This is a genomic window from Metabacillus halosaccharovorans, from assembly GCF_002019635.1.
GTDB lineage: Bacteria > Bacillota > Bacilli > Bacillales > Bacillaceae > Metabacillus > Metabacillus halosaccharovorans.
Window position 1 is genome coordinate 230,386 of record NZ_KV917371.1, and the last position, 57,671, is coordinate 288,056.

Consider the following 57,671-nt stretch of genomic DNA (forward strand, 5'->3'; position numbering starts at 1 on the left):
AACCTGATTTTATGAATAGTAAATTTTTCGTTGATGAGCCCGGAAATTGGCATTTAAAAGAAGGAGCCCCGGCAGATGTACAAAAAGAGTTTGAGAAATATATGGAGTCATTAAACACGATACAGGATGAACCTGGTACAATTGACAGTATTCGTGTTTCATATCCGTATGAGGATTAACTAAAAGACCCCTCGTTTTTTGAGGGGCTTGATTTTTATTTTAAAACATTAAATCTATAAGTTGTGGATGTCTTGTACTCTTCCCCAGTATCCAAAATACATGGTGAAAATTGTGGATGATTTATTGAATCAGGAAGACCTTGCGTTTCCAAACAAACACCCATGTACCTTCTAGCCTTTGTTCCTCTAATATCAAATGGCTCCTCGAGCATATTACTTGTGTATATGACAACACTTTGTTGATCTGTTTCCACGATTAGCTTTCTTCCACTCTTTTCATCGATTAACACAATTTCTTCATTTTGATGGTCATCTAAAAGAAATGGATGGTCCACACCTTGACCTACGAGTTGAATTTGCTCATGAGTTGAAGATATTGCTTCCTCAATCTTCTTCCCAGTATTAAAATCAAAAGGTGTATTTGTAACATTCATAAACTTTCCAGTCGGTACCACATTGGCATTTAACTCAAGGATTTCACTACTCTTCACTTGTAATTTATGTGATAAAATATCATCTTTTAGATCTCCACTTAAGTTAAAATAGCTATGATTTGTTAAATTAACTATTGTCTTTTTATCAGTTGTTGCATGATATGTAATAGAAAGCTCATTTTGCTCGTTTAAAGTGTATGTAATTCTAACAGATAAGTTTCCTGGATACCCGTTCTCACCATCTTTGCTAACATAGGAGAACTCCACACCTACTGCGTCGATATCATTTATTTCCTGAGCATCCCAAAGCTTTTTATCAAAGGCTTCTGGCCCGCCATGTAAATGATTATTAGCATCATTTTTTGGCAATTCATATATTTGGCCATCTAGTTCAAATTGCCCGTTACTTATTCTCCCTGCTACACGTCCACAAACAGCTCCAAAATAAGGAGAATCTTTTATGTAACTTTCAACATTGTCAAACCCAAGTACTACATTCTCCAATTTACCATTCTTATCTGGTACGATAACGTCTGTGATAATACATCCGAGCGTGATACATGATACTTTCATTCCGTTACGATTTTCTAACGTAAAAGAGTAGACTTTTTCCCCATTTAACTCTCCAAATACTTCTTTTACAACCTTCACAATATCTCTCCTCTTTCTTAACAGTCTTATCTTTATATCAGATGATATCTAAACCATTATATCACATTATTTGACAGCGTTTTCCTCCAATAAAGTCAAAGATGCACTAACCTATATAATTAATCATTCATTCTGCTTTTCCTGCATTATTTGAATTTTTCCACAAAATAATTCGATCTCTTTGTTTGCTATCTTCCATCTTTTTGTTGGAACTTGATGATTTGTTTTGTTAATGATTACAACACGGAGGTGTTTTATTCTTTTTTTATAAAAAGTATGATAGGTATTCGTTAATTCTGATTTTGATCCATCAATGATTAAAGCCGGGACAGAGATATGTTTAAGTTCTTTCATAAGATTACAATTTAAGACATCGAAATAATAGTTATACCATGCTTCCTTTTGAGCTTTCCGCATATGCTCCACAAGCAATTTTCTCACATACTTATTTTTTGTATGACTTATTGCTAACAATTTACAAAGGAAATCACGATGATGTCTAACAAGATACATTCCTGTTTTATGCTCTAATTGAAATAGTGGATCTACTACAGCTGGATATCCTCCAAATAAAATAAGCCCTTTCATTCGTTCCTTGTAATGAATACTCATATACTGCGCTATCATCCCTCCTGCAGAATACCCACAAACAATAGCACAATCAATTCCTAATCTATCTAAGAGTAAGATTATTTCTTCTGCATAATACTTCACCAAATTATCAACTGGTTCAACACGTGAACTATCACCATGTCCTGATAAATCAGGTATGATCAATCTCATACTTTGACCTAGGTTTCCTTGAAAATAAAAAACATGTCTACCCATACCTGGTGGGTGAATAAAAACAATCGGCACACCCTCTCCAATTTCATCATAGGCTATGCTTTGTCCGTTTTCTAATTCTACGGTAGGCATAAACTTTTCCTCCTAAATATTTTTTACTTGTAGTGTTCCTAGAACAACAACGAATTACCCGTTTTTAATGGAAAAACTTTCATACACAATCATTGAATAAATAATTTGTAACCGAGTTATATTAAATATCAACAAAAGCAAATAATTTTTTTAAGGGTTAACCTAGATGGTTAATGGATGGTGCAAATCCACCCTAACCCACCACACAATACATTTTTAAAAGGAGATGGATTTATTATGGCCAGCAACAGTAACAACAATTCTAATCAATTAGTAGTACCTGGTGCTTCTCAAGCGATCGACCAAATGAAATACGAAATCGCAAGTGAATTCGGTGTAAATCTTGGTGGCGAAACAACATCTCGTGCAAATGGTTCTGTTGGTGGCGAAATTACAAAACGCTTAGTATCTATGGCTCAGCAACAAATGAGCGGCGGAACTGGTAGATTTTAATTAAATATAATTGGCTAAGAGCATCGCATGCAGCGGTGCTCTTTTTATTGGTTTGTCATGAAAACATTCTGATTGGACACCCTAATAAAGCCTCTATTAATTGAAAAAGGGAGTGGAGTTAATGGTTAACGAAAATTTTGATGAATTTATAAAGACTGAAGCAAAACATAAATCGCAATATCTCGGCTCTAAACAGCCTTCACATGGAATATATAAAAATGATGAAGAGATTAATTCCCGAACAAATACTGATGACTCAGTAGGAGCGGATGGACGAGATGTTTTTAAATAAAACAAGTTGATTTTTGGGCAGTCAGTGTTATAAAATGGCTGCCTTTTTTAACATTTTGAATTATCTTCGATTTTGTTTTTTCATTACTATTAGACATAAAACTTCACAAATCGGCAAAAATCCTCTTCTTATAATAGAAGAGGATTTTTCCTACTTTATACTTATCTACCCTTAATAAACATTTGCACCCATGCACCATGATAGAACCCTACTCCGATTGCATCAAATTCAGGTTTTAAAATATTTGCACGATGACCTGATGAGTTCATCCAGGCATTCATTACTTCTTGTGGAGTTTTTTGACCTTTTGCAATATTTTCTCCTGCATACGAGTAGCTAATTCCAAATGTTTTTAACATATTAAAAGGTGATCCGTAATTTGGACTTGTGTGTGAGAAGTAATTTGAATTAATCATGTCCTCTGCTTTTTTCTGAGCTACATTTTTCACATCCGCTCGATGTGTTAAAGGTCTTAATCCTGCTTTTGCACGCTCTTGATTTACTAGTTGAACAACTTGCTCTTGGAAGCTGCTAACACTTTTAGCTGAAGGTTTAAGACGGATTACCTCTCCCACATGCATATTTCTTGGTTCAACGTTAGGGTTTAATTCCATTAACTTCTGATAATCTAACCCATATCGTTGGGCTATGTACCAGAAAGTATCACCTTTTGATACTTTGTAAAATTCAAATGGCGGTTCTTTAAAGGTTTTAATTTGCCCATGTGATATAGAAGGGATCACCATAAATAAGACAAATGTTGCTAAAAAAAGCTTTTTTAACATATAGTTTTCCTCCAATTTTTTGTTTTTTCCCATGTTAGTTTGGCTAATTTTCTTAAAACCATACAAAAAAGAGATCAGACTATGGTCCAATCTCTCCTACTTAATCATTTTTTTAGCGATTCTTTGTTATTCATTTTGATCTTTTTCGCCTCTAAAATTCTCCGGTAATTTTTCTAAAGGGATATTTATTCCAAGTTCACGTAGCATATCGAATACAGCACCTTGGATTTTGTCACCTGATGCTCCTTGTTTCTTTAACTCTGCGATTTTCTTTGATAAGTTACCAATTGCTTCGTTTGTGAATTGTTGTTTCTCCATATTTCACCTCATGATTGATTTAAAATAGATCGGATATTTTCACATAATTTCTTTGGATCATCATCTTGAAAAATATTTCGACCTATTGAGATTCCACTTGCACCAGCATTTACCGCATCGTCAATCATCGTGATTAAATCATCGTTTGATGATAGTCTTTCCCCACCAGCGATTAACACAGGAATTTTCACCCCGGAAACGACTTGTTTGAATGTCTCAGATGAACCACTATAATTGACTTTCACAATATCTGCTCCAAGCTCCTCGGCTACACGTGCAGCATGGCGGATTCGGTCCGGGTCAAATTCATGCACTCTGGAACCGTCACGAACATACATCATAGCTAATAAAGGCAAGCCCCACTTATCACATTCTTCAGCAATTAAACCAACATCCTTTATTTGTTCGGCTTCGAAAGGGGATCCGAGGTTTACATGTGTTGAAATAGCAGTTGCACCCAATCGAATCGAATGCTCTACTGAAGAAACAAGTTCTTTTCGCATTGATTGAGATTCTGGAGCTAAAGCTGTTGATGCTGATAAATGAATGATAAGTTCACCTTTGTTTGAACCAATTGCATCTGTTAAATATCGAACAAGCCCTTTATGAACGACAACAGCATCTGCACCACCATCGAATACAGCTTCAACTGTTTTGTTAATATCTGTTAACCCTGTAACAGGTCCGATCGTAATTCCATGATCCATCGGGACAATGAGTAGTTTGTCGGAATGATGGTAAAGCTTCTTTAGACGAATTTCTTTTCCGGACATTCTGATTCCTCCAATGTTCTATCTTTCGATAATTGTTTCACTTACTTTTACACCAACGTGTCTTCCTGGTTCACAAATATATGATAATAATTCATCACCCGGTTGTATTGTAGAAGCATTACGCGGTTTTCCGTCTGCACTCATAATACGAATGTGCCAGTCATCTTGTACGATTACGTTTAATTCACGCTCTCCTACTTTTCCTTTGATGAGCAACATCGGACGAACCTCTGTTTTTATACGCCCAACTGTTAACACACGAGTTTCACCTTTTGTATTCACACACAACACCTTATCTCCAGCTTTTAAATCACTTAAATATTCAGCTGCATCCTCTGGCTGCCATACATATGAGTGAACAGCACCAGCGTTTACACGAAATGGTCTTAAATTCATATAAGGAAGGTAATGAGTTTCAGAACAAACGAATACTCCTCCACCAGAAGTTGATCCAATGATCATTCCCTCATCCTGGGTCATAATGCCAGTAGTATCAATACAAGCACGGACACCCATCCCTGCATGCATCACCTCGGTTACGACCAATGGGTGCAATTCAAGGTTTGGTAAACTTTGTTTTGACATAAATTCAGTTAATCTTTTCACTTCACTAACATTTGATGTAGCAAATAATACGCCATCACTACCTTTTTCAAGTGTTCCATAAGCGATCTCTGTATCGATTGCTGTATTTACTGCTCTTAAAAGGACAGTATTGCTTTCCTCTAAACGGGCAATAATTAACTCTAATGGAATATTTGTCGGTAAATCAAAGTCAACAGCCGCAAAATTATACTCACTTGCTTCTCTTGAGCAGCGTTCTAACATTTCTCTATTATCAACAGAATAAAAGATACATGTTTGAAACCCTTGTTTTTTCGCTTCTGCTAGTACCTCTTCCTTATTAGAAAAAATGACATCTCCAGCAGGTACTTCCTCTAATTGTTCACTGTTTTCGACTTCAGTCATGAACGTCATTTTTTGAGGAAAATAACCTTCTTGACGTTGTTGTAGAGATACCAACACTTTATCAATTGGTGAATGGTTGATTAGTTCCCACACATCCATATTTTCTACTGATACTCCTCTTCCGTCATACCATACTTGCCTAGCTTTTTGTTGCATCTATCCTTACTCCTTCCAAACTAATTAGTTTTAATTTTGTTTAATAAATTTACTGTTTCTTGGTCAGTTAAAAAGTAACGGGGCTTCCCTTTCATTCCGAAGGAAACATCATCTGTCCTATCGTACAAGGTTCCTTTATCTAAAAGGATAATAGAGATGTTGACCCCATACATCTTCTTCAACTTTTCAATATCATTCACATGAATCGTATCAGTACTAGACTCCTTTTCAATAAATAGATAGAGTGTATTGGTAATCTTTCCTGCAGACCAAAAGCGCCTTGCAGGTAATGGAGCGATCATCTTCTCTATTTCGTACAGGTCAAATGAAACTGACTCAATTGTTATCAGGTTTTCTTTTCTGCCTCTAATGACAAATGAACGACCTCTACCACATGAACAAGAGCTGTTTATCTCCTGAACAATATCTCCTGTTGCATACCGAATCAAAGGTGTAGCTCTTTTACGAAGCGTTGTAATGACAAGATTTCCACATTCACCAGGTTTTACATCAGTTTCAAAATCATCGTTTAAAATTTCAACATGAAAATAGTCTTCAAACATGTGAAGATGCTGTTGAGTACAATCAACCATTGCTGTGCCGACCTCTGTCATACCATAGTTATCAAACACTGGCACACCCCAGATATCTTCAATTAACTTCCTGCGATAAGGTGTTAATGGTTCACCTGCTGTACATATTGCTCTTAAAAAAGGAAAATCTCTTTTAGGTTCAAGACCTTGCATTTCTGCCATTTCCGCCAGCATAATAGCCTGTAATGAAATACACGCAAGGACCGTTATATTTAATCTTTTCATCAGATCTATCACTTTTGGCATAGGTGTAACAGTTGTACGACTATCTGCAGGAATTACACATCCACTCTGCATTTGAACAGACCGGTGCATAAAATGAGATATTGTTGATAGTGCATATGGAAAGCGGATGAGAACTCGGTCATTGTGGTTAAAATTGACTCCACAGCTTGTAATACCTCTAGCAATTTCGTCAAGATCAGTCTCCGAATACCATACCGAAACAGGTGTTCCGGTTGTTCCGGAAGATTCATGGTATTGAGATAACAACATATTAGAATCAGGCAGTAAACCAAAAGGTGATTGTTCTCTAAGATCAGCTTTCGTCGTTAACGGGATTGTTTTTAAATCATAAAGAGAATGCAGTAGTGGGATTTGAATGCGTTTAGAGTAATATGGAGATGTTTTGGCATAGGTTAGGATTTCATTTATAGCATTGATCTTCTTCTGTGTGTTCATCTACAAACACACCTCTATTTCATTTGTAATAAATGTTTAATATTTTGGCTTAAAATTTCTTCCCGCTCCCGGTCACTGATATTGAGCTTTAACACTTTCTCAAGTTCAATTCCGGGGTGTGATAACGGGTATTCTGATCCAAAAATCACTTTTGATGAGCCGATTTTTTTTACTGATTCTTGAATGTGAAGATAATTTCCTGTTGACGTTTCTAAATAAAAGTTCTTCATAACTGCTGCAGCTTCAAGTGCCTCTTGATCAGCAGGACCAAATCCCATATGTCCAATAATAAAATTAGTTTTTGGAAATTGTTTTGCTAATTGAACAAATTTTGCTGTCGAAGCGCCCGGACTGTAAACGACGTGCGAATAAACTGGAAACCCATAATTTCCACATAATTCAGCTAAACCTGTTACTCCCTTGGATGCAAAGGAAAACTGATGTGATAACGGAGATAACTTTAAGCCTTTAAACCCTTGTTTTTTTCCGCTTTCCAATTGAGAAAGAACATCTTTATCATGCGGATTAAGACAAATAAATCCATGAATTTGTTGATTTGCTTTGGATGCTTTTTCAACATATAAATTGTCGGGAACCGGATTATCCGGTTTTGAACGTCCTGTAATATATTCCGTCATTTTTCGGACATCCAGCATTGCACCTGGTACAGCTACTGCCTCATCAATCCCTGCCTCTTTCATCAATTTCAAATACGTTTCCGTGTTTCCATATTCGGTATTTGAAAGATGTGTATGCGCATCGATAATCATATTTCCACCCCCTATTCATAAACAACACGAACTGTTTTTCCTTGTGGCCGTGGAAGCTTATCAACAAATTCCAATTCAAATGGTATTCCTGAAGCAAATTCAAGTTTACTAGCTAGAGAATCAGCTAAATGTTCTGATGCTTCAATTCCTTCGGCCAGTTCACAGCGCACATGAATGGCGTCATTATCACCATCGCGAGTTAATACAAATTCAAACCAGTTTCCTATTTCAGGCTCGCGCATTAAAAACTCCTCAAGATAAAATGGGGACAGAGAGGTTCCATTGTACTTAATTTGATCTACTACCCTTCCTCGAAGATAGAATTTTGGCATTGTAACTCCACATGGACAGCTTTCCGACTCAATATAGCCAAGATCACCTGTACGGAAACGAAGTATTGGCGTATCATAACGAAGAGCACTAGTTACAACAATCTCGCCAATTTCTCCTTCGTCGAGTGGTTCACCTGTTTTTGGATCAACAATCTCGACAATAGCATGTGCTTGGGCAAGGTGGTATCCATCGTGGTGATCACATTCAATCCCAAGAACTCCGCATTCAAGACTTCCATAAAAGAAGTTAGCGGTAGCTCCCCAAAGGTTTTCTAATCTTTGACGAAATGCAGGAGAACATCCTTCACCCGTAATCCAAAGTTTTTTTAATTGCAAACTTTGCAAATTAAAGTCCTGCTCAGTTGCTTCTTCAGCAAGTAACATAGCCCATGATGGAGTAGTTATAACGACATTGGGCTTAAGATCTTTTATCATTTTTAGCGTCTTCTTCGGTGTTGAATAAGCTCCACCTTTACCTGCAGGGATAACCGTTGCTTCACAGCCTTCCATGAACGTTTTATGAAAAGCTAAACCTGCTGCACTCATTTCATATGGTAGTGCATTTAAACAAACATCTCCGGGGTTGACCTCAAATAATTCCGGATATCTGGGAGCAAGATCGTGTAAATAGTAATCATTCCAGGTGTACATCATATAGATTTCTTCTCCACCTGTTGTGCCTGTTGATACTTGCACAAGAGCAATGTCTTTTTTATCACAAGTTAATAAAATATAAGGTTTTCCTCTTAATTCATCTTTTGTTAAAAATGGTAGCTTACTTAAATCACTTAGCTTTTTTATATGACCTGGTTTCACGTTTGCTTCATCTAGTTTCTGACGGTAAAACTCATTTTTTTCATATGCTTTTTTGACAATTTGTTTTAATGATTCAACATGATAGGTCTCAATCTGCTGTTGAGACATTTTATCTGGATGAACCGATCCATTAAAGAAGCGTTTGATCGTTAAAGGCGTTCGTAACTTCTTTAATTTTTTTTCAAATAAAGAGCTCATATTTCTTCACCTACCTGGCTTGCTACTTGCTGAGCATAATGTGATTGTGGGGCTTCATTTATAAGAGTTTTCCATGTTTTCAAAGCCTTATCTACAAAACTAGTTTTTTTGTAGAGATGACCTAAATCATAAAGCAGTTTTACATATTGTTCTTGTGTGATTGGGGGGTTCTCACTGTTTTGTTCATATGCTAATTTAACAGCTTTAAAATCCCTTACTGCTTTGTCACTTGAATGGAAGAAACCTTCAGGTAAATTGTAATAGATACATCCACGCAAATACTTCAATTCAGGATTATTGGATTTAATAGATGTTTTTAACAACTTTAATGCCTTTATCGTTTCTCCAAACATTTCCTGTGGATCACTGGCATATTTACCCATTAAAGCTACAGAGGCAGCATAATAGGTGTTCGCAATTTCACAATTTGGAAATCTGCTTCTCGCTAGTTCCCACACTTCCAAACTTTGCTTTGCAGCGATACGACTACCTTTCGCTCCCACTAAATGAATTTCTTTTGCTTTGCTGTACATTTTCTCTTGGGAGTAAACCGAGAAGATCCGGATGTCAATTTCTTTATATGAATGAACATCTATTTTTTCTTGTATTCTATTTTTCAGTTCCTCACTTGGTTGCATTTTCAATAATTTATTCCAGATTTCCTGAGCATTTTCAAGCATCTCCAGCTTTTCATATGCGTTCCCTAAATCAAATAGCAATTGGTGGTGAACCTCCAGCTCGGCTTCATCAATAAAGGTTGTATCTTTTAATAGCATTTCTATATCGCTGACTGCAATAGCAGCTCTTCTAAAAAACATCTCCGGTAAGCGCAAACTATGTCTTGCCCGGATTAATCGAAGTTCACTTATAGTGGGGTGTTCATTTATGAGATTATCCATAGCTTTCATAGACTTTATAGCAGAGCCAAACATTTCATAGGTGTTAATAGAATCTCTCCCTATCATTGATTGAAGATCAATATAGGTCATTTCTACTTCTGGAGCGGTATTCGTTAACACAAATACTTCAAAAAATGATAGTGCCTCTTTCACTTCTTTTTGCCCACCATTAAGAGCATTTAGATAAAAGTTTTTTGCTTCCTCTGTTAATCCTTCTCCAGTTGTCTCATCTACACTACTCATCATTTGAGATCGAGTTTCAGTATTGGCTATAGTGTTATCAGTTTGTTTGAATGCTTTTAATTTTTCTTGATAGTTTTGCGCATTTTCATGTTGATTAAGACGTGTAAAAGCCCCAACTAAATTTTTTAAAATCTCAACATACTCTCTCTCTGATAAAATTGAGTTGTTAGATTCATAAGCTTCTATAAGATACCGAAAATCCTCAATTGCTGTCGCTGTACGTTGAAAATATAATTCCGGCAAACGATAGGATACGTTTCCTCTTAAAATTCTTGCAATAATAAAGTCCGGATTCCTTTCCACTACTTGATCTAATTGCTTTAAACCCTCTAATGCATATTTCATTTTATCCGTAACACTGCTTGCATCTCTTGCTAGTAGCGTTGTTGCACTTCCGAAGTAGGATTTTATATTAAGGTCGTTTGGGTGCTTCTCGTGTAAGTCTTTTAAGGCTGTATATGCCTTTTTTACAGAGAGTTTATTTCCTTTTATTCCATCATCATGGTTTTTTATTGCTTCTTCTAATGGTGATAGATTTCTTGATACATTTGATTCTGCTTCTGCAACATTTTTGATGGTAGTTGGTTTGCTCTCAGCTTTTTTTATTACAAGTTCTTTTTCTCTCTTTGAAGATTCGTTATAGTTTTGAGGGGGTGTTTTTCCTTTTACATTCCTATTCTTAGGAAGATTCGGTACATATGTTGACTTTTTATCCCTCTCGTCATAAGTGTTTTTTAATTTTTGTTTTTGTTCTACTTTATTCTTTTTCTCTTTACTTTGGTTTGAGGGAAGATTTTTTTCTGTTTTTCTAGCTTCCAACAAGTGATTAATAATACTTTCTGTTGTTTTATTAGACATTTCCAAAATACTATTTGGGATAGGCAAATTATTCAAAAACTGTTTATTAGAACTGGGCAAAAAACCGTTTCCCCTTGCTAGCTTTCTTAATAGTTCTGCATTTTTTTTATTATAAAGCAACTCTATTCACCTCCGTTCTTTCTTGCTTTTTCAATTAATTTTTTATATTTACTATTGTTCATCTTAAGGAGTTTCCCCCAGATATTTTCAGCATTTTGATTGTCTCCTAAGGTTTTATAGGCAATACCTAAATTCAATAGTAACTCACTGTATTGCTCCTTTGAAATGTTGTTCCTTTTATCTTCATATTCTTTAATAAGGAATTGAAAATCCTCAATTGCTGTTTTTGTTTTTTTAAAATACGTTTCCGGAAGTCGAAATGCAACATTACCTCTTAACACTCTAATTTCACTATTACTCGGCTCTGTTTTGACAGCTTGATCAAGAACTTTTAATCCTCTCTTTGCAAGATTCATTTTTTCTATTAAATCTGGATGGTCTCTTGCAATTAAAGCGGATGAACTACCATAATAGGCTTCAATAAGTGCATGATTAGCAGTTTTTAATTTTACTTTTTTTAATATTTCATAGGCTTTCTTCGCTGCTTGCTTATCACCATCTATGGCTTGTTGATGAAGTTGGATTGCTTCTTGAAACTCTTTTTTCCAATCTCCTTTACTATACGCCAATCCCTGCCACCTCCTTTGGTTCGTATACTATTTGCTAGTTGACTCTTTTCTGAGTACATATACAACTTATGTGACGGTCATCGTAAAGTGATAGACGAAAATGGAAATGAAGATATTTGATGATAGCGACTAAAATGGAAGCGTATACAAATCGTGTTTTTTGATTTTATTGATTAAGTAGTCTATTACTACCTATTTTTGGTCATTTGAACTTTTGCAGATATTACATTATTTGGAGATTAAACTAAAAAACCTACCAATTCTTCTGATTGGTAGATTTTTCGTGATAAAATATAGCCAGTACGTTGTGATATTACTGTAATTCTTGAGGTGGTTGGGGATTATTTTTATTTTTCACAACCTCGGTAAATAATGTCGTAGCCGATGAAGATGGTTGTTCTTGTTGTGTATTTGTAGCTGTTCTAAGCGGATAGATTCCCATCATTTGTTTTAGTTGTTGGATTTCTTCCATGATAAACGTAATATCTTCTTTCGTTGCAGGTTTTTTATTTTCCTTTAATTCAAACCCAACCTGACCATTCGGTTCTAAAGTTGCATATTGAACATCATTCATATTAGTAACACTTGATTGCCTTAATTTCATTTCTAACAAATCAACAGATAAACGCAACTTTTTTAATTGATCAGTTTGCAATTTACCATTATCTATTAACACTTTTGATTTTCCCGAAATGAATTTTTCAAGCTTATCAGATTTTATCTGACTATATTCACCAATAACTAAGGTAACAACCAAAGTAAAACCTACAATTAATGTAGACCATACATTTTTTCCGACTAATGGCTGCACAAGCAAAGATCCAATTCCAATCATAATGACAACTTGTGAAAGAGTCATTTGAGAAATTGACTTTCGACCTGCAACTCTTAACAGGATCGTACCACCTATGACAATCACAACACTTTTCCATATCAAGTTCAAATCCATATATTTAAGAGCCTCCTATACAAAGGTAATTATTATTATCATCTGTGGAAGTTTATTTTTTATGCCAAAATAGGAAAGAAAGGGAAAAATATGAAAGCACAAGAACGAATCGTGTTGATTGATGTGATCCGGGGATTTGCTCTTTTGGGCATTCTCTTTATAAATATGAAAAGCTATTATTCTCCAGCATTTATCCAATCATTATACGGGATAACCCCTAATGTAAAAGGGGTTGATAAAATCATCCATATTTTTTATCAAACATTTATCCAAATGAAGTTTTATCCCATTTTTTCATTGTTATTCGGTTTAAGCTTTTATCTATTTTTACGGAAGGGATTCCATGTAATTTTATATACTAGAAGAATGATGATTCTATTTTTAATTGGATTGATACACCTTATTTTTGTTTGGTATGGAGATATTCTTCACGTTTATGCTTTAACCAGCATCTTGTTACTGTTATTTTATCAAGTTTCCAGTAAATCGATTTTATATTGGGGAATTGCATTATTAGCGGTTTATCATGTATTTATTAGCTGGAATTCTTATTTACCAACCTTTACAATTGGAAAAAATGAGTATTCCAACATGCTTTCAACCTATCTTTCAATTTATAAGCAAGGTTCTTACTTTGAATGGGTTTTGTATAGGATAAATATTGAAGTCATTCCTGTTTTGTTACAATTCCCATTCATTTTTGTTCCGGTGCTTGCATGGTTTTTATTAGGGTTATACATAGGGAAAGAAGGCATATACGAAAGAACCCCATTAAATTTAATCAGGGTTAAATTATGGTGGAAAATCAGTTTAATTGTTGCTCCTGTTTTTCTTAGCTTGAGTTTATTGGCACATATTTTTTTGCCTGACACTTTATATTTGTTGTCAAGTTTAAGTGGAATAGGTTTAACTATATTGTATATAACAAGTATTTACATCTTTTTTGATCACCAATTTGTTAAGAAAGTTCTATATCCTCTCCGTTATGTTGGAAGGATGTCATTATCAAATTACCTTTTCCAATCTATATTTCTAATCAGCTTCTTTCGTATTTTTGATCTTTATAACAATATAAGTTTGAGTGAAGGGTTTATAATAACTATCCTTTTTTTTCTTATCCAACTAATTGTTAGTAAATATTGGCTGGCTTATTTTCACCAAGGTCCGATCGAATGGATTTGGCGATCCTTTTCAATAAAAAAGTTTAGCCCTTTTATAAAGAATACTGAGAAGTAAATACACTAATTTATGGCAGGATTGATTATATTTACCTTTATATGTATAAAAATAAATCATACAGTTAAAAATAAAATGATTATTTTTAGGAGGTATTTGAATTGGATATTAATCGTGTAAAGCAGATTTTATCATCTTCTGCAGATATAAAAGTCATGTATAACGGTACTTCTGTCTGGATTGACGAATTGCATGAAGATCAGGAGATGGTAACTTGTCATCTTAGAGGACCACTTGAAGAAAGAACTCAAGTAAGTGTCGCAGAACTTAAAGAAATGGATTAAAGCCTTATCTGTCTGACTTCTTTATAAATTTTTGTAGAGATCGTCAGACATATCTTTTATTACTTTTATTAAAATCACCAACGAAATAAAAGGAATTAGTTAACAGTTATACATATTGTTAGAGAAAATGTGTATAATGTATGTAGTACTAAATCTCCTTACTGAAGGATGTGTTGATATGAGATTTCAACAACAAGTCGAAAAGCCACCAGAGGTTAACTTAAAAATATGGACTTGTGGTTCAGATGATTGTAACGGGTGGATGCGTGATAATTTTAAATCGAACGAAAATCCGGACTGTCCTTTATGTGGACACGCAATGGTTGAAGACGAGCGTACATTACCTGTATTGGAAAACTTTTCAGCAGTAAGCCAGAAAAAGGAATAATTTCATTATCAACAATATTTTAAAGCAGAATCCCATGTTCAATACATGGGATTTTTCTTTTTAGTTCTCACCTTTTGCCTTCTTATTAGTTGCAATAACAGCTTGTTGAAGTAAGTCAACAAAGTTACCGTTTGTTAATACGTTTATTCCTTCTGCTGTTGCTCCACCAGGTGTTGTTACCTGTTCCCTCAATTCCTTTGGAGAGTAATCTCCTTTTAACATCTCTACAGAGCCATTTACCATTTCTTTCACCAATTTTTGCGCTGTATCTTTTGAAACATTGTACCTTTTTGTTTGTTCAATTAAAGCTTCAACAAATAAGTAAAAAAAAGCTGGTGCACTACCGGTAATCGCTGTTAAATTGTGAATCTCTTCTTCTGAGCAATATTGTGAGGTTCCAATTGAGTTGACCAATAACTCCATTTGAACATGATTCTTTTCACTTGCAAATGTTCCATATGTATATAAAGAAATAGAATGACCAACCATTGCAGCAGTATTTGGCATAATCCAACCAACAGCCGTTCTTTCCGGAAGGAATTTCTCCATAAATGAGGGACTTATTCCCGCTGCTACCGTTACAACAAATTGCGAAGTAATGTAAGGGCTTAATTTATTAAGAACTACTTCATGTTCTGAAGGCGGAATCGCTAGTACGATCAGATCCACTTTATCAATAATGTCATCGAATGTCTCGATTGGTTGGATTTGATATTTCATTGCCAATTCTTTCAGTCGTTCAACACTCTTCTGATTCGAAACATAAATTGAATTTATTTGTTCGCGGCTGCTTGTCGTTAAACCTGCAATGATCGCTTCTGCCATTCTGCCTGCCCCAATAAACAAAATAGAATTTTTCAAAAAAAACTGCCTCACTTTCTTTTCATATCATTTGTTATTATTAAACCTAATATCGTCATTTGAAAGTTTCAAGTTGCCAAAAATTGAAAAAATAAAAAGACGTCTATAAATAGACGTCTTGCGTATTGAGGCGAAAAACTGCACGCCACATCGTGCATTTAGCCTTCCGGCATGTTATTCGACTTACACAATTCAGCTCATCGCTCAATTAATATACCACAAACTAAAATAAATAGAAAGAGAAATCTTCTAATAACCATAAATTTTTTAAATAGGAGGAAAAGACTATTTCAAACTATAAGTGTTTAATGAACCCCAATTCGTGATATTGAATACTATAAAATTAAAAGTTTAAGGAGGAAATAAACTTATGAAACCATATATAGAAGAATTTCAAAATGAAGAAAATTTAGAGCAAGCTGTGAATATGTTAAAAAGTAAAGGTGTACAAGCTACTGATCTCTATGTTTTAACACATGATGACGACCGGACTGAAAGAATCTCAGATAAAGCAGATACGAATTTAATTGGTGTAGAAGAAACCGGCTTGACAAAAACACTAGAAAACCTATTCGTTAAAAAAGGTGATGAAATACGAAACAAACTTCATGAATTAGGATTTTCAACAGCTGAAGCCGAAATGTATGAGGAAAAACTTGATCAAGGGAAAGCCCTTTTAATTATTAAGAATCCCGAGCAATATCAACTTGTATAAGATAAATTGAGAGGATGGCCGAAAGGGCACATCCTTTTTTAATATGAAAAATTAGACAAGTTTCATCCTACCCTCTCATATAAATAAGGTAGACATGCTATTAGGAGGGTAAATATGAGGTTTGTTTTTATACGAAAAAAATGGATATTTTTTGTTGTAGCCGCTATCTTAATGGGAAGTTTATATTTTTTAACAACCGAAACAGTCCCAACGTTCCAAAGTACCCAAACATCTAATGAAGAAATTACAATTAATATGGTCACTGGTGAATTTTCTACAACAACAGCTGATGGTAAAAAACTGGAGGCTTATCGTTGGGATCCGGGTACCATCATGATTCCAAAAGGTCAAGATGTTACCTTAAAGATTTTTGGTGTAAATGGAGAGGAGCATCCTTTTTATATTGAAGGAACAGATATAAAAGGCACAGTTAAAAAGGGTGAAGAAACTGTGATTCCTCTTAACTTTACGACAGAAGGCACTTATCGTCTAATTTGTGACATACACACACATGAAGGTCATAATGAGGTTCCTCCTATGATTGCTTATCTTGTCGTTGATTAATTAATAGGTACATTCATTTTTATAAATTTATAATATGATATTATAATGGTTCATTTTAGAATTAACTCATATAGTATCATGCATATTGTAACGATTCTTTTAATTTAGAAGCAAAGCGGGATATCACGCTTTGCTTTTTGTCTGTTTTTTTTGTTTTGAATCATTGGAGTCGATTAAATACTGAATCAGCATGTCGTCTTTTGAAAGATATGCAGAGTATGTTCTTTTTATAAATCTTTCAGCCTCTTCAAAAGTTGAAAAGTCATCTGGTAGTAAATGATGATCTTTTTCTACCTTCCATTTATTTCCTTTATTTTTATATAATAAAAAACGTTTCTTATCAAAATTTTCATAATGAGCACATTGCTGTTTCAAATTCATTTTATTATGAGAATGATCCATTCTTAAGGACTTTAAAGAGAATGTTTTATCAACAAACTCATGATATCCTTCTGGTGTTAATGAACAACCTGCTGCTTTTGCATGTCCTCCCCCTCCGTATTGTGCGGCAATTTCAGATACGTCAATATGATCATGAATTGTTCGAAATCCCAATTTTTTATTCCCCATATTAACAATGGCAATACAATCAAGATGCGGATGTTCCTTTCCAAGCTCATTTCCTAGTTCTGAGTGATATGATTCTGCATGAACGACTCCGATACATTTGTCACCAATAAAGGTTTGTACCAATTCCCTTTTCTTTCTTTTTATGTATCGCTCTGTTTTCTTATCTTCAATATTCAACAATTTTTCTTCAAACTCATTAAAGGAAAAAGACTCTTCTATAGTAAGACGCTCAACCATACTTTGTTCAAACTCTTCAATAGATTGTAAAAATAAAAGGTCATTTAAATGTTTTGCATGAATATTTTTCTTTCTCTCCCATTCCCAGGTATCATACTGTCTGACCAGTTCAACATATTCACTGAGAGAAGAACGTTCTTTAAGGAGATTCTGTTTTTGAAGGTGTGAATAAAATAATGAAGTTGCAGATGCAAGCTTACCTATTGATTCCTCTACACTGACATCTCCCCACTCATATTCGTTAAAATGCAAGGCTGTCTTATGATGATCTATTAATTGAACAAGTCCTCCTCTTTGAGCATATTTTTTTAATCTCATCTCATTGTCCTTATTAACGGACAAATCAGTTATATATATTTTACATGAAAAATTTCTGTCAGTTTGTTCTTTCATTAATTGCTCTATATGATAATCAAGGCTATTTACTGAATGGTAATGGACATCTACAAATTCACCAAAAGCCAGTTTTGCAAGAATCCCACAACTGACACCATCCAAATCATTGTGTGTTAATAAAATATATCGCATGAGTCCACCTTCTCTATCCTTTGACATTTTCTTTCCTATATGAAGTATGTGTCTTAACGGCTTAACTATTCAAATAGCAATACACTTGTTTTGTCTAATTTATTAGTTCCTCCTACTCTTCAGATACGTTTTCCTTTGTTAACGAACAAAAAGGATACAAAATAACGATTTGTATCCTTTCTGAGAGATTTTATATTTTTAGTGTTATTCAATAATTCTTTTTCCTAAAATGACTAAGTCTCTCTCCACGCCTTCCATATTAGCGATTTTCGGAAGATGTGCCCATCTCTCAAATGAATAATGTTCAAAAAGCTTGATACTTGGTGCATTATGACCAAATACAAATGCTAACAATGTTTTTATCCCTAGATTAGGACATTCTGAAATTGCTTTATCCATTAAAATACGAGCATAGCCCTTACCATGTATGACTGGATCTAGATAAATACTAACCTCTGCTGTCGCATTATAAGCTGGTCTTCCATAAAAGGATTGAAAACTTAACCAACCAACAATACCTTGATCTTCTTCTATAACCCACAAAGGCCTTTGGTGTGTGTTATGTTCATGAAACCAAGCTAACCTGCTTTCAACTGTTACCTCTTCCAGATCTGCTGTTGCAAGTTTACCGGGTATGGATGTATTATAAATTTCAACTATTTGTGGAAGATCTTCAATGTTTGCATCTCTGATTATATATGTTTGATCACACATCTTGTCATTTCCCTTTCTATGTACAAATGTTCATCATGGATAGCTATTTTATTATCTTATTATAATTGAAAATCTTTATTAGATCATACTATTTTTTTGCATCAGGGATGAAAATAGTAGAAATATTCCTTGCCTTTCTTTCATTAGATGGTTCATTATTGATAACTTTTAAAAAGACTTCTGACATTTCAGCGATAAATTCCTGAAATTCTTGATCTGATAAATATATCATTGCTTGCCTAAAGCTAACCCCATCTTTAACTAAATCAATTTCATCTTGTTGTAAATAGGCTTCATATTGACCTAATATATGTGTCATAAAAGTTAAAAATAAATGTAAATGTTCATCACGGTTTAATTTTTGAATATCTCCTGTTGCTGATTGTTCTTGTTCATTTAAAGCGTAAAATTTTTCAACCGTTCCTCGAATTTGATTTTCCTTAACAACCTGAATCACATTTCCTTCTAAAAGTTTATTTAGATGGCGATATAAAGTGGCCTGAGGAACTTCAGTTAATCTTGCTTGGATTTGCTGGACATTCAACTCTTTTCTTCCAATTAATGTTTGTACAATTTTCATTCGCACTGGATGAAGAATTAGCTTTGCTTTTGAATTCAATACTTTAATCTCTCCCCACTTCAATTATTATTATCAATTATAATAATAATGAGAGGTATGTCAATCTGAGGTGAGAAAACAAAAAAAGGAATGGACTGTTTTTCCCATTCCTTTTTCAACGTTATGCATTTTCAAAATAATCTTTATAGTAGCCGCCAACCTTGCCAGTATTGTCAATAACAAAGTAAAATTCCTCTGTTTCGTTTTGAACATCATACTCTTTCCCTGCAGTAAGTGCACGGTCAACCATGTATTTTGCTGCGTTTGTATGAACGCATTTTACTTTTTTTAATGCCTTTGATTCCTGCCATGTTTTATGTATCAAAGCAAATCCACCTTTCACATTCATATGTTATATTCTATCCGATTCTTTCTAAAATGCCAATCAATGCAAGAAAACTAATTTATTAAAGTATGCTCTTTTCTAGAGAACGTATTATTATTGAAACATAGAGATTGAGTGTGTTATACATAATAGCAATGGTTTCACTCTATAATAATACATTGCTACATATCACATTTCATCACACATATACAACTAGCCCCCCGCATAGCCTATGATGAGGTGAAGAATAAATATGCTTACAAACAACAAACTTGATCAATTCATTTATTCTTTTGTAGATAAGTTAAAAAATACACAAAATAGTGACGGGTCATGGAAATATTGTTTTGAAGGTGGATTAATGACTGATGCCTTTATGATTATTACACTCAGGGCATTAGACATTAAAAATGAGGAAAGTTTAATAAAGAATTTGACAGAACGATTACTTTTAACCCAATCCAAAGAAGGGACCTGGAAAGCTTATCCTGACGAAGAAGGTGGTAATTTATCTGTATCGATACAGGCTTATTGTGCATTATTATTCTCTGGCTTTTTATCTCAGGATCATCCTGCTTTAAAAAAAACTGAACATTTTATAAAAGAAAAAGGTGGTTTAAACAATGCGCATTTTATGACCAAATGGATGCTTGCTGTCAACGGACTTTACCCATGGCCAACACTCTTCTATGTACCTATGACATTTCTGCTTATTCCAGAAAGGTTCCCTTTTAACTTCTACCAATTTAGTGCTTATGCAAGAATTCACTTTATCCCTATGATGGTGGCTGCAAACAAAAAGTTCACATTAAAATCTGCCTATACTCCTGTATTAAGCCAACTGTACAGACAACCTTCTCCACAGCACCTACTAAATCATTACCGCTCTCACTCACTATTTATGAATGACATGAAAAAACTATTAACACTACCAGAATATTTGCATCGTCTAGGCTATCAGCGTGCTGAGAGATATATGTTAAAAAGAATAGAGGAAGATGGTACTTTATACAGTTATGCAAGCGCAACTTTTTTTATGATTTTTGCCCTTCTTTCACTTGGGTATAGTAAAAACTCACCAACGATCGTCAATGCTATAAACGGTTTAAAACAATTAGTTTCTACTTCATGTAATGGAATTCATTTAGAAAACTCAACATCAACTGTATGGGATACCGCTTTACTAAGTTATGCATTACAGGAAGCGAAAGTCTCTAATCAAGAAAAGATCATTCAACAAGCTACTTCTTTTCTACTTTCTAAACAACATACAAAAAAAGGAGATTGGAAGATTCATAATCCCAATGTTGCACCAGGAGGTTGGGGTTTTTCCCATAATAACACGATGATCCCTGATAATGATGATACATCTGTAGTTTTGCGCGCTATAACCCGTACAGCTATATTAAACGATAGAGTCCGAAATGCTTGGTACAGAGGTGTAACCTACCTTCTTTCTATGCAAAATGCAGACGGAGGTTGGGGAGCTTTTGAAAAAAACACCGACCTGGAATTACTTACTCTCATCCCCCTAGAAAACGCAAAGGACGCTGCTATTGATCCATCAACACCTGACTTAACCGGCAGAACACTTGAGTTTTTAGGTACTTATGCAGGACTTTCTAAACAACATCCAAGCATTAAAGCTGCAATTCAATGGTTGGAAAACAATCAAGAGAGAAATGGTTCCTGGTATGGCAGATGGGGTGTTTGTTACATATACGGTACATGGGCTGCTGTTACTGGAATGATATCTGTCGGAGTATCAGTTAATTCACCTGTTATACAAAAGGCGATTCATTGGTTGGAATCCGTTCAGCTTGATACTGGTGGTTGGGGAGAATCCTGTATAAGCAGTATCCAGAAAAAATATACACCACTTCTATATAGTACACCATCTCAAACTTCTTGGGCTCTAGATGCTTTGATACAAAGTAATGCACACAAAAATGAATCTGTACAAAAAGGAATCGCTCATTTACTCGATCCTTCTTCCTTTTCACAAACTGCGCTAACTTATCCCACCGGTATAGGGCTACCAGGACAATTTTATATCCATTATCATAGCTATAATGATATATTTCCCCTATTAGCCTTGGCACATTATAGAAAAAAAATAATTACTAATTCTAATGTAAGTTCCTAACCACAATGGTAATGACAAAGAAAAAAATCAACCCTTTCAATTTTTTTGCATATATTGTCTAGGACTGCTGTCTAGGAGGCGATTTAACATGTCAGAGCAATACATGACATCAATGAAAAAATGGTGTAATGATATTTTAAAGAGTTACGATGACTCAATTCAGGATTTAAGACGCAAACATGATGTAACGAGTTTAGAATCATGGAAAAATGAACTTTTACACCTGCAATATGAACTTAATGAAACATCAGACTTGGACCCTAAAGATGTTTATCAACGTGCAGACGAATTATTTACCCAATTTGAAACATATTTTGACTCTGAAGAGCGTCAGGAGAATGAGCGAATACAAAATCAGAAGAAACCTGTGCCTATAGGAGGTCATACACTCCCTCCGTTGCCATACGCCTATGATGCATTGGAACCATATATTCAGCAGGAGATTATGCGCTTACATCACGATAAACACCATCAAAGCTATGTCGATGGATTAAATAAAGCCGAAAAAGAAATGCAAAAGGCACGAAAAACTGGTAATTATGAATTAATTAAACATTGGGAACGTGAAGCAGCATTCCATGGAGCCGGACATTACTTACACACTATATTTTGGTCAATCATGACACCTAATGGCGGTGGAAAGCCTTCGGGAATGCTGATGAGGGAAATCAACCTATCGTTTGGAAGCTTTGAACAATTCAAACAGCATTTTTCTGAAGCAGCTAAAAACGTAGAAGCTGTTGGCTGGGCTATTTTGGTTTGGTCACCTCGAGCACAACGATTAGAAATTCTTCAAGCAGAAAAACACCAAAACCTGAGTCAATGGGATGTTATCCCGCTTCTAACGCTTGACGTATGGGAACATGCTTATTATCTTCAATATAAAAACGATCGAAAGAAATATGTTGATAATTGGTGGAATGTTGTCAATTGGAAGGAAGTTGAAAGACGTTTCCATGAAGCACAACAAATAAAATGGAATCCCTATTAATGACCATTTTTACTTATTATAGAAAACAAGGGTAACTTTAAAACATTTTCAAAGTTACCCTTTTTCATACATCAAATTATCCCTAGTACATCTAGAAATACAACAATAATAACTATAGGAGAAACGTATTTTAAAAGAAGATACCAACAAGTAAATATTTTTTTACTTATAGTTGAACCATTCTGAAGTTCTTCAAACAGGTCTTTTTTAGTAATCTTCAACGGAACAAATACCGCAATTAATAACGCCCCTAATGGCATAAGCATATTACTAACCAAAAAATCAGCAGCATCAAAAATAGACTTTCCAAATATAGTTATATTTGAAAGCACACCATACGATAATGCTGACGGAATTCCTACAGCAAAGATACATAAGCCTACAACCCATGAAAATAGCTTTCTTTTCTTTTCATTCCCTTTTGATATAGGTGCAACAATAATTTCAAGCATTGAAAAAGCAGAAGTTAATGTTGCAAATAAAAATAATAATAAAAAGGCGACTAAAAAAATAGTACCAAATGGCATTTGATTAAAAACCGTTGGAAGTACGTTAAATAATAAAACAGGACCAGCATCCGGTGCTAATCCGAATGAAAATACAGCAGGAAAAATTGCTAACCCTGCTAGTAAAGCTACTAATAGGTTTAGCCCTACTATTGATATTGCGGATTGTGGGAGGTTCTCATTCTTAGATAAATAAGAACTATATGTGACCATAACCGAAACACCAACACTTAATGCAAAGAAGGATTGTCCCATTGCATATAAAACTGTTTCAGATGTCACCTTTGCAAAATCAGGCTTTAAGAAAAAGATAATCCCTTCCATAGCACCATCTAGTGTAACTGATCGAATAATGATAAAAATAAATAAAATAAAAAGGGCAGGCATCATAAATTTACTTGCTTTTTCAATTCCGTTTGAAACTCCTTTAGACACTACATAGCTCGTAATAAGCAGAAAAATCAACTGTGCTACTACTGTTAAAAAAGGATCTGAAATACTCGCTCCAAATAATTCTCCATACTCCTGCTCAGTTAGTCCGCTTAATTGACCTGTTAGAGCTTTTGCCAAATAAATGAGGATCCATCCCCCTACAACACTATAAAAAGACAGCAAAATAAAGCATGTGATGACACCCAATCTACCAATTAGATGCCAAGATGAATTTGGGGCAATTTGTTTATAAGCTAATATCGCATCACTTTTTGTACTCCTCCCAATAATAAATTCACCAAGCAAGAGCGGCAATCCGACTAATAAGGTAAATAAAATAAAAATTAGGAAAAAAACGCCCCCACCACTTGTTCCAGCAACATATGGAAATTTCCATATTGCCCCAAGGCCAATTGCTGAACCTGCCGCGGCAAGTATAAACGTGATTTTTGACGACCATTGTTCGACTGATTTACTCACTTCATCACCTCTAATGCAAACTTTGTTTGTTACAAATGAATATATTTATTAAAAGGAATATTCTTATGACTTTTAGTATCAATTCATCACAAACATTATATAAGTCTACATTTTAACATTTTACTAGCATAATTTAAATTATATTTTAAAAATATTCTTTCAGTTTTCAAGTTGACATAATACTTTTATATAAGCTTTTGAAAGATGACATTATGTGTCCGATCCATTATACAATGAAAAAAGGCTGGCACCCTTCAATCAGTGCCAACCTTCCTATTGTAATAGCTTAGCCTTCTAGTAATAATGATTCTGGATCTTCCAGCAATTCTTTAACCGTTGCCAGGAAGCTAACTGCTTCTTTACCGTCAACAATACGATGATCATATGAAAGTGCAATGTACATCATAGGGCGGTTTTCCATTTTTTCTTCATCAATTGCAACAGGTCGCAATTGAATTTTATGCATACCGAGAATCCCTACTTGTGGACCATTTAAAATTGGGGTAGATAATAGTGATCCGAATACTCCCCCATTTGTAATTGTAAAGGTACCACCTTGAAGATCACTTAAACTTAGTTTATTATCACGTGCTTTCTTTGCTAGGTTTAGAATTTCCCCTTCAATCCCGGCGAAGTTTAATCGATCTGCATCACGAACAACAGGTACAACCAAGCCTTCAGGTGCTGATACTGCAATACCTATGTCATAGAACTTTTTCATTAAAATCTCGTTCCCTTGAATTTCAGCATTTAATAATGGGAATTGTTTTAACGCCGCTACTACTGCTTTTGTAAAGAACGACATGAAACCTAAACGAACATCATGCTGTTCATAGAATTTATCTTTTCTACGTTTACGAACCTCCATAACAGCGGACATATCAACTTCATTAAAGGTTGTTAGCATTGCAGCAGTTTGTTGTACCTCCACTAAGCGATTAGCAATTGTTTGACGTCTTCTGGACATCTTAATCCGCTCAACCGGTTTACCAGGTACGTCTTCCTGAGCAGAAGCAGCTGGTTTTGGTGCAGCAGTTTTTGGAGTTGCGGTTGCAGCCTGTTGTTGCTGATTAGGTACATTTTGACCCGTGAAAGACTCAACATCCTGTTTTCTTACTCGACCAAGAGGATCAACTGTTTGCACTTGTTGTAAATCTATTCCACGCTCTCTTGCAAGTTTACGTGCTGAAGGTGAAGCAATTGGTCTTTGCCTTTTCTCATCTTTATCTTCTGCTTCATTTTGTTGTACAGCTTCTGGTGCCTTTCCTTCTTGCTTCACTTCCTCCGGTTGTGAGCTAGAAGTTTCTCCACTCTCATCAATTACTCCGATTGTCTCTCCAACTTGAACAGTATCACCTGATTCTTTGTGCAGCTCTTTTAAAACTCCAGAAAATTCAGCAGTTAATTCAACGTTTACCTTGTCTGTCTCAACTTCTAATAGATACTCGCCTTTCTCAACAGCATCACCAGGTTGTTTAAGCCATTGTGCAATTGTTCCTTCAGTGATAGATTCTGCTAGTTCTGGTACTTTAATTTCAGCCATGTGTTGGTTCCCCCTTGAGCACTTGCTTATATAGAGTTTCGCTCATACAGTTGATATACAATAGAAGCGATTTATTGATCATCAGCAAGTTCCGCATTTTTCAATTTAGTCGATTAATAAATGGTCAATATTACTTATTCCAAGTCAATGCTTCGGTTACAATACGCTCTTGATCCTTCTTATGAATATTAGGATCACCTTCTGCAGGACTTTGTCTTCTTCTTCTGCCAATATATTTCACTGGAATTCCTTCCGGTGCAATTTCTCTCAGCTTAGCATCGATGAAGCTCCAAGCCCCCATATTTTGCGGCTCCTCCTGAACCCAAACGATTTCTTCAAGAGAAGATAAGTTTTCTAATATTGAAAGGATTATTTTCTTAGGGAATGGATATAATTCTTCCACTCTCAACATATGCACCCAGTCTTGATTTCCATCTAAGGAATTTAATTTATCCGTTAAGTCAGTTGCGATTTTTCCTGAACATAGGACAAGTCTTTTCACTTTTTCTGGAGAATGACCAAGACCCGGTTGTTCAATAACAGGCTTGAATTCACCTTCACATAATTCATTCAAATCTGAAACAGTTTGTGGATTTCTTAACAAGCTCTTCGGCGTCATGATAACTAGCGGTCTGACCTCTTCGCGTTTTAGCAAATCAGCCTGTCTGCGTAATATATGAAAATATTGTGCAGCACTTGTTAAATTTGCTACTTGCCAGCTATCTTCTGCAGCAAGCTGTAAAAACCTTTCAAGTCTTCCACTAGAATGCTCTGGTCCTTGCCCTTCAAATCCGTGAGGTAATAGCATGATTAGTCCGGATTTTTGGCCCCATTTTGCACGACCTGCTGCAATAAACTGGTCAAAAAATACTTGAGCAGCATTCGCAAAGTCTCCATATTGGGCTTCCCATAAAACCAATGTCTCTGGAGCGTACACATTGTAGCCATATTCAAAGCCAATAACCGAACCTTCAGATAATGGACTGTTATGAATAGCAAATGATGCTTTAGCATCAGACAGTTTGTGTAAAGGTGAGTAAAACTCTCCAGTATTGACATCGTGTAAAACGATATGTCTTTGAGCAAATGTTCCGCGTTGTGAATCTTGTCCAGTTAAACGAATTGGTGTTCCATCAGTAAGGATTGATGCAAATGCTAACGCCTCACCAAGTGCCCACTCTACTTTACCTTCTTCTTTAAGACCATTTGCTCTTCTTTCTAAGATTCTTTGCAGTTTAGAAAACACATTGAAATTTTCCGGCCATTTTACCAACTCGTCATTTAATTTAAGTAACTTGTCTTTGTTAACAGCTGTTTGTAACGCAGGAAGTCCACTGTTAACAAACTTTGGTAATTTAATTTCGTGAGTTTCAGCAGCTTTTTTATCTGGAACCTTTTGATAAGCTTTATCAAGAGTTCCCTGCACTTCATCATTGATCTTTTGAATATCGTCTGACCCGAGCACATCCTCATTTTCTAGTGATTCCGCATACAATTTACGAACCGTAGGATGTTTGCGTACTTTTTCATATAGCTGAGGCTGTGTCATTGACGGTTCATCCATTTCATTATGACCGAATCGACGATAACCAATGAGATCAATTAAGAAATCACTTTTGAATTTTTTACGGTACTCCATTGCAATATAAACAGCTGCAATACATGCTTCAGGATCATCAGCATTCACATGGACAATTGGAATTTCGTACCCTTTTGCTAAATCACTTGCATATTTTGTCGAGCGAGAATCACGGCTTTCTGTCGTAAACCCAATCATATTATTAGCAATAATATGGATTGTTCCACCTGTTTGATAGCCAGTTAGTTTATTTAAATTAAGAGTTTCTGCAACAATTCCTTCACCAGGAAAGGCAGCATCTCCATGAATCAAGATAGCCATCGCATCATTTACACTTTGTTTAGGATAGCCTTTCTCTGTGCGAACTTCTTGTGCGGCACGGGTGTATCCTTCAACAATAGGATCGATGAATTCTAAATGACTTGGGTTATTTGCCAATGTTACTTTAGCTCGACCAGTGCTTTCATCCATGAATTGCTTGTTTGCACCCAGATGATACTTTACATCCCCACTCCAGCCATAGTTAATGCCAATAGATCCTTCTGAAGGTACTAATTCCTTATTTGGTGCATGTTGAAACTCTGAAAAGATAATTTCATATGGTTTTCCAAGCACATGGGCCAAAACATTTAATCGTCCACGGTGTGCCATTCCAATGTTAATAGTATCCGTACCTGCTTCAACTGCATTTGAAATCAATTCATCAAGAACAGGAACAAGCATATCTAGTCCTTCAATAGAGAAACGCTTCTGCCCTACAAATGTACGATGCAAAAATTGTTCAAATCCTTCTACTTCTGTTAATCTCTTTAAAATTGAAATCCGCTTTTCTTTCGACAGATTTTTAAAGATTGTACCGGACTCAACCATTTTAAGAAGCCACGTTTTTTCCTCGTAATTATGTACATGGCTGAACTCAAAAGCAATAGAACCTTTGTATACTTCTTTTAAGTACTGGTATGCCTCTAGTCCATTTGTTACATGTGCTGGAACATCCTCACATAGAAGGTGTACAGGAATATACTTTAAATCTTCCTCTGTTAAATCATATTCTTCAAGTTGCAAAAATTCATTTTTCTCTGCTGTATCCCCAAAAGGATACACAGCAGCATATAAGTGACCATATCTACGGATATTAGTTACAAGTTTTACTGCTTCTGCTACTTTTTTCATTTTATCAGCTGAAATTGTTTCACCTTCAGCTAATGTTTGTTGATTATTAGATTTCATTTGTATAGAAGGAGAACCCCAGTTATCAAATATTTCTTTTAATTCTATATCAATAGAATTTGGATCAATTTTATATTGATCATATTGTTCCATGATATAGCCGAGGTTTGGACCATGGAAGTCTTCCCAAGGGAAATTTTGCTTACTTGTGCCTACTGCCATCTTACATTACCCCCAAAGATTCATAAGTGATCAGAAAAAGTATTTCTGATACGCAGGTGAAAAAATTATTATCCTACGATATTAACCACTCTTACAAGTATAGTAGTATGATATTAAAACGCTTCCAATGCTATTTTAACATTGGTGTCTACACATTCCAAGATAGATGATTGAAAAATTTTAAAAATTTTGGTCCTTTTTTCAATATCTATTCTTAGCGCTCTCAATTATTTAAATAATTTAAATTATCAAATAATACCCCCTCTTCCTTACATCTATCATACTACAAATCCTTGGAAGAAAAGTACAATTTTTATTATTTTAGAGTAAATTATAATAAATTTTTCTATGTCCAAGTGTCCCTAAAAATAGACTTATTATTGATCTATTTTTTAGATTAATTCAGCATTATCAATCTCGAAACAATAGGACAAAATCATACTTAAGATTTTGTCCTACTATAAAATACTCATAACTTTTTTATATGAACAACTAGATTGTTTTTAATAACAATCTTTTTAGTAGAGGGTATAATTGTTCAGGAAGCTCCTCAATTTTTTCAACGAAAACACTGTATCTTCCATAAATATTTTGTATGGTTTTTTTGGTCGCTTCATCCACTTCATTTGTTGATAAAAAGACATTCATTACCTCAACCCCCAACTTCCTGGCATCTAACACGGCTTCATGTGTATCAATAATCCCATTTCTTTCATAACCGGTTGCTGCCGGTTCACCATCGGAAAACACAAGCAAAAATTTTTGCTTTTCATGTCTTTTCATTAATTGTTCGGTCATATGTCTTATTGCATACCCATCTCGATTATCTTCTTCTGGCGATAGTTGCATAATCTCTGGTCCTGCTTGAATCTGCAGTGAATCCTTAAACGAAATAACCGTATGAAAATGGTTTGGCTGTCGGGTTTTGGAAGCTTCATTTGTGTCTTCCCAAAAACCAACAATCTGATGCGGAACTCTGACAGACTTTAATGTTTCATGAAAGAGTATAATTCCCAGCTTTGTTTGGTCCATTTTATCAAACATGGAGGCAGAACAATCAACTAAAAGAGTAAAAACAGCATCAATATCCGGTGATCTTTCCTGCTTTTTATAAAACAGTTTAGGATTTTCTTCTGTCAATAATCTTAGAAGCTTTTTGTTTAACCTCCCTATATGAAGATCAGTTCTTGGCAATGTTCTTTTATGTTCCAGTGTTTTTTGAATCATTAATTTTAATTTTTTCTGAAATAGTAGAATATCATTTCGATCATGTTTGTATTTATCTATGTCATCTGCCGCCGGGAGCTTTGATTGAACAAATATTGGTACAGCATATTTATTTTCCTTCCCATATACAAGCTCTCCCGCGCTAGATCTTTCTTCCTTTTGCGACTCCATAGCTTCTAGCTTTGAATAATCATTTTTTTTAGCTTTCCCTGATGTCCCCTGTACCATTGCAAGTGCTTGATCTGTGTCTTCGCCTTCACGAACAGTACCATCACCATTTAGCGTTGTGTTTGTTCCTTGTTCTAAATCAAATTGTAAAAAACTTTTGGTTGGCTTGCTCGTTTCACTATGCCAGGTTGGAAGTTTGTCACTATGGACATCTTCATCACCTTTTTTAGCATTTTCGATTTGATCTTTATTTTTTAATTTAGATTTTCTCTTTAACTCATCAAAAAGACTTGAAGCTTTTATTGATTCGTACGGAAGATCAGCTAAATAAAAATAAGTATTAAGCATGTCCTTATCCAGAAGCTCTTCTAAAATATCAACTACATTTAAAACAATCTTAATAATGTGTGAGGTTGAAGAGGCTTCAAAAATTTGAAAGATTTGAGTTTGAATATAAGGTAATGTACGATCTAGGTTTTCTGACAGGGCTGGAACCTGTTCCATTGTAGATTCTGCTGTCAGGATTAGATAGAGTGCGTTAAATAGAGCGTCGGTTAAAATATTACGTTCCTTATGAATAATTAGTTGGCTTTGAAAATGTCTACGGTATAGCTTTTTTCTTAAGTAAAATGCCGTTTTTGTACCTGGTCTTTCTTTTATACACACCTCTTCTATTCGAAGATCTTCCAGCAACATACAAAGTTGTTTGGCAAAACTATTAAGCTTTAAAGGCCTTACCCTTTGTAAAAATAGACCAAGCTCTCGAAAATCTGTATGAAAATAATTCCCAATACTCCGAAGATAAACATCACTTTTTAATGCTAATTCTGTCTCGGATTTTTCACGATGATCCCAGAAATGACTAACATAAATCTTTTTTTCAAATGGATCTAAATAAGATTGGACACTATAATCCACTTCCAAATCACGATTCTTTGTAAGTCCTTTGGAAAGATCAGATAATTCCATAAAAAGAAATGAATCAACTTGTTGATCGTTGAACTTAATAAATCTCAAAACCAAAACCTCACTCAAATAGAGTTTCAGCCACATTTCTAATGGCTGCTTTTTCTCTTTCATCATCCAGCTTTTCAACAATTCCTCTTTCGACAGCACGTTTTGGAGGGAGATAGCAAGCTAAATCACATGTATCAATTAGTGCCCTTATTGATGCAGCTTCTTCTGACACCTGTCCATTTTGGACAAGACTTAACAAATCGGCTGACAACTTTGTAAATGTTTTAATTAATGCTGGATCTGTAAGCTTGGATTGTTTTTCAAGAACCGATTTCAATTCATCGTCTTGTATATATGGAACTTCAATGACAACAAAACGGTTTTTTAATGCTTCATTTAAGGGTACTGTTCCAACATATCCTTCATTTATCGCAGCAATAACTCCAAAGTGCTCATGAGATCTCACAACTTCCCCTGTAAATGGATTTGTAATCATTCTTCGATAATCCAGTACCCCATTTAAAATAGGTAGTGTTTCCGGTTTTGCCATATTAATTTCATCGATATAAAGGAGATGTCCTTTTTTCATCGCTTTCACAACAGGTCCTGCAATAAATTCAATTGAAGTTCCACTTTGTGTGTTTTCAATTGTTTTAAATCCTAATAGTGCTTCTGCATCTAAATCAACAGAACAGTTAATACTATGCATCGGCTGATGAAATAGATTTGATAGAGTTTCAGCAAGTTTGGTTTTTCCTGATCCTGTTGGACCTTTTAATAAAACATTTTTTCCTAGAGCTAATGCAATCATTGCATCATAAATAATAGAATTATCAGTTGGAGTATATCCGCTCTCACCGATTAATAATTCATCACCCTCATGTATCTCTCTTGTTGATCTATCTTTTATTAACTTTTGAATGTCAGTTGGTAATTGATAAGCTTCTATGTTTTTCATTTTAGACCTTCCTTTTATACCTTTTTCAAACGTTTATACCAATCATGAGTATACTAAAAAGATTGTAAGTATTCAAAGTTTACGAAAGTACTTTAGGTGGTAATTAATAACTAAAATCCCCCCCTTTTTTTATCTCAAAAAAAAATAGAATCCTAAAGGATTCTATAAATAGCGTTTAGCACCGAGATAGCGCTGCTTCCAATATGAATTATCCAGTTTACTTATCGTAACTCCTGAGCTGCTGGCATGAATAAATTCATTATTTCCTAAATAAATTCCCATATGTGATGGACCTGCCTTATATGTAGTAAAGAAGACAAAATCTCCTACTGCAGGATTGTTTACAGATTTCATCGTATCCCAATAACCCGCTGTACTTAAGCGAGACACAGATGTAACTTTATTTAGAACATAATAAATAAATCCACTGCAATCAAAACCACTTGGTGTATTTCCAGCCCAACGGTATGGAGTTCCCATTAGTGATTTTGCTTCACTTATCATTGTGTCAATTTTTGAGGATTGATTTTGTGATTGCGAAGGTTTTGAAACAGTATTATTTGTATCTTGACTAATTGTTTTGTCACCATTCAATTTTAAAACCTGACCAACTCGAATAACATCTGATTTAAGATTATTTGCTACTTTTATTTCTGCAATCGTTAAGTCAAATTTATTGGCTATTTTCCATAAAGAATCACCTGGTAAAACCTTGTATGTAGAAACGACATTTGATGAACCTTGCTCAGGTTTATTGTTGCTAACCGTTTCTTCATTTTTCTGAGTAGTTTGACCGGCTTGTTTTTTCACCGATAATTTTTGACCCACGCGGATAAGGTCACTTGTTAAGTTGTTTAGATTCTTTAGCTCAGCAACTGATGTATTATGTGCTCTAGCAATCACCCATAATGAATCTCCGCTTTTTACAGTATATGTTACATTTTTAGCTGATGTTGATGAAGAAGAACTCGATGTTGTACTATTACTAGATTGTTTATTTGTAGTAGTAGATGTTTTAACCTTGAGAACTTGTCCAACCTGAAGAAAGTCACTATTTAATGAATTCCATTGCTTAAGGTTGCTAACTGTTGTATCATACTCCCTTGACAAATCCCAAAGTGTATCACCACTTTTCACTTTAATTTTTTCATCTGCTGCAGCGACTGAAGCAAATAATGATGACCCAACAACTGCTGTTGCTGTCAATCCTAATATTTTTTGTTTCATTTCTACTATTACCTCCTACTCATCATAAGCTTAGTTTAATAGATTATCAGACATAAAACTACATATTTATAAATAAATTTAATAAAAACAGGTAAAATGATACAGATCCTTCCTTTTTACTATACAAAATTTTACATAGACAGACAATCATTCTATTTCTGCTTTCCGACTCGCTTCTTAATCTATTATCCTTTTAATTTTTATTAAACAAAAAAAGTCAGAAACTGTGTTCTGACTTTTATATCATTATTTTTATTTGAGACTGGATTCAGGTGAGATAATAGGATAAAGGATTCCCCCTAGTGCAAACGACATTTTTCCTGTTTCTTCTGAAATGATGAGTACTAAAGCATCGGTCATCTCCGTAAGGCCAATACCTGCCCTATGTCTTGTTCCTACTTTCTCTGAACCAAAATCCTGGTTTGTTAAAGGCAATACATTGGCAGCGGAAATAATATAATCTCCCTTCACTATTATTGCTCCATCATGCAAAGGATTTCCAGGATAGAAAATACTTTCGATTAAGCGATTGGAGATCGTTGCATTTAATGGAATGCCTCCCTGAATATGGCCAGAAACTGGGTTTTCTCTTTCTACAACAATTAATGCCCCGTGTCTTTTTTCAGCCAGATTTTGAATCGCCTTAGCGATCTCTATGTATTGAGTTGTGAATTTTTCTATATAAGCTTTTAAATAAAAGAAAGACGCGGAAGATTGTATTTCATTAAAGAGATCTCTTATATGAGCAAGCTCACATAAGAGACAATATTCTTTCTCACCCAGTGAATTTCTCATTGTTTGTGTTTCATCAATTATTTGACTTAGGTGAACAGCAATGTGATGTTTGATAGATGTAAATGTTTGATTTTGTTCCAAAATGCTCAATCCTCCCTTTTGATTAGTCTTTTTCATTCATGCTATTTTATGATTTTTTTACTTTGTGTATTTTTTCCATTTATCGAACCATACTACATATAGGAGGTGTACGCATGATTACTCAAAAGATTCTTCAATATACCTTTAGTATTTTAGGTGTCATATCCTTAGGTTTTTTTTATTATCAAATGTTTAAAGGTGAGTCACGTAAATCTGATAACAATCAGCCGAAATAAACTACTATTTGTCTTTTTCATGTTATAATGCAACAGGTATCTTTTTGAAATGAGGATGTAACATGAAAATGAAAATTAACGTAATACACAAGAAAAAAATAATTTATCTTTCAAGTATCTTATTCCCGATTCTCATCACTCAACTAGGTCTTTTTTCGATGAATTTTTTTGACACAACTATGTCAGGCAAAGTACATCCAAATGACTTAGCGGGTGTTGCGATTGGATCCAGTTTATGGGTTCCCGTTTATACCGGTTTAAGTGGAATTTTATTATCGGTAACCCCTATTGTTGCCCAGCTAGTCGGGGCAAAAAAAACAAAAGATGTTCCGTTTATGGTAGTTCAAGGCCTGTATGTTAGCATTTTTATTTCCGTTCTTATTCTTATTTTAGGTTTTTTTGTATTGGATCCCATCTTATTAAATATGGGTCTTGAAAATGAGGTTCGCTATATAGCCAAGTGGTATTTAATTTCATTATCACTGGGGATTTTCCCTTTATTTTTATACGCAGTGTTAAGATGTTTTATTGATGCGTTGGGGTTTACAAGAGTAACAATGATTATCACACTTACTTCCTTACCAATAAACTTTGTATTCAACTACTTGTTTATCTTTGGGAAATTTGGATTTCCTGCTCTTGGGGGAATAGGTGCCGGTATTGCATCTGCCATAACTTATTGGTGTATTACGGCAATTGCAATCTTTATCGTTAACAAACGATCTCCTTTTAAGGAGTACTATATTTTTAAGACGTTCTTTCCTATTTCTTTTAAGGCATGGGGAGAAATTTTAAAAATAGGTGTACCTATTGGACTTTCCATATTCTTTGAAACTAGTATTTTTGCTGCTGTTACACTACTGATGAGTCAATATCACACCGTTACAATTGCCTCACATCAGGCAGCCATTAATTTTGCTTCTTTTCTTTACATGCTTCCGTTAAGTATTTCTTTAGCTCTTACTATTGTCGTCGGACAAGAAGTTGGGGCAAAAAGAATAAGGGATGCAAGACAATACAGCTATATAGGTATAGGATTAGCGCTCATGCTTTCCCTCATTTCTGCTGCACTGATTTATTTCTTTAGACCGGAAGTTGCGTCACTTTATACTTCTGATAATGCCGTACTTAAGCTAACACAGGATTTCTTAATTTATGCGATTTTCTTTCAATTATCGGATGCGATAGCTGCACCAATCCAAGGTATCCTAAGAGGATATAAAGATGTAAATGTAACATTTATTATGGCTCTCATTTCTTATTGGGTAATCGGACTTCCAGTTGGATATCTTGTTGCTACGTATACTCCTTTGGATGCGTTCGGATATTGGATTGGTCTTATATCTGGGCTTGCCGCTGGAGCAATCGGATTATCTTTTCGACTATTTAAAATCCAACGAAAATATGAAGTGTTAATTACAGAAGATAATTAGAACCCAGATTATCGCCAAATTTCAATCACAAAGTTTCTGTTTTTACCTTACCCAACCATAAAAAAGAGTGTCTTATCTTCAGATGAAGTATGGACTAACCTAAATTAGTGAGACAATATAAAACACCTACGTAAATGTTACACTGTAAACAGGTACATTTATCGGAGGTGTTTTTGCGTGGGCAAAAATGTGTATACAAGTGAAATTAAATGGGCGGTTGTAAAAGATAAACTTGAAGGAAGGTTAACCACAAAAGAAATCATGGAAAAGTACAATATAAAAAATAAATCACAAGTTGAGACCTGGATGAGATGGTATAAGAAGGGCGAGATCTATCGATTTGATCAACCAATTGGGAAACAATATACGTTTGGTCATGGACCAGAATCCGCGAGAGAGGATGAACGAATTAACAACCAAGTTACCCACTTGAAAATGGAGAATGAAATCTTAAAAAAGTATTTAGCGATGAAAAAGGAGTGGATAAAAGAGTAGTCGTACAGCTAGTAGGAGAACTGCGTAAACAATACAGCGTAATAGCTATTTTAAAAGTTTTAGAGATTCCTCGTTCTACATATTACCGTTGGTCGAATGGAGTTAACGAATACAAGAATGAACATGAGGATTTAATTATTGAGATATGTAAATCGACTAACTATAGAAATGGGCATCGTAAGATAAGGTCTATTTTAAAGCGTAAGCATCATATCCACTTAAATCGGAATACGGTCCAAAAAATCATGCAAAAACATCACTTACAGTGTAAAGTGAAACCGAAACGCAAATGGAAATCTCAAGGGGGAAGTGAAGTAATTGCTCCCAATATCCTTAATCGAGATTTCAGTGCAAGTAAACCAAATGAAAAATGGGTTACGGACATTACGTATCTTCAATACGGCAGTGAAACGTTATATCTTTCAACAATCATAGATCTGTTTAATAATGAAATCGTTGCTTATAAACTTTATAATCACCAACAAATACCATTAGTAATTGACACACTGGAGGCTGCCTTAATCAAACGTGAGTATCCGGAAGGAGTCATTATCCATTCTGATCAAGGTAGCGTATATACTTCCTATACTTTTCAAAATTACGTGAAAGAAAATCATTTGATCGGAAGTATGTCTAGGAGGGGAAATTGTTGGGACAACGCAGTAATTGAATCGTTTCATTCTAATTTAAAAACAGAGGAATTTCAGTATTGTAAGTTTAATTCTTTAGCCAATTTGGAGGTAGTATCAAAGATTGATCATTATATCTATCACTATAATGAGGAAAGAATTCAAGAAAAATTAGGCTACCTCACCCCAAAAGAATTCGGAGTTATGGCAGCCTAATAAAAGGGGGTGTTTTATATGTGTCTCATATAGCTAGGTAAGTTCAAAGGCCATCTTTTTTATACAGGTAAACTAGCCATAATACTATTATAAAGCCTAAAACAAATATATAAGGTCCCTAATATAAAGATAAACCAAAAAAGAACATGAAATAAAACCAATCCTACTAATGAAAAAGATGTCAGTGTTTGACTTATCTTATAAACGATATAGATGAAATATCCAATTGTTGAAAGAAGAAAAATCGCAATAATAAAAATTGGATACTGTACGGCAATTAAAGATAAAGAGCCACCTATTAAATAAATAGCTGATCCACCTCTAATTTTCGTTAAGTTTTCCCCCGCAACATCTTTCGAAAAAAACAACAGTGAAAGCTCTGTTACAGTGTTCGCAATTAGTTTTAATGCAGAAAAAACCATAAAATACAAAAGAGCAAAAAGAATAAACAAAGCCAATTTTATTCCGTTATTTGAGAAAAACTCAAGCATTCCATCATAAATGCCAAATGTCTGTAAATAATCAATGACAATCATAACTGTCGAAATGGAAAGAGATGCACTAAAAAGTAAAATCGTTATAAGTGGGAAATAACTTGTAAAATATGTGTTTTTCATGGTCAAATTCCTTACTATATAAAATGATCAGATCTACTTAATTATGAAGTAGAGGAAAGGTTTTGACAAGGCTATGACGGACTTCATCAAAAAACTTGTGACACACATACGAAAACAGGATGTATTTACCCCACATCCTGTTAACGAATTACCACACGAACATATTCCCGTGGTCGAAACTTTTCAAAGACATTCGCTTCCTCTGTTAATTTTTCAATGGGTGTTTCTGTATTCGTTAACCGAATTGCGGAATCGTCAAATGAAACAGTTTCTACATATTCTCTTTTTACTTTTTCGTTCACGTACCAAGCACCACTGAACAAGGATGAAAATAAGCACCCTGCGACAAAAATCTTTGTTTTGTGCATGGAATCACCTCAAGTTTAGGATGCTCTTTGGACTTTTATAATATACAAGTCATCAGAAATTTGTTATCATTTTTATGTTCATATGAACCTGAAATGAGCAATTTTTGCTATCATTTCATAGTTGTCCACAATCTGGAACATAATAAATCAGTAAATGTAAGTACTATTTTTTTCTTTCCTTTAACTGATAAACCAGATGAAATAAGAATACTGTAAGGAGGTTAAAAAATGACGTTATTACATGTGGCCATCTTATCGCCCTTTTTGCTCGCCATCTTGATTCCGTTCCTGTATAAGTTTTTCCGTCAAATACATACAGGCTGGTTCGTGCTGGTTTTACCAGTCATACTCTTCACATACTTTATACAATTTATTGAAGATACTATGCACGGACACACCATTCTCCAAACGATGGAATGGATCCCTTCTCTCGGTATTAACTTTACAGCATACATAGATGGTCTGGGACTATTATTTGCCTTATTAATTTCAGGTATAGGTGCGTTAGTTGTTCTTTATTCAATTTACTATCTTTCAAAAGATAAGGAACAGTTAAACACCTTCTATGTGTATTTGTTATTGTTCATGGGAGCAATGCTTGGGGTTGTCTTATCTGATAACTTAATTGTACTTTACACGTTCTGGGAGATAACTTCTCTTTCTTCTTTCCTACTCATTGGGTATTGGTACAATCGAGAAAAATCGCGTTATGGTGCACAAAAATCGATGATCATCACCATTTTTGGCGGACTACTCATGCTTGGTGGTTTCATCATGCTTTACATCATGACAAATACCTTCAGCATTAGAGACATAATTAGTCAGGTACCAGAAATAACAGATCATACATTATTTGTACCTGCACTCATTCTTGTGCTATTCGGGGCATTTACAAAGTCAGCTCAATTCCCGTTCTATATTTGGTTACCAGATGCGATGGAGGCACCAACGCCTGTCAGTGCCTACCTCCACTCAGCTACAATGGTAAAAGCAGGGATTTATCTAGTCGCCCGTTTCAGCCCTGTATTCGCTGGTACACCTGAATGGTTTTGGATTGTGTCATCCTTTGGAATTTTCACAATGTTCTGGGGATCCTTTAATGCGGTAAAACAAACCGACCTTAAAGGCATATTAGCATTTTCAACTGTCAGTCAATTAGGTATGATCATGTCCATGTTTGGAATTGGATCTGCAGCACTTGTACTTGACTCTATCGATAACAGCTACTATACAGTAGCCACATTGGCAGCAATCTTCCATTTAATTAATCATGCTACCTTTAAAGGAAGTTTATTTATGGTTGTCGGCATTATTGATCATGAAACAGGTACACGTGATATACGAAAACTTGGCGGATTAATGAGTCTTATGCCGATAACTTTTACCATTTCGATTATCGGAGCTTTTTCAATGGCAGGTTTACCTCCATTTAACGGATTTTTGAGTAAAGAAATGTTCTTCACAAGTATGATACGAGTACTTGAAATGGATGTATTTAATATTGAAACCATTGGTCTTCTCTTTCCGATTATAGCTTGGGTTGGAAGTGTCTTTACCTTTATCTACAGCATGGTATTAGTTTTTAAAACATTTACAGGGAAATATCAACCGGAAAAACTAGAGAAGAAACCGCATGAAGCACCAATTGGTATGCTTATTTCGCCAATCATTTTAGCTTCACTAGTGATAATTTTCTTCTTCTTCCCTAATATCTTAGCTTATACCATTATCGAACCTGCGATGGCTTCGGTTATACCTGCATTATTAGGAGAAGAAGGACATTTCCATGTTCATATTTATCCTTGGCACGGGTTTACGGTTGAGCTGTTTATGACAATTGGTGTCATTGCTTTAGGAGTCATTGGCTATTTATCTCTTACAAAATGGAGATCCGTATATGGCCTGTTCCCAAAAAAGCTTACGCTTAACAAAGGATATGACGCAGCATTGGTTCAGCTGGATAAATCCTCTTTCCGTCTAACAAGATTTTATATGACAGGATTTATCAGAGATTATCTAGCTTATATTTTTACGTTCTTTATTTTAATATTAGGAACTTCCCTTGCTCTAACCGGTGGTTTTTCCTTTTCATTAGCCGATACAGCACCAGTTGGAGTATATGAGGCTGTACTTGCCATCGTCATGGTAATTGGTACAATTACTGTTTTATTCTCTAAGTCACGATTAACAGCAATCATTGCGTTAGGATCTGTCGGATATTCATTATCCCTGTTCTTTGTATTATTTAGAGCACCTGACCTTGCATTAACACAACTTTGCGTAGAAACAGTTTCTGTAGCTTTATTCTTGCTTTGCTTTTATCATCTGCCGGAATTTAAGAAAAAAGAAAAGAAACTGAATTTCAAACTAACAAATCTTATCATTTCATTAGGTGTTGGAACAATTGTTACACTTCTTGCATTAGCCGCAAATAGTCAACGTGTAAATGAAACCATTTCAACTTACTTTGTTGAAAATAGCTACAAGCTTGCAGGCGGAAAAAATATGGTTAACGTCATTCTTGTAGATTTTAGAGGCTTCGATACATTATTTGAAATAACTGTATTAGGAATTGCTGCTCTAGGCATTTATGGGATGATTCGCTTAAAAGTCAGAAAGGGGGAAGAAGGGTGAAGAAAAACATTAAAACAAATGATGTGATCTTTCAAACCGCTACAAAGGTTATTGTGTTTATCATCATCCTCTACTCCTTACACCTCTTCTTTTCCGGACACTATACACCGGGTGGAGGTTTTATTGGTGGATTAATGACGGCAGGAGCTTTAGTTCTTTTACTGTTGGCATTTGATATCAAGACCGTTGTAAATACGTTACAGCTCGATTATATAAAGCTGACTGCTACCGGGCTGCTCATAGCTGTTCTCACTGGGATTGGGTCATTCTTCTTTAAAGTCCCATTTCTAACTCATACATTCAGCTATGTTGAATTACCATTTTTGGGTGAAACTGCTTTAGCTACAGCTGTTTTGTTTGATCTAGGTGTATATCTTGTTGTTATTGGTGTAACGATGACCATTATTCAAACGATAGGAGAGACGGAATAATGGAAATACTAATGTCTGTTGTTGTCGGTATTTTATTTTCTGCTGCAGTTTATTTAATGTTATCTAAAAGCTTATTACGAATTATCATCGGTACAGGTTTACTTAGTCATGGAGCCCATTTACTCATCTTAACAATGGGCGGTCTGAAAAAGGGAGCTGCACCGCTACTCGGAGAACATGCAGAAGTCTATGTTGATCCACTTCCACAAGCGTTGATTTTAACTGCAATCGTTATTAGCTTTGGGGTAACTTCATTTTTCCTTGTTCTTGCATATCGCTCATATCAGGAATTAGGAACAGATGATATGGATCAACTAAGGGGAAATGATCAATATGAATAACTTAATTATTTTACCTATTGTCATCCCATTACTGATGGGGATTATTCTAATCTTTTTCAATAAAAACATAAAAATTCAAAAATGGCTAAGCGCGATTGCATCCTTAGCTAGTGTGATCGTTGCGGTTATTATCGTTCAAACTGTTCATACAAACGGAATTCAAACATTAGAGATTGGAAACTGGGTACCACCTTATGGGATTGTTCTAGTTGCTGATATGTATGCTGCTCTTTTAGTTTTAACTACTGCAATTATTGGCTTCACTTCCCTGTTATTTGCCTTCTCCTCAACTACTGCTGAGAGAGAAAAATTTTACTTTTATCCTGGTGTACAGTTCCTTCTACTAGGTGTCACAGGAGCATTTTTAACAGGAGATATATTTAATCTGTTTGTTTTCTTTGAAGTCATGCTGATGTCATCCTATATGTTAATTGTCTTAGGAAGTTCAAAGAATCAACTTAGAGAATCAATAAAATATATTCTTGTGAATGTCATCTCTTCTGCCCTTTTCGTCATTGCTGTGGCTTATCTTTATGCCTTAACAGGAACATTAAATATGGCTGATTTAAGTGTAAGAATTGCTGAAATGGGTCAATCAGGGTTATTAACGGTCATTGCCATTCTTTTCTTAGTTATTTTCGGACTAAAGGGCGCAATTTTTCCGTTATATTTCTGGCTTCCCGGTTCCTATCAGGCACCGCCTGCTGTCGTAACTGCACTTTTTGGAGCATTACTAACCAAGGTCGGAGTTTATTCCATCACACGTGTTTTCACGCTTATTTTCTATCATGAACCGACCTTTACTCATGAGATTCTTGCATGGTTATCCGCATTAACGATTATTTTTGGAGTGATCGGGGCAATTGCCTATTGGGATATAAAGAAAATCGTGATCTATAATATCATCACTGCCGTGGGAGTCATTCTCTTTGGTGTTGCGGCAAATACACCAAATGCTATTGAAGGATCTGTTTACTATCTTGTTCATGATATGATTATTAAAGGAGCCTTATTCTTCCTGGTCGGAGCTATTGTAGCCATTACAGGTACGAGTAATTTACGAAAGTTTAGTGGTTTAATTGCAAGCCATCCCTTATTGGGCTGGATGTTCTTTATCGCTGCTTTAGCCCTTGCCGGAATACCACCGTTAAGCGGATTTGTGGGAAAACTTAAAATTGTTCAAGGCGGGTTCGAAGCTGGTGAATATACGATTGCATTTGTTGTTTTACTTTCAAGTTTATTGGTTCTCTATTCTGTCATGAAGATTTTCATACATGGATTCTGGGGAGAACCAAATAAAGAGGCAATTGCACAAACATCACCAAAAGGGTTACTCTTCCCAATTGCAATTCTTTTAGCATTATCTATTGCGTATGGTTTCGGTGTAGAATTTTTATCACCTTATATATCACAGGCTGCCGATACTCTACTTGATCCATCAATTTATATTCAAGCCGTATTGAAGGAGTAGTGCATATGGCATTTCAAATTTTACTTAACGTTTTCCTAGCGTTTATATGGATGTTTCTATCAAATGATTATTCTTCCCTGGCATTTTGTAAGGGATACTTTTTCGGGTTTATCATTATCTTTGCTCTAAGACGTTTCTTTGATCACCGCTTTTATTTTTTAAATATTATAGCGGTCATCAGACTTATTGGTATCTTTCTGATCGAGCTTATTAAATCCAATATCTCTGTGTTAAAAGTCATTCTATCTCCAAAGCTAGAATTACGTCCGGGTATTTTTGCTTTAGAGACAGAATTGAAAAAGGATTGGGAAATTACGATTTTATCCAATCTGATTACTTTAACTCCTGGTACACTTGTTCTCGAAGTTTCTGAGGATAATAAGACCTTATATATTCATGCAATGGATATTGACGATGTTGAGCAAGCAAAGCTTGATATTAAAAATACGTTCGAAAAGGCGATTAAGGAGGTGAGCCGTTAATATGTTTAAGATTATCATGACCATTTCACTTATTATCGTGGCATTCTCAACACTGTTATATGTTTATCGGTTAGTGAAAGGTCCTTCAACTCCTGATCGCGTTATTGCTTTAGATGCAATCGGAATTAACTTAATTGGTATTACGGCTATTATCTCCATTGTCCTTGACACAAGTGCGTTCGTAGAGGTTATCCTTTTATTGGGAATACTGGCATTTATCGGAACAGTTGCCTTTTCTAAATACTTGGAGAAAGGAGAGATTATCGAGAATGATCGAAATCAGTAAATTCATTGTAGGTTATCTTATTCTTCAAGGAGCCATTTTGAGTTTAATAGCAGCAATTGGCGTTATTAGACTTCCTGATGTATATACGCGTAATCACGCAGCATCTAAAAGTGCAACATTAGGAGTTATCAGTATTCTGTTAGGTTTATTTCTCCAGTACATTCTCATTGATCATCATGCGAATTCAAGAGTATTACTAGGGATTATTTTTGTCTTCGTCACTGCACCGGTTGCAGGACATTTAATTAGTAGAGCGGCTTACAATACAGGAGTCCCTTTATGGAACAAAAGTGTTCAAGATGATTTAGCCAAAGTCCGTTCCAAACAAAAAAGTAGATGAGCCATGTGCTCGTCTACTTTTTTTGTTTAACTATGGAAAGGTTATAAATTATATATTCCTCTTTAAAATGGCTATTGTACATCTTGAAAGACATATCAGTTCGTTTCCTTCATCAACGATCTTCACTTCCCACACCATCGTTGTTTTACCACGATGTACAGGTTTGCCATAAGCAGTAACAATACCTGATTTCTTTCCACGTATATGATTGGCATTAATTTCAAGGCCAACACAAGCCTCTGCTTCCTGATCTATTAAATGAAAAGCACCAAAACTTGCCACAGTTTCAGCTAAAGCGACAGATGCCCCTCCGTGTAACAAACCGAATGGTTGATGTGTACGATGATCAACAGGCATCGTTGCAATAACCTCATGGTCTGTCACTGAAACCAACTCAATTCCCAGTGCTTCCATTAATGTATTCTTCATATTCAATTCCATTGGAATCCCTACCCCGCATTCAATTTATTTCCTTAGCACATATACCACAAGAGTAAAATATCCACAAATTAAAAGTAATACCGGCCACACTGCCATAATATCCATCATAACCTCCTCTACTCGTAAAGGTATAATTAAGATCATAAAGGATAAACATCATGGCAATGTTGAGTCTATGTTTAGGTTTTGTAAAATTTTAGAAAAGCACAAGACGCTGAGCATAAGGCCATTGAAATGAGCCTTCAATTCCTATTTCCATAAAATTTTATACTTTTTGATCGCATAAAAAATGTGAAATTAATCGATTACCCCATTGGATTTCGCGATCAATACCGCTTCTGTCCGACTACTAACATTCAATTTGTTAAAAATAGATGTTAAACTGTATTCTATTGATCTTTTACTTAAATGAAGGTTATCAGCAATTTCTTGATTTGTAAGTCCTTTTTCTACTTCTTGCAGAATGGCTTTCTCCCGCTCATTAAACACTTCTTCTATCGCTTCAGAGTGCTCTGCATGAACCTGATTTTGTGACAGCAGCTTTTGAAAGAATTGATAGGGTACAACAATATCTCCCTCTATTGCAAGTCGAATATATGTAAGTAACTTTTGCTTTGATTCTGTTTTACTAATTGCACCATGTATACCCAGTCGAAGTGCCTCTTCAAAATAATCATCAACATCATAACCCGTGTAAAGAATGACTTTACACGTTTGTTTCATTTCTAATATCGTTTTAGAAAGCTCCATTCCATTAACTTCACCTAAGTTTAAATCCATTAAAATAACATCAAACGGTGAAAAATCCAGCTTTTCGAAAGCTTCCTCAGTGTAAGGCGGATTTAAACAATCCACTTTTACACCTTCCTCAGCTTCCAAGATTGCTTTCGTTCCTTCTCTAACCGCTGGATGATCATCCACAACTAATATGTGTATCATAAGAACTCCTTTCAGAAAACCTATTTGCTACATTAAGGCAATTTGGAATAGAAGGTTTTCCCTTCCATTCCAAATTGCCTTATATTCAAGCCTTGTAAAAAGGGACTTGGTAGTTAACCAAGTCCTATTATATTTCAATATCTAATTTTAGACCATTGCCCAGTGAGGTTTCAACAGAAAAAGAGCCCTTAAGAGCCTTAACTCGCTCACTTATACCTGAAAGCCCCATACTCTCTGCTTTATCTTCCAATTCACTAGGCTCAAAGCCAACTCCATTATCCTCGTAATGAAAAACGATTTTGTCTTTTATACAAACTAAAATAATGAGAACATTGGTTGCCTGTGAATGCTTATGTGCATTTGTGAGTAACTCCTGGACAATTCGATAAATATTCAACTGTGCATCAATATCTAATGTTTTTGTGAAGTTTCCTGTATTTAATCGGATATCAAAGTTCACAATTTCTTGATATTGAGCTACTAATTTATTTAAGGCTTTTACAAGACCTAAATCGTAAAGTAACTGAGGACGTAATTCCTGGCAGGTTTCTCTTGTTGTTTTTATAATTCGTGTCATACTACTATTCATGTTTTGCAACTGACTTTTTAATCCTTCGTCATTTGCCTCAGCAAGCGCTAATTCACACTGCCTTTTTAATGAGACTAAGTCTTGTAAAACAGAGTCATGCAAATCCTTCGCTAAGTTAGAACGCTGTTTTTCCTCAATTGAAAATAAAAGCTTTGTTAACCAGCCTGGATTTTCCCCTTCTGTTTCAACCTTTTGTAAATGCTGCATCAACTCATCAATTTTTAAGAAATTTTCCAACGAAACATTCGTATAAAAGGATAATGTCTTTAACCATGATATTTCATCGCGAGTAAGAATCGGCGTATTCAATATAGATAAACAAACTAATACATAGCTGCGATCCTCTGTTACACCAATGTTAATAATAAACCCTTTATCCACTTCTCGTATCTTACCCACTTCATTAGATACATCTTTAATTTCAGTTACATATGACCCATAATCGGCTTCCTTAGCATGTGGATCTATTGATCTTATATTCCTTTGCTTGTCTACTTCAACAAAATAAGCCTTACTAACAAGTAACACATCAACAATCACTTGTTTTAGCTCAGAAATAACCTGATCTAAATTACTCGCCTTTCTGATACTTTCAGTATATTTAAAAATACTATCCTGATAATTGTATTTTTCAGAAAATCGTTTGAGCCTAAAACGGAAGTCGAAGATTTCTTTGATGTAGAAAACTGAAATCATAGAGAAAAAGATAGCAATAGAAAGCTTTATTTGATAAAAATTAGGATCATTTTCTTTTAAGTTAAGCATGATTCCTACAATCACAAAGGTTGGAATAACCGCCAATAATGAATAATATCTAATTCGCCCTAGTAAGAATTCAATATCATATATTTTAGTGGCTAAAAATTGATATACGAGTGAAAACGGTATAAGTAATAAAAATGCTGCTAGAAATGTTGGCGGGAAAACATAATCTTGAAATATAATATACGGTAGCACATATAAAAGTAAAAATGGTGAAAATGCTAATATATTTGTCACGATTAACACTTTCACTATATAAGCCTGCTCTGAATATTTTATTTTTTTCAAACCAACAAATTTCAGTACAAAAGTCATAACTAGCATTATAAAGAAGGAAATTAAATTTATGATTTTGTTAGTTTGACTACTGTACCCAATTATATCTTTAACAACTTCAAGTAATAAGTTAATTGTTACAATTATATAACCAAATTTTATATAGTTATGGCTAAATAAATTTTTCCCCAGTTCAATAAAATATTGATATAAGAAATGCAGGTAAGTCACAGGTACTAATAAAAATAAACACAAGTTTACATATCTACAAATAATATCACCTTTTGACGAACCTGTTGCGCTAAGATAAGCCACTGCAATAATTAACAAAAACAAATTCAATAAGTTTGCAGATCTAAGGTTTGCCCTTTTATTTGATTTATAAATATAAAAGCTGCAAAATAAACACAGGGTTAAAACAGTAAAAGGAATAATTATTATAAGTAAACTTTGCGTGCTAAATATTGTTTCATTTAAAACTGTATACTCGTTAATAACACCATCTCTTCTAAGGGAAAATGAGTCTACTTTTTCAAGTACATGGTAATCAGCTATAGGTTTATGCTTTAAAGGATTATCTCCGTCAACCTCAACAACTACATCTCCTATAAGGATTCCTCTTTTTTCAGCCCAAGAATTAGGTTCCAGATTGGTTATAATGATTTCTTCATTTTCATTTATTATTACATTTGCTCCAACATAGGGATGATTAATATTCAATGTTATTATATAAATAGAAAAGACTATGCTAAGGACAACAAAGAATATAAATGTTTTGTTGAAGTTACTATGCATTACAAACACCCTTCATTAGCTTTATAACCAGTAAGTACTTAATAATTTCCCTGCTTCCTTAATCCCCTCAATCAATCCTAAAACATCGTCCAAATCTACACCTAGTAAACTAGCTTCTCCATTTACTACTTTTTCTAATACATCAGGGTTTTCAACCAGAAAGTTTACGATTTCTTGCATAGTTATCTCTCCTTGTTTTCGGGATTTAATTTTATGATCAAATGAGCAATTAAACGCTCACTTTGATTATTATCAATTGGTAATTGCCTGATCATCCGGGTTGCTTTGTTGATCGCAATTTGTTTCATAACATTTAAGTATTGAGCGACTCCGGCATCTATCAGCTTTTGTTTAAGTTTTAACGGGCTGCCAAAGTATCCGGTAATTGGCATGCCACTAGTGAAGCCTTCTAAAATTTCTATGGCGTGATCATTGTATTTTTTTTGAAGATATAGATATGCCAGTGATTTCTTTTGTGAAGATACATCATTTTTGAGTGGATTAAATAGATCTCTAAAATCATTATCGATTTGTGCTGCAATACCTAATTGATAAGAATATTCTTCTACAGCTGGAGAATTTGTGCCGGCAAGCAGCATGCCACTTACTGAGGCAAGGGCTATTAGTGAACCGGACTTTTTTTTCATGACTTCCAAACAGTCTTCCTCAGTTAATATAGAGTTTTTTAAATCTACATGTTGTCCTTCCATTGCTTGAATCGAAAATTTGATGAATGCTTCTAATATCTGATACTTAAGCGAAGATTGAAGGGATAAAACAGCGAGCTTGCTCAATGTATACAAAGTCGTTGCAGCATTAAGGGCTATTGGATGTTCAATTTTCATCCAAGGCTCGTCCACATTATCTAAATCTTCAAGATCATCAAGCATATCAAAAGCTAAAACAAGAAGTTCTACCGCAGCTGCTAATTGTGTAATTTCCTCATCATTTCCACCAAAAGATTGATAATGGATCAGTGTTAACTGTGCAAATGGAAGACCCTCTTTATTCGTTAAAAAAGAGAGTAAAAGATTCTTTAATTCAGTATTATTCACACAAGAGGTAATGGTATTAATCATTTGTTGTTTCACTACCTTAGATGATATTTCTATTCCAATCACCTCCATATGCTTATATTACTATATACCTGGTATTTTTAGTAGAAAAAGAATCTATTTTACCTATTATCTAATACATTTTTACCCCAACGACCAAAATATGTCAAGAACAAAAGCGCAAGCCCCTTGATCAGCCCCGACAAGCATAAGACGCAAAGGAATAGAAGACGTTCTTTGTCTTCAATTCCTTTGTGGCTTATGACCTCGAGGGGCTAGGCGCTGGAGCTGGATGTCGCGCACTTATCCACAGTTCAAGAATTTTTTATAATTTCCTAGACAATAAAAAAAACTTGGCTATCAGCCAAGTTTCTTAAGATACATTTAAAAATGCGTATTTATCATATTTGTCAATACTTTTATTAAGTAGTTCAAGCGACTGTTTCGATTCTTTTAGCTCTTTTTCAATTCGAAGTAATAACTCCGTCATTTCATCAATTTTCTTCTGATTCACAGTTTCACACTCCTCATAGATTGGTAACAAAACCAAACCAGTTTAACGTGTTTTCATATATTAATTTTAATTCAAATACGATCTGTACGCACCGAAAATAATTCGTAAGACATAATGCGTGATACCGCAACTAAAACGCAATAGTCCAAATTATACATTTTCGACACTACCTTTATTGTTCTTTTCACCTGTTTTATGTCATTTATGGATAACCAACATACTATTCGGCATTGTATACCTACTATAAGGGGGTACATGGAACGAATCAAAAAAAAGATCCGCACGTTTATAACATGCAGATCTCTACAGATTATTTTTATACAGTTAATATGTTCGTTTCAAAAATATGATGCGCCTCTTCAATTGCTAAATTCATCAATTCAGCTTTCTTTTCATTAGGTCCATGATACTCTAAGGTGTAATCTTCTATACCTGTCTTTGAAAACAAGCATTCCATTGTTACTTTACAATTGTCCTTTTCCACCGAAAACACCGCAACCATCTTATCGTCTAGTACAAAAAATGTTGGCTGCCTACGCATAGAGTGTTCAAGACCTCCTTTTAAGTATCAAATCAAATTGTTGAGGACATTCAATTTTTGCCATTCTACCAGTACAATTCTACATAAATGATCTTATTCCTTCCTTTTCTTAATCTATAATAAAAAATGAGTGCCCGTTAGACTAACTGGCACTCACTTTCATTAATTTTGAAGCCCATTCAATCGCTTTTATATAAAAATGATTGATTACTTCTTGAGGAATCGGTAAGTCTTTGATATCCCAAACCGCTTTTTCGATTTGGATAGACCAAACTAATACCTTATGTAAATCGTTTTCCTTTCCAAGAAGGGCATCTTGTATATCATCTGATAGCGGCAAATCTTTTAGTACCTCTGAAATACTTCTGTGCATCAATGTATCCATTAAAGAAAACATGCCTGTTAACATATAAGGAGCAGAATGTGAGTTCCCTAGATAATGAGCAATTTGTTCGCACAATTTCCCACGAACCAAAGATAATTTAATAACCTCCTGCATGTCATGATCATCAGGTTCTTTCATGCTCTTTAGTGATAATACATAAATCCACTTTTTTAATTCATTTAACCCCAGTAAAACAATCGCCTGCTTAATTGACTCAATTTTATTTACAGGACGAAATGCGGGAGAATTGATTAGCTTTAGCAACTTGTATGAAATGGAAATATCTTGTTCAATGGAATTTGCGATCATATCTATATCAGGCTCTGTTTTTGATAGTTCAGCTAATATGTGATAATACGTTTTTAGATATACAGGTACATCATGACTGGAAATAATATTAGGACGACTAAAAAAATAGCCCTGAAAATACGTGTAACCAGCATGTTTTGCAAATAAAAAGTCATCTCTCGTTTCGACCTTTTCAGCCAGGAGCGTAATATTGTGCGGCTGATATTTTCTTACTATTTCTCTTTGAAACTGTTTCGTTGTTTGAAGAAAATCAACTTTAATAATATCAATATACTGTATCAGTTTTGGAAAGTAATCAGATTGCTCTTGTATTAAAAAATCGTCTAAAGCAATTGTATAGCCTAATTCCTTTAATTCCTTACAGGTGGAAATTAAGTCCTCATCTATTGCAACATTCTCTAATATTTCAACCACAATTGAACCTGGATTAAAAAAAGTCGGTACTTTGGACTTTAATAAACTTTCGGTGAAGTTAACAAAACATCTCTTTCCCTCTGACAGATCATGCAACCCTATATTCAAGAAACTATTGATAATCACTTCTGTAGTCGCTTGATCACCATCAATCTCTGGAAAGACATTTTCATTACTCCCTCTATATAGAAGCTCGTAGGCAATAGCTTCCTCTTTTAAGTTAAAAATTGGCTGTCTTGCGACAAAAACTTCCATCATTGATCCCCCATACAACATAACCAATAATTTCTAATTAACTCTATTCTACTACAGATTTTTAAATAGTGAATCATTTATTTATGAATATTTTCTTATATACACAACTATTATCCTATATCTCTAAAATGTTCAATCCTATATTTTTTTATAAAAAACGAAGAAATGTTAGTGTTAATTTCAACCAACCAAAGAAAGATAGCCACAGTGGAATACTGAGTAGCGTAGCCCAAAGCATTCCTTTAAAAAAGTTTTCTTCATGCATACCTCTCACACCCTTGAAAAGAGATTATTAGCTATATTTTTTCCATAGAGCTTCAATATAAAACATTTAGAAAACGCTTACATTATGTTTTTTATTATTATTAGTAACAATATTCACCTATTGCCTTTTCAATTCCTTTAATAACTCTTCATCAATTTCCAACATTGTTTTTAACCGTCTGTATGCTCACCCCTCAAAATTTACTGGCATATAGTAGTTACATATGATGTAAGGAGTGAAATCAATGCCTGCTATTGATGGAGAACAATACTTAAACCGTATGAATGAACTGAAGCCAAATGTATGGATAAAAGGTAAAAAGATACATGGCATAATATCTCAACATCCTGCTTATAAGGGAGCTATGCAAGCAAAAGCATCTCTTTATGATTTGCAGCTTTCTCCTGAGCTGGTTTCAAAAATGACGTATCCATCACCTGCTACCTCACAAAGAGTGGGATTATCTTTCTTACAACCAAAGACAAAAGAAGATCTAGAGTTCAGAAGATTTATGATAAAGACATGGGCAAAGAAAACAGCTGGACTAATGGGAAGAACCCCCGATTACTTAAATACGGTTATGATGACCTTCGCCTCTTCTGCCTCATTACTTAAAGAGCAAGATGAAGAGTTCTCCAAAAATTTGTTGAAGATGTATGAAACAGCTCGCGAAAATGATCTTTCCTTTACCCATAGCTTTATTAACCCGCAAGTAAACCGCTCACAGAGCTATGAAGAACACTTGACTCAACCAATTGCTACTAAGATTATGAAAAAGACTGCAGATGGCCTAATTGTTCAGGGAGCAAGAATGTTGGCTACACAGGGCGGCATGACCGATGAAATTTTAATTTTACCGACTGGACAAAGTGATGAATATGCCTTTTGCTTCAGTATTCCAACCGATACTAAGGGAGTAAAATTTATTTGCCGTGATTCTTTTATTCAAGATGAATCGACCTTTAATCATCCACTTTCTTCTCGTTTTCATGAAATGGATACAATGATTGTGTTCGATAAAGTATTAGTTCCTTGGAATCGTGTCTTTTTTTATCATCGGCAAGACTTGGCTCTTAAGCTCTTTTCAAGAAGCAGCTTCACTCCACATACTCTTCATCAAGTTATTATTAGACAAATAGTAAAAACCGAATTTATCCTTGGTTTAGCACAGAAAATAGTTATGACATTAAATATCACAGAATACCACCATATCCAAGATAAAATCAGTGAGATGATTATTGGGTTGGAAACAATGAAGGCTTTACTGGATCGTTCTGAGCTCGAGGCGAAAATTGATGAATGGGGAACAATGGTACCAAATAGTCATTCTTTATTTGTTGCGTCTAATTTATTTCCTAAACTGTATCCGCGTATGATGGAGATTATACAATTGATAGGGGCAGGTGGTTTGGTAGCCATTCCATCTGAAGAGGATTTTGCTTCTGACATATCCACAGACATTAACCGTTATTGTCAGGGATCTGCTTGTGATGCCAAGACAAAATCGAAATTATTTAGACTTGCTTGGGACCTAACGATGAGCTGCTTTGGCACACGTCAAACTCAATATGAACGTTATTTTTTTGGAGATCCTGTTCGATTATCTTCAACACTTTATAATGGATATCCTCGGGAAGAATATATTCGTGAAGTAGAGGAATTTTTAGAGCTATGAATAGATAAAGAGGCCTTTTGATTTAAGCCTCTTTCTTTTATGCTATTACATTTCACTAACCCACTGTTGTACTTTTCTGGCTAGTTCATCTGCTGTCTCCTGTTCCGTATTTTTTGGTAATGAAGTAATTAAACGACTGTACAGCTCGTCCCTTTTTTCTTCATACGAAATTGTAGTAGACCATTCAATTTCAGGTATTGCGATTAAGCTGTATTCCTCTTTTTTATTTTCATAAATATACACATTTGTAATAGTAATATTGTCGTTCTTCACATTTGCTTTTCTGATTTTCATTCGAACCATCCTTTCCACTATCTATGAAAATATTATAATCGATGTCCAAACGAATTTCAGCTGTCAGAAATTTGCTAGTAAGAAATAAGAACTGCTTATCAAGCATCCTTCACTAGATAAGCAGTTCTTTATGATTTAAAAATTAAAAATGTTAGTTTGATCTATTACATCACTATCTTCGAATTTTGTTATATTAAAAACATTTTGTGTATTGGTGAAATCTCCCGTATTAGCTACACCAGAGCCTAAAGAGGTCTTATCTGATGATTTAGGAGATAAACTAAACGTATCTCCAACCTTAAAAACTGCAGAACTATCGATTCTATTTAATTCAATGGGACCAACAAAAGCCGGCATTAACTTTTCCCCTTCCGTTATCTAAATGAATAATAATTTCAATACATTATCTTATGTGTTTGGTAAAAGAAGGGTTCTTGCCTATTCGTTTACATGACTGCTAATGATATCCTCCCTGGACTTTGCTCTTAATCTAATCAAGCGTACCACATTCAATGTAACGGCTTTTAAAACAGCATAAGTAGGTACTGCTAGTATCATCCCGATAATTCCGCCAAAACTGCCTGCTCCGATTAACAATAATATTATGGTTAATGGATGAGTGTTTAGGCGTTTTCCAATAATGAGAGGAGATAAAAGATTCCCATCAAGCTGTTGTACGACGGTCACAACCAGAGCTGCAAGCAATGCTTTTGTAGGAGAGTCCAGCAAAGCAATCACAACCGCTGGTGTAGCACCAATAAATGGTCCAACATATGGAATAATATTGGTAACTGCCACTACGATACCAAGAACTAAGGCATAATCTAAACCAATGATCATATAACCAATATAACATCCAAGTCCAACTGCTAAAGACACAATCAGCTGTCCTTGAATATACGTTGCAAGTGTTTCGTATAAGTCTTTTAAAATTTTCAGACCCTCTCCACGGTATGTGGATGGAAATAGTTTTACTGCTTCACCAGGAAATTTATGACCATCCTTTAGCATGTAAAATAGAATAAAAGGAACAGTAATAATTGTTAACGTGATATTTGTTACGACACCTAATAATTTGGAAAAGCTTGAAGTAATATTTTCCGGTAAGCTTGTTGCATAACCAGTTAAAGTCTGTTCGATTTGATTTAATGACACATACTCCTGCTCCATTAACCAAGTGAACCAGTGTGATTGAGACATACTTAAAATAAAATCCGTGATTTCTCTAGCATATGTAGGAAAATTACTGATTAAGTCTGACACCTGTTGTGTAACAATAGGTCCAATGAAAGAAATAATACCAGTTACAACCCCAACAAACACAATATACGGTATTAAAATGGCCAATGTTCTGGGTACCTTGTTTCTTTCGAGTAATTTTACAAGGGGATTAAAAATAAAAAATAAGATCCCGGCAATCAATATTGGAAAGAATAAGGTCGAAGTAAATACAATAATCGGCTCAAATAAGAAAGAGACCTTTGTACCCACATAGACAATTAAAAGCAATAATAAAATTTGTAATGTCCAAAAATGAACCTTTGATTTTAACACACATTCTCCTCCAGTTTTTATTCTGCCTTTCGTCAACATTATAGGCATGAAAAACCAATATTAACCAAGGCATGATCAAGTATATAAATTTATACGTACCAAAATAAAAATTGTTTCAACTTTTTTGTTATTTCATCCTATTAATCTATATACATTTCTATACTTTGCTCATCTTGCTATCTTCATCTTATCTTCTGTTAATCTTGCAGTCAAACATTCAACAGCATATCCTTTGAACACTTGGATACTGAAAAACAGACCTTTATTGGTCTGTTTCATTGTATGGACTAAACAGATTGGCGATATTCAGACATAATCTGCTCAATCGTATAATCCAAACGTTCTATTTGTTTAAAAGCATCCTCATACTTCATCTTGCGGTAATGATGTTTACCAAATGGTTCCTCATCCATTTCATCTGCTAGTCGAACAATTTGTTGTAATGTGTTTTTCTTCATAGAATTTTCCGGTAAATATGAATCAGTATGCAGGAGAATCGCAAGAGCAATTTCCTTGGCATATTTCCGGTCCTCACCAAGCCTGATTAAGAGCTTATGAGCACGCTCAGCACCTTTAATCGCATGGATATCATTTTTGACATAGGCATCATAATCCCATTCTCCATCGGTATACCATTCATAATGTCCAATATCATGAAGTAATCCCGCCTTAGCGGCTAGGTCAGGATTTACATCATACTTATTAGCGAGCTGAACAGCATATTGGGCAACAGTAATTGCATGTGAAACACCTGAACGGGTTAAATATTTTTGTGCAATAGGATGTGTAAATATATCGATCAAGCTTACTCGTCGCATGGTAACCCTCCTATTTTTCATGTTGGTCAATCTTACTATATAACTATAACGCTATACGTTTGATATTCAGAATAATCTAACACATTTATAAAACTTCTTCAAGGAAATTGTTATTTTATCTACCGTGTTTATCCCTGTTAATAATGGATGCTTTTATTATTTATATGATATGAATTGAATTTTGTAACATTCCGTTCTAAAAAAGGGTCTTTGATTACGGTAATCGAGTAGAGGGAAAAATAATTTAATTTTTTTCGCCCCTCTCACACCACCGTACGTACGGTTCCGTATACGGCGGTTCAATTTATATTACAGTGTGTACTTTTAGATAATGATCTAAAGCAGAGGGAAGTCCCCTCTGCTTTAGTCTTTTATTTGAGATTGCTCTTTGAACAACTTTCGATAATCCGATGTATCGATAACCTCTTCGACAGAAGGTTAATCCCTTCGCCTCTTCCTCAGGGATTCCTAATTGGATAAGCGATTTGATTCGTTTCTTCGATACCTTCCATTGCTTCCAGATGATGACTCTAATTCTGGAGCGAAGCTTCTTATCTATCTCAGTCATTGCTTTTTTCATATTCGAGATTCTAAAGTAGTTAACCCACCCAAGTATGACTTGTTTTAGTTTTAAGGTTCGGTAGCCTAGCGAAACACTCCAATTTCGCTTTGTTAATTTTCGAAGCTTCCTTTGAAATTTTTGTATTGACGTTGAATGGGGTTTTACTTGGTATTTCTCATTCTTAAAATCGTAATAATATCCAAATCCTAAGAATTTCAAATCTTTTGGACGGGAGATTTTACTCTTTTCTCCATTCACTATTAACCCTAATTTATTTTCTATAAATCTCACGATTGATTCCATCACTCTATTCGCTGCTTTCTCACTCTTCACGAAGATTAGGGCATCATCAGCGTATCTCACGAATTGAAGTCCTCTACTTTCTAGCTCCTTATCCAGTTGGTTCAACATAATATTACTCAGCAGTGGGCTTAGGTTTCCTCCTTGCGGAGTTCCAACTGGTGTTTCTTCATATCTTCCATTCTCCATAACTCCACTGACAAGATATTTCCTTATAAGGGAAATGACATCTCCATCATCTATTGTATTAGAGATGATCCGCATGAGTTTATCGTGATGGACTGTATCGAAAAATCTTTCAAGGTCAATATCCACAATCCAATCGTATCCGTCATTTAGAAATTCCAAGCTTTTAATAATTGCCATCTCACAACTTCTTTTTGGTCTAAATCCATAACTGAATTCACTGAATTGCTTTTCAAATATTGGACTGAGAACTTGATGAATGGCTTGTTGAACTACCCTATCCA

At 34.8% G+C, this 57,671-nt stretch carries 60 protein-coding genes (2 of these 60 only partly in view); 21 read left to right on the forward strand and 39 right to left on the reverse strand.

The features are described 5' to 3' along the window. Positions 1-179: the 3' portion of a hypothetical protein gene (locus BK577_RS01110; protein WP_245823405.1), read on the forward strand. It extends 37 nt beyond the left edge of the window; 179 of the gene's 216 nt are visible here — the last part of the coding sequence; its start codon lies off the left edge, out of view; it ends in the stop codon at positions 177-179. A 35-nt stretch (positions 180-214) separates the two neighbouring features. Here BK577_RS01110 and BK577_RS01115 read toward each other — a convergent pair whose 3' ends face one another. Then, the gene (locus BK577_RS01115) at positions 215-1,264 is read right to left on the reverse strand and encodes an aldose epimerase family protein (RefSeq protein ID WP_078431231.1); all 1,050 of its coding nucleotides are present in this window, start codon (positions 1,262-1,264) and stop codon (positions 215-217) included. Between the two features lie 123 nt (positions 1,265-1,387). Next, positions 1,388-2,182, reverse strand: a complete 795-nt coding sequence (locus tag BK577_RS01120; protein ID WP_078431232.1) for an alpha/beta fold hydrolase — start codon at positions 2,180-2,182, stop codon at positions 1,388-1,390. Between the two features lie 237 nt (positions 2,183-2,419). Between BK577_RS01120 and BK577_RS01125 the strand changes: the two genes are divergently transcribed. Beyond that, positions 2,420-2,635 (forward strand): alpha/beta-type small acid-soluble spore protein, encoded by a 216-nt coding sequence (locus BK577_RS01125; protein WP_026560765.1) that lies wholly within the window; start codon positions 2,420-2,422, stop codon positions 2,633-2,635. Between the two features lie 121 nt (positions 2,636-2,756). Next, positions 2,757-2,927, forward strand: coding sequence for a hypothetical protein (locus tag BK577_RS25835; protein ID WP_169908053.1), 171 nt, complete (start codon positions 2,757-2,759; stop codon positions 2,925-2,927). 161 nt (positions 2,928-3,088) lie between these two features. Here BK577_RS25835 and BK577_RS01130 read toward each other — a convergent pair whose 3' ends face one another. The 10 genes from BK577_RS01130 to BK577_RS01175 all read right to left on the reverse strand — a co-directional run bounded on the left by BK577_RS01130 (position 3,089) and on the right by BK577_RS01175 (position 12,956). Beyond that, complete coding sequence (locus BK577_RS01130) at positions 3,089-3,712, reverse strand: CAP domain-containing protein (RefSeq protein ID WP_078431233.1); 624 nt, start codon at positions 3,710-3,712, stop codon at positions 3,089-3,091. Positions 3,713-3,838: 126 nt separating this feature from the next. Then, entirely contained in the window at positions 3,839-4,030 is a 192-nt protein-coding gene (locus BK577_RS01135; RefSeq protein ID WP_078431234.1) for a hypothetical protein, read from the reverse strand. Positions 4,031-4,038: 8 nt separating this feature from the next. Then, positions 4,039-4,803 carry a 2-amino-3,7-dideoxy-D-threo-hept-6-ulosonate synthase gene (locus tag BK577_RS01140; RefSeq protein ID WP_078431235.1) on the reverse strand — a complete coding sequence of 255 codons (765 nt, stop codon included), beginning with the start codon at positions 4,801-4,803 and terminating at the stop codon, positions 4,039-4,041. 18 nt (positions 4,804-4,821) lie between these two features. Then, a complete protein-coding gene (locus BK577_RS01145; protein WP_078431236.1) occupies positions 4,822-5,928 on the reverse strand; it encodes a 3-dehydroquinate synthase II domain-containing protein in 1,107 nt (368 codons plus the stop codon). A gap of 20 nt (positions 5,929-5,948) precedes the next feature. After that, positions 5,949-7,202: a phenylacetate--CoA ligase family protein gene (locus BK577_RS01150; protein ID WP_078431237.1), complete on the reverse strand. Its 1,254-nt coding sequence runs from the start codon at positions 7,200-7,202 to the stop codon at positions 5,949-5,951. A 14-nt stretch (positions 7,203-7,216) separates the two neighbouring features. After that, complete coding sequence (locus BK577_RS01155; protein WP_078431238.1) at positions 7,217-7,972, reverse strand: amidohydrolase family protein; 756 nt, start codon at positions 7,970-7,972, stop codon at positions 7,217-7,219. Positions 7,973-7,983: 11 nt separating this feature from the next. Continuing rightward, positions 7,984-9,318, reverse strand: coding sequence for a phenylacetate--CoA ligase family protein (locus BK577_RS01160; protein ID WP_078431239.1), 1,335 nt, complete (start codon positions 9,316-9,318; stop codon positions 7,984-7,986). Beyond that, positions 9,315-11,438 carry a tetratricopeptide repeat protein gene (locus BK577_RS01165; protein ID WP_078431240.1) on the reverse strand — a complete coding sequence of 708 codons (2,124 nt, stop codon included), beginning with the start codon at positions 11,436-11,438 and terminating at the stop codon, positions 9,315-9,317. The genes BK577_RS01160 and BK577_RS01165 overlap by 4 nt, the downstream gene beginning before the upstream one ends. A 2-nt stretch (positions 11,439-11,440) precedes the next feature. Then, positions 11,441-12,007, reverse strand: a complete 567-nt coding sequence (locus tag BK577_RS01170; RefSeq protein WP_078431241.1) for a hypothetical protein — start codon at positions 12,005-12,007, stop codon at positions 11,441-11,443. A gap of 313 nt (positions 12,008-12,320) precedes the next feature. Next, a complete protein-coding gene (locus tag BK577_RS01175) occupies positions 12,321-12,956 on the reverse strand; it encodes a DUF421 domain-containing protein (RefSeq protein ID WP_078431242.1) in 636 nt (211 codons plus the stop codon). 90 nt (positions 12,957-13,046) lie between these two features. Between BK577_RS01175 and BK577_RS01180 the strand changes: the two genes are divergently transcribed. The 3 genes from BK577_RS01180 to BK577_RS01190 all read left to right on the forward strand — a co-directional run bounded on the left by BK577_RS01180 (position 13,047) and on the right by BK577_RS01190 (position 14,864). Next, on the forward strand, positions 13,047-14,192 hold the full coding sequence (locus BK577_RS01180) for a DUF418 domain-containing protein (protein ID WP_078431243.1): 1,146 nt from the start codon (positions 13,047-13,049) through the stop codon (positions 14,190-14,192). A 101-nt stretch (positions 14,193-14,293) separates the two neighbouring features. After that, positions 14,294-14,476 carry an H-type small acid-soluble spore protein gene (locus BK577_RS01185; protein WP_026560755.1) on the forward strand — a complete coding sequence of 61 codons (183 nt, stop codon included), beginning with the start codon at positions 14,294-14,296 and terminating at the stop codon, positions 14,474-14,476. Positions 14,477-14,654: 178 nt separating this feature from the next. After that, positions 14,655-14,864: a cold-inducible protein YdjO-related protein gene (locus tag BK577_RS01190; protein WP_026560754.1), complete on the forward strand. Its 210-nt coding sequence runs from the start codon at positions 14,655-14,657 to the stop codon at positions 14,862-14,864. Between the two features lie 60 nt (positions 14,865-14,924). Here BK577_RS01190 and proC read toward each other — a convergent pair whose 3' ends face one another. Then, positions 14,925-15,725 (reverse strand): pyrroline-5-carboxylate reductase, encoded by an 801-nt coding sequence (proC, locus tag BK577_RS01195; RefSeq protein WP_281252532.1) that lies wholly within the window; start codon positions 15,723-15,725, stop codon positions 14,925-14,927. A gap of 370 nt (positions 15,726-16,095) precedes the next feature. Here proC and BK577_RS01200 point away from each other — a divergent pair, with 370 nt between their 5' ends. Both BK577_RS01200 and BK577_RS01205 read left to right on the forward strand, forming a co-directional pair. Continuing rightward, positions 16,096-16,440 (forward strand): YflT domain-containing protein, encoded by a 345-nt coding sequence (locus BK577_RS01200; protein ID WP_026560752.1) that lies wholly within the window; start codon positions 16,096-16,098, stop codon positions 16,438-16,440. A 114-nt stretch (positions 16,441-16,554) separates the two neighbouring features. Then, a complete protein-coding gene (locus BK577_RS01205; RefSeq protein WP_078431244.1) occupies positions 16,555-17,004 on the forward strand; it encodes a cupredoxin domain-containing protein in 450 nt (149 codons plus the stop codon). A 123-nt stretch (positions 17,005-17,127) separates the two neighbouring features. Here BK577_RS01205 and BK577_RS01210 read toward each other — a convergent pair whose 3' ends face one another. The 4 genes from BK577_RS01210 to BK577_RS01225 form a co-directional block, all read right to left on the reverse strand. After that, positions 17,128-18,339: a DHH family phosphoesterase gene (locus BK577_RS01210; protein WP_078431245.1), complete on the reverse strand. Its 1,212-nt coding sequence runs from the start codon at positions 18,337-18,339 to the stop codon at positions 17,128-17,130. 204 nt (positions 18,340-18,543) lie between these two features. After that, complete coding sequence (locus tag BK577_RS01215; protein ID WP_078431246.1) at positions 18,544-19,053, reverse strand: GNAT family N-acetyltransferase; 510 nt, start codon at positions 19,051-19,053, stop codon at positions 18,544-18,546. Positions 19,054-19,141: 88 nt separating this feature from the next. After that, the gene (locus tag BK577_RS01220) at positions 19,142-19,672 is read right to left on the reverse strand and encodes a helix-turn-helix domain-containing protein (protein ID WP_078431247.1); all 531 of its coding nucleotides are present in this window, start codon (positions 19,670-19,672) and stop codon (positions 19,142-19,144) included. A gap of 121 nt (positions 19,673-19,793) precedes the next feature. Beyond that, complete coding sequence (locus BK577_RS01225) at positions 19,794-19,997, reverse strand: DUF6501 family protein (protein WP_026560748.1); 204 nt, start codon at positions 19,995-19,997, stop codon at positions 19,794-19,796. A 253-nt stretch (positions 19,998-20,250) separates the two neighbouring features. On the opposite strand from BK577_RS01225, the gene shc reads away from it, so the two are divergent. Both shc and BK577_RS01235 read left to right on the forward strand, forming a co-directional pair. After that, positions 20,251-22,143, forward strand: a complete 1,893-nt coding sequence (gene shc, locus BK577_RS01230; protein WP_078431248.1) for a squalene--hopene cyclase — start codon at positions 20,251-20,253, stop codon at positions 22,141-22,143. Between the two features lie 88 nt (positions 22,144-22,231). Beyond that, entirely contained in the window at positions 22,232-23,134 is a 903-nt protein-coding gene (locus BK577_RS01235) for a superoxide dismutase (RefSeq protein WP_078431249.1), read from the forward strand. A gap of 71 nt (positions 23,135-23,205) precedes the next feature. On the opposite strand, the gene BK577_RS01240 is transcribed toward BK577_RS01235, so the two are convergent. The 7 genes from BK577_RS01240 to cdaS form a co-directional block, all read right to left on the reverse strand. Next, positions 23,206-24,552: a sodium-dependent transporter gene (locus tag BK577_RS01240; RefSeq protein WP_078431250.1), complete on the reverse strand. Its 1,347-nt coding sequence runs from the start codon at positions 24,550-24,552 to the stop codon at positions 23,206-23,208. Positions 24,553-24,838: 286 nt separating this feature from the next. Next, positions 24,839-26,095: a 2-oxoglutarate dehydrogenase complex dihydrolipoyllysine-residue succinyltransferase gene (odhB, locus tag BK577_RS01245; protein ID WP_078431251.1), complete on the reverse strand. Its 1,257-nt coding sequence runs from the start codon at positions 26,093-26,095 to the stop codon at positions 24,839-24,841. 130 nt (positions 26,096-26,225) lie between these two features. After that, positions 26,226-29,066: a 2-oxoglutarate dehydrogenase E1 component gene (gene sucA, locus BK577_RS01250; protein ID WP_078431252.1), complete on the reverse strand. Its 2,841-nt coding sequence runs from the start codon at positions 29,064-29,066 to the stop codon at positions 26,226-26,228. 492 nt (positions 29,067-29,558) lie between these two features. Next, on the reverse strand, positions 29,559-31,478 hold the full coding sequence (locus BK577_RS01255) for a vWA domain-containing protein (RefSeq protein WP_078433418.1): 1,920 nt from the start codon (positions 31,476-31,478) through the stop codon (positions 29,559-29,561). Positions 31,479-31,488: 10 nt separating this feature from the next. Beyond that, a complete protein-coding gene (locus BK577_RS01260) occupies positions 31,489-32,376 on the reverse strand; it encodes an ATP-binding protein (RefSeq protein WP_078431253.1) in 888 nt (295 codons plus the stop codon). 162 nt (positions 32,377-32,538) lie between these two features. Further along, entirely contained in the window at positions 32,539-33,603 is a 1,065-nt protein-coding gene (locus BK577_RS01265; protein ID WP_078431254.1) for a C40 family peptidase, read from the reverse strand. Positions 33,604-33,855: 252 nt separating this feature from the next. Beyond that, entirely contained in the window at positions 33,856-34,515 is a 660-nt protein-coding gene (cdaS, locus tag BK577_RS01270) for a sporulation-specific diadenylate cyclase CdaS (RefSeq protein WP_078431255.1), read from the reverse strand. Between the two features lie 77 nt (positions 34,516-34,592). Between cdaS and BK577_RS26550 the strand changes: the two genes are divergently transcribed. The 3 genes from BK577_RS26550 (at position 34,593) to BK577_RS01280 (ending at position 37,488) form a co-directional block, all read left to right on the forward strand. After that, entirely contained in the window at positions 34,593-34,715 is a 123-nt protein-coding gene (locus tag BK577_RS26550) for a hypothetical protein (RefSeq protein ID WP_264195943.1), read from the forward strand. A 68-nt stretch (positions 34,716-34,783) separates the two neighbouring features. Continuing rightward, complete coding sequence (locus BK577_RS01275) at positions 34,784-36,148, forward strand: MATE family efflux transporter (protein ID WP_078433419.1); 1,365 nt, start codon at positions 34,784-34,786, stop codon at positions 36,146-36,148. Between the two features lie 177 nt (positions 36,149-36,325). Then, positions 36,326-37,488, forward strand: a protein-coding gene (locus BK577_RS01280; RefSeq protein WP_139367246.1) for an IS3 family transposase whose coding sequence is annotated in 2 segments (ribosomal slippage) — positions 36,326-36,635 and positions 36,635-37,488 — 1,164 coding nt in all. Because the reading frame shifts where the segments join, the coding sequence is not laid out codon by codon here. A gap of 59 nt (positions 37,489-37,547) precedes the next feature. Here the strand turns inward: BK577_RS01280 and BK577_RS01285 are convergent. Next, entirely contained in the window at positions 37,548-38,105 is a 558-nt protein-coding gene (locus tag BK577_RS01285; RefSeq protein ID WP_078431256.1) for a DUF5366 family protein, read from the reverse strand. Positions 38,106-38,245: 140 nt separating this feature from the next. After that, a complete protein-coding gene (locus BK577_RS01290; RefSeq protein ID WP_078431257.1) occupies positions 38,246-38,473 on the reverse strand; it encodes a hypothetical protein in 228 nt (75 codons plus the stop codon). A 228-nt stretch (positions 38,474-38,701) separates the two neighbouring features. Here BK577_RS01290 and BK577_RS01295 point away from each other — a divergent pair, with 228 nt between their 5' ends. The 7 genes from BK577_RS01295 to mnhG are packed head-to-tail and all read left to right on the forward strand — an operon-like array spanning position 38,702 to position 44,458. After that, complete coding sequence (locus BK577_RS01295) at positions 38,702-41,107, forward strand: Na+/H+ antiporter subunit A (protein ID WP_078431258.1); 2,406 nt, start codon at positions 38,702-38,704, stop codon at positions 41,105-41,107. An 8-nt stretch (positions 41,108-41,115) separates the two neighbouring features. Next, the gene (locus tag BK577_RS01300; protein WP_078433420.1) at positions 41,116-41,538 is read left to right on the forward strand and encodes a Na(+)/H(+) antiporter subunit B; all 423 of its coding nucleotides are present in this window, start codon (positions 41,116-41,118) and stop codon (positions 41,536-41,538) included. Then, positions 41,538-41,879: a Na(+)/H(+) antiporter subunit C gene (locus BK577_RS01305; RefSeq protein WP_078431259.1), complete on the forward strand. Its 342-nt coding sequence runs from the start codon at positions 41,538-41,540 to the stop codon at positions 41,877-41,879. Before BK577_RS01300 ends, BK577_RS01305 begins: the two co-directional genes overlap by 1 nt. After that, positions 41,872-43,350 (forward strand): Na+/H+ antiporter subunit D, encoded by a 1,479-nt coding sequence (locus BK577_RS01310; protein WP_078431260.1) that lies wholly within the window; start codon positions 41,872-41,874, stop codon positions 43,348-43,350. Before BK577_RS01305 ends, BK577_RS01310 begins: the two co-directional genes overlap by 8 nt. Before the next feature lie 5 nt (positions 43,351-43,355). Next, a complete protein-coding gene (locus BK577_RS01315; RefSeq protein ID WP_026558992.1) occupies positions 43,356-43,832 on the forward strand; it encodes a Na+/H+ antiporter subunit E in 477 nt (158 codons plus the stop codon). Position 43,833: 1 nt separating this feature from the next. Next, positions 43,834-44,118: a Na(+)/H(+) antiporter subunit F1 gene (locus BK577_RS01320; RefSeq protein WP_026558993.1), complete on the forward strand. Its 285-nt coding sequence runs from the start codon at positions 43,834-43,836 to the stop codon at positions 44,116-44,118. After that, entirely contained in the window at positions 44,102-44,458 is a 357-nt protein-coding gene (gene mnhG, locus BK577_RS01325) for a monovalent cation/H(+) antiporter subunit G (protein WP_078431261.1), read from the forward strand. Before BK577_RS01320 ends, mnhG begins: the two co-directional genes overlap by 17 nt. Before the next feature lie 48 nt (positions 44,459-44,506). Here the strand turns inward: mnhG and BK577_RS01330 are convergent, their stop codons facing one another. The 8 genes from BK577_RS01330 to BK577_RS01365 all read right to left on the reverse strand — a co-directional run bounded on the left by BK577_RS01330 (position 44,507) and on the right by BK577_RS01365 (position 51,733). After that, the gene (locus tag BK577_RS01330; protein ID WP_078433421.1) at positions 44,507-44,887 is read right to left on the reverse strand and encodes a hotdog fold thioesterase; all 381 of its coding nucleotides are present in this window, start codon (positions 44,885-44,887) and stop codon (positions 44,507-44,509) included. 309 nt (positions 44,888-45,196) lie between these two features. Next, complete coding sequence (locus BK577_RS01335; protein ID WP_078431262.1) at positions 45,197-45,838, reverse strand: response regulator transcription factor; 642 nt, start codon at positions 45,836-45,838, stop codon at positions 45,197-45,199. Between the two features lie 127 nt (positions 45,839-45,965). Continuing rightward, complete coding sequence (locus BK577_RS01340; RefSeq protein WP_078431263.1) at positions 45,966-48,260, reverse strand: sensor histidine kinase; 2,295 nt, start codon at positions 48,258-48,260, stop codon at positions 45,966-45,968. Between the two features lie 21 nt (positions 48,261-48,281). Beyond that, complete coding sequence (gene comX, locus BK577_RS01345; protein ID WP_078431264.1) at positions 48,282-48,440, reverse strand: competence pheromone ComX; 159 nt, start codon at positions 48,438-48,440, stop codon at positions 48,282-48,284. Between the two features lie 2 nt (positions 48,441-48,442). Continuing rightward, positions 48,443-49,339, reverse strand: coding sequence for a polyprenyl synthetase family protein (locus BK577_RS01350; protein WP_169908054.1), 897 nt, complete (start codon positions 49,337-49,339; stop codon positions 48,443-48,445). A 349-nt stretch (positions 49,340-49,688) separates the two neighbouring features. Next, complete coding sequence (locus BK577_RS01355) at positions 49,689-49,829, reverse strand: DegQ family regulator (protein ID WP_026558999.1); 141 nt, start codon at positions 49,827-49,829, stop codon at positions 49,689-49,691. Positions 49,830-50,145: 316 nt separating this feature from the next. Beyond that, positions 50,146-50,370 (reverse strand): hypothetical protein, encoded by a 225-nt coding sequence (locus tag BK577_RS01360; protein WP_078431266.1) that lies wholly within the window; start codon positions 50,368-50,370, stop codon positions 50,146-50,148. 142 nt (positions 50,371-50,512) lie between these two features. Then, the gene (locus BK577_RS01365; RefSeq protein ID WP_078431267.1) at positions 50,513-51,733 is read right to left on the reverse strand and encodes an EAL and HDOD domain-containing protein; all 1,221 of its coding nucleotides are present in this window, start codon (positions 51,731-51,733) and stop codon (positions 50,513-50,515) included. A 509-nt stretch (positions 51,734-52,242) separates the two neighbouring features. Here BK577_RS01365 and hpaB point away from each other — a divergent pair. Continuing rightward, on the forward strand, positions 52,243-53,673 hold the full coding sequence (hpaB, locus tag BK577_RS01370) for a 4-hydroxyphenylacetate 3-monooxygenase, oxygenase component (RefSeq protein WP_078431268.1): 1,431 nt from the start codon (positions 52,243-52,245) through the stop codon (positions 53,671-53,673). Positions 53,674-53,718: 45 nt separating this feature from the next. Here the strand turns inward: hpaB and BK577_RS01375 are convergent, their stop codons facing one another. From BK577_RS01375 to ltrA, 5 genes are all read right to left on the reverse strand, one after another. Further along, complete coding sequence (locus tag BK577_RS01375) at positions 53,719-53,967, reverse strand: YueH family protein (protein WP_078431269.1); 249 nt, start codon at positions 53,965-53,967, stop codon at positions 53,719-53,721. A 135-nt stretch (positions 53,968-54,102) separates the two neighbouring features. Next, positions 54,103-54,324, reverse strand: a complete 222-nt coding sequence (locus tag BK577_RS01380; protein ID WP_078431270.1) for a spore germination protein — start codon at positions 54,322-54,324, stop codon at positions 54,103-54,105. 81 nt (positions 54,325-54,405) lie between these two features. Then, positions 54,406-55,521, reverse strand: coding sequence for an AI-2E family transporter (locus tag BK577_RS01385; protein ID WP_078431271.1), 1,116 nt, complete (start codon positions 55,519-55,521; stop codon positions 54,406-54,408). A 287-nt stretch (positions 55,522-55,808) separates the two neighbouring features. Beyond that, on the reverse strand, positions 55,809-56,339 hold the full coding sequence (locus BK577_RS01390) for an HD domain-containing protein (RefSeq protein ID WP_078431272.1): 531 nt from the start codon (positions 56,337-56,339) through the stop codon (positions 55,809-55,811). A 304-nt stretch (positions 56,340-56,643) separates the two neighbouring features. Then, positions 56,644-57,671, reverse strand: the 3' portion of a protein-coding gene (gene ltrA, locus BK577_RS01395; RefSeq protein ID WP_078431273.1) for a group II intron reverse transcriptase/maturase. Its footprint extends 247 nt past the window's final position; only the last 1,028 of its 1,275 coding nucleotides appear in the window; the start codon falls outside the window, past its right edge; the stop codon is at positions 56,644-56,646.

Coding starts and splice junctions, on each gene's coding strand:
- BK577_RS01120 (WP_078431232.1), bottom strand. CDS start 2,182: ATGCCTACCGTAGAATTAGAAAACGGACAAAGCATAGCCTATGATGAA.
- BK577_RS01125 (WP_026560765.1), top strand. CDS start 2,420: ATGGCCAGCAACAGTAACAACAATTCTAATCAATTAGTAGTACCTGGT.
- BK577_RS25835 (WP_169908053.1), top strand. CDS start 2,757: ATGGTTAACGAAAATTTTGATGAATTTATAAAGACTGAAGCAAAACAT.
- BK577_RS01130 (WP_078431233.1), bottom strand. CDS start 3,712: ATGTTAAAAAAGCTTTTTTTAGCAACATTTGTCTTATTTATGGTGATC.
- BK577_RS01135 (WP_078431234.1), bottom strand. CDS start 4,030: ATGGAGAAACAACAATTCACAAACGAAGCAATTGGTAACTTATCAAAG.
- BK577_RS01140 (WP_078431235.1), bottom strand. CDS start 4,803: ATGTCCGGAAAAGAAATTCGTCTAAAGAAGCTTTACCATCATTCCGAC.
- BK577_RS01145 (WP_078431236.1), bottom strand. CDS start 5,928: ATGCAACAAAAAGCTAGGCAAGTATGGTATGACGGAAGAGGAGTATCA.
- BK577_RS01150 (WP_078431237.1), bottom strand. CDS start 7,202: ATGAACACACAGAAGAAGATCAATGCTATAAATGAAATCCTAACCTAT.
- BK577_RS01155 (WP_078431238.1), bottom strand. CDS start 7,972: ATGATTATCGATGCGCATACACATCTTTCAAATACCGAATATGGAAAC.
- BK577_RS01160 (WP_078431239.1), bottom strand. CDS start 9,318: ATGAGCTCTTTATTTGAAAAAAAATTAAAGAAGTTACGAACGCCTTTA.
- BK577_RS01175 (WP_078431242.1), bottom strand. CDS start 12,956: ATGGATTTGAACTTGATATGGAAAAGTGTTGTGATTGTCATAGGTGGT.
- BK577_RS01180 (WP_078431243.1), top strand. CDS start 13,047: ATGAAAGCACAAGAACGAATCGTGTTGATTGATGTGATCCGGGGATTT.
- BK577_RS01190 (WP_026560754.1), top strand. CDS start 14,655: ATGAGATTTCAACAACAAGTCGAAAAGCCACCAGAGGTTAACTTAAAA.
- BK577_RS01200 (WP_026560752.1), top strand. CDS start 16,096: ATGAAACCATATATAGAAGAATTTCAAAATGAAGAAAATTTAGAGCAA.
- BK577_RS01205 (WP_078431244.1), top strand. CDS start 16,555: ATGAGGTTTGTTTTTATACGAAAAAAATGGATATTTTTTGTTGTAGCC.
- BK577_RS01210 (WP_078431245.1), bottom strand. CDS start 18,339: ATGCGATATATTTTATTAACACACAATGATTTGGATGGTGTCAGTTGT.
- BK577_RS01215 (WP_078431246.1), bottom strand. CDS start 19,053: ATGTGTGATCAAACATATATAATCAGAGATGCAAACATTGAAGATCTT.
- shc (WP_078431248.1), top strand. CDS start 20,251: ATGCTTACAAACAACAAACTTGATCAATTCATTTATTCTTTTGTAGAT.
- BK577_RS01235 (WP_078431249.1), top strand. CDS start 22,232: ATGTCAGAGCAATACATGACATCAATGAAAAAATGGTGTAATGATATT.
- odhB (WP_078431251.1), bottom strand. CDS start 26,095: ATGGCTGAAATTAAAGTACCAGAACTAGCAGAATCTATCACTGAAGGA.
- sucA (WP_078431252.1), bottom strand. CDS start 29,066: ATGGCAGTAGGCACAAGTAAGCAAAATTTCCCTTGGGAAGACTTCCAT.
- BK577_RS01260 (WP_078431253.1), bottom strand. CDS start 32,376: ATGAAAAACATAGAAGCTTATCAATTACCAACTGACATTCAAAAGTTA.
- BK577_RS01265 (WP_078431254.1), bottom strand. CDS start 33,603: ATGAAACAAAAAATATTAGGATTGACAGCAACAGCAGTTGTTGGGTCA.
- cdaS (WP_078431255.1), bottom strand. CDS start 34,515: ATGAAAAAGACTAATCAAAAGGGAGGATTGAGCATTTTGGAACAAAAT.
- BK577_RS26550 (WP_264195943.1), top strand. CDS start 34,593: ATGATTACTCAAAAGATTCTTCAATATACCTTTAGTATTTTAGGTGTC.
- BK577_RS01275 (WP_078433419.1), top strand. CDS start 34,784: ATGAAAATTAACGTAATACACAAGAAAAAAATAATTTATCTTTCAAGT.
- BK577_RS01285 (WP_078431256.1), bottom strand. CDS start 38,105: ATGAAAAACACATATTTTACAAGTTATTTCCCACTTATAACGATTTTA.
- BK577_RS01290 (WP_078431257.1), bottom strand. CDS start 38,473: ATGCACAAAACAAAGATTTTTGTCGCAGGGTGCTTATTTTCATCCTTG.
- BK577_RS01295 (WP_078431258.1), top strand. CDS start 38,702: ATGACGTTATTACATGTGGCCATCTTATCGCCCTTTTTGCTCGCCATC.
- BK577_RS01305 (WP_078431259.1), top strand. CDS start 41,538: ATGGAAATACTAATGTCTGTTGTTGTCGGTATTTTATTTTCTGCTGCA.
- BK577_RS01310 (WP_078431260.1), top strand. CDS start 41,872: ATGAATAACTTAATTATTTTACCTATTGTCATCCCATTACTGATGGGG.
- BK577_RS01315 (WP_026558992.1), top strand. CDS start 43,356: ATGGCATTTCAAATTTTACTTAACGTTTTCCTAGCGTTTATATGGATG.
- BK577_RS01320 (WP_026558993.1), top strand. CDS start 43,834: ATGTTTAAGATTATCATGACCATTTCACTTATTATCGTGGCATTCTCA.
- mnhG (WP_078431261.1), top strand. CDS start 44,102: ATGATCGAAATCAGTAAATTCATTGTAGGTTATCTTATTCTTCAAGGA.
- BK577_RS01330 (WP_078433421.1), bottom strand. CDS start 44,887: ATGAAGAATACATTAATGGAAGCACTGGGAATTGAGTTGGTTTCAGTG.
- BK577_RS01335 (WP_078431262.1), bottom strand. CDS start 45,838: ATGATACACATATTAGTTGTGGATGATCATCCAGCGGTTAGAGAAGGA.
- BK577_RS01340 (WP_078431263.1), bottom strand. CDS start 48,260: ATGCATAGTAACTTCAACAAAACATTTATATTCTTTGTTGTCCTTAGC.
- comX (WP_078431264.1), bottom strand. CDS start 48,440: ATGCAAGAAATCGTAAACTTTCTGGTTGAAAACCCTGATGTATTAGAA.
- BK577_RS01350 (WP_169908054.1), bottom strand. CDS start 49,339: ATGATTAATACCATTACCTCTTGTGTGAATAATACTGAATTAAAGAAT.
- BK577_RS01360 (WP_078431266.1), bottom strand. CDS start 50,370: ATGCGTAGGCAGCCAACATTTTTTGTACTAGACGATAAGATGGTTGCG.
- BK577_RS01365 (WP_078431267.1), bottom strand. CDS start 51,733: ATGGAAGTTTTTGTCGCAAGACAGCCAATTTTTAACTTAAAAGAGGAA.
- hpaB (WP_078431268.1), top strand. CDS start 52,243: ATGCCTGCTATTGATGGAGAACAATACTTAAACCGTATGAATGAACTG.
- BK577_RS01375 (WP_078431269.1), bottom strand. CDS start 53,967: ATGAAAATCAGAAAAGCAAATGTGAAGAACGACAATATTACTATTACA.
- BK577_RS01380 (WP_078431270.1), bottom strand. CDS start 54,324: ATGCCGGCTTTTGTTGGTCCCATTGAATTAAATAGAATCGATAGTTCT.
- BK577_RS01390 (WP_078431272.1), bottom strand. CDS start 56,339: ATGCGACGAGTAAGCTTGATCGATATATTTACACATCCTATTGCACAA.